52 protein-coding genes (2 of these 52 cut by a window edge) are annotated in these 57,244 nt (G+C 55.7%); 30 read left to right on the plus strand and 22 right to left on the minus strand.

Annotated elements, in window-relative coordinates; translation table 11 throughout:
* The 4 genes from ACOOFE_RS27710 to ACOOFE_RS27725 form a co-directional block, all read left to right on the plus strand.
* Window positions 1-1,133, plus strand: partial view of an acyl-CoA synthetase gene (locus tag ACOOFE_RS27710; protein ID WP_420412998.1) — the 3' portion only. 355 nt of this gene lie to the left of the window's left edge; 1,133 of the gene's 1,488 nt are visible here — the last part of the coding sequence; the start codon falls outside the window, past its left edge; it ends in the stop codon at window positions 1,131-1,133.
* A gap of 82 nt (window positions 1,134-1,215) precedes the next feature.
* Window positions 1,216-1,419, plus strand: coding sequence for a putative motility protein (locus ACOOFE_RS27715; protein ID WP_420412999.1), 204 nt, complete (start codon window positions 1,216-1,218; stop codon window positions 1,417-1,419).
* A gap of 325 nt (window positions 1,420-1,744) precedes the next feature.
* On the plus strand, window positions 1,745-2,005 hold the full coding sequence (locus ACOOFE_RS27720) for a hypothetical protein (protein ID WP_420413000.1): 261 nt from the start codon (window positions 1,745-1,747) through the stop codon (window positions 2,003-2,005).
* A 42-nt stretch (window positions 2,006-2,047) separates the two neighbouring features.
* Window positions 2,048-2,260: a hypothetical protein gene (locus ACOOFE_RS27725; RefSeq protein ID WP_420413001.1), complete on the plus strand. Its 213-nt coding sequence runs from the start codon at window positions 2,048-2,050 to the stop codon at window positions 2,258-2,260.
* A gap of 19 nt (window positions 2,261-2,279) precedes the next feature.
* Here ACOOFE_RS27725 and tlpA read toward each other — a convergent pair whose 3' ends face one another.
* Window positions 2,280-2,942 (minus strand): thiol:disulfide interchange protein TlpA, encoded by a 663-nt coding sequence (tlpA, locus tag ACOOFE_RS27730; protein ID WP_420413002.1) that lies wholly within the window; start codon window positions 2,940-2,942, stop codon window positions 2,280-2,282.
* Window positions 2,943-2,983: 41 nt separating this feature from the next.
* Here tlpA and argH point away from each other — a divergent pair, with 41 nt between their 5' ends.
* The 4 genes from argH (at window position 2,984) to ACOOFE_RS27750 (ending at window position 8,757) form a co-directional block, all read left to right on the plus strand.
* On the plus strand, window positions 2,984-4,369 hold the full coding sequence (gene argH / locus ACOOFE_RS27735; RefSeq protein ID WP_420413003.1) for an argininosuccinate lyase: 1,386 nt from the start codon (window positions 2,984-2,986) through the stop codon (window positions 4,367-4,369).
* Window positions 4,370-4,486: 117 nt separating this feature from the next.
* Entirely contained in the window at window positions 4,487-4,714 is a 228-nt protein-coding gene (locus tag ACOOFE_RS27740) for a lipoprotein (RefSeq protein ID WP_141184436.1), read from the plus strand.
* 49 nt (window positions 4,715-4,763) lie between these two features.
* Window positions 4,764-6,038 carry a diaminopimelate decarboxylase gene (gene lysA / locus ACOOFE_RS27745; protein ID WP_420413004.1) on the plus strand — a complete coding sequence of 425 codons (1,275 nt, stop codon included), beginning with the start codon at window positions 4,764-4,766 and terminating at the stop codon, window positions 6,036-6,038.
* Between the two features lie 127 nt (window positions 6,039-6,165).
* Window positions 6,166-8,757, plus strand: coding sequence for a TIGR02302 family protein (locus ACOOFE_RS27750; RefSeq protein WP_420413005.1), 2,592 nt, complete (start codon window positions 6,166-6,168; stop codon window positions 8,755-8,757).
* 73 nt (window positions 8,758-8,830) lie between these two features.
* Here the strand turns inward: ACOOFE_RS27750 and ACOOFE_RS27755 are convergent, their stop codons facing one another.
* From ACOOFE_RS27755 to ACOOFE_RS27765, 3 genes are read right to left on the minus strand one after another with little or no spacing between them, the layout of a single operon-like run.
* Entirely contained in the window at window positions 8,831-9,226 is a 396-nt protein-coding gene (locus tag ACOOFE_RS27755) for a response regulator (RefSeq protein ID WP_420413006.1), read from the minus strand.
* A 2-nt stretch (window positions 9,227-9,228) separates the two neighbouring features.
* The gene (gene hpt / locus ACOOFE_RS27760) at window positions 9,229-9,789 is read right to left on the minus strand and encodes a hypoxanthine phosphoribosyltransferase (RefSeq protein ID WP_420413007.1); all 561 of its coding nucleotides are present in this window, start codon (window positions 9,787-9,789) and stop codon (window positions 9,229-9,231) included.
* Between the two features lie 2 nt (window positions 9,790-9,791).
* Window positions 9,792-10,757, minus strand: a complete 966-nt coding sequence (locus ACOOFE_RS27765; protein WP_420413008.1) for a zinc-ribbon domain-containing protein — start codon at window positions 10,755-10,757, stop codon at window positions 9,792-9,794.
* A gap of 229 nt (window positions 10,758-10,986) precedes the next feature.
* Here ACOOFE_RS27765 and ftsE point away from each other — a divergent pair, with 229 nt between their 5' ends.
* The 4 genes from ftsE to ACOOFE_RS27785 all read left to right on the plus strand — a co-directional run bounded on the left by ftsE (window position 10,987) and on the right by ACOOFE_RS27785 (window position 14,314).
* Window positions 10,987-11,646, plus strand: a complete 660-nt coding sequence (ftsE, locus tag ACOOFE_RS27770) for a cell division ATP-binding protein FtsE (protein WP_141184442.1) — start codon at window positions 10,987-10,989, stop codon at window positions 11,644-11,646.
* Window positions 11,647-11,653: 7 nt separating this feature from the next.
* Complete coding sequence (locus ACOOFE_RS27775) at window positions 11,654-12,700, plus strand: cell division protein FtsX (RefSeq protein ID WP_420413009.1); 1,047 nt, start codon at window positions 11,654-11,656, stop codon at window positions 12,698-12,700.
* A gap of 53 nt (window positions 12,701-12,753) precedes the next feature.
* Complete coding sequence (locus ACOOFE_RS27780) at window positions 12,754-13,485, plus strand: YdcF family protein (protein ID WP_420413010.1); 732 nt, start codon at window positions 12,754-12,756, stop codon at window positions 13,483-13,485.
* 61 nt (window positions 13,486-13,546) lie between these two features.
* The gene (locus tag ACOOFE_RS27785; protein WP_420413011.1) at window positions 13,547-14,314 is read left to right on the plus strand and encodes a lysophospholipid acyltransferase family protein; all 768 of its coding nucleotides are present in this window, start codon (window positions 13,547-13,549) and stop codon (window positions 14,312-14,314) included.
* A gap of 48 nt (window positions 14,315-14,362) precedes the next feature.
* Here the strand turns inward: ACOOFE_RS27785 and ACOOFE_RS27790 are convergent, their stop codons facing one another.
* Window positions 14,363-14,893, minus strand: a complete 531-nt coding sequence (locus ACOOFE_RS27790; protein ID WP_420413012.1) for a gamma-glutamylcyclotransferase — start codon at window positions 14,891-14,893, stop codon at window positions 14,363-14,365.
* A gap of 126 nt (window positions 14,894-15,019) precedes the next feature.
* Between ACOOFE_RS27790 and ACOOFE_RS27795 the strand changes: the two genes are divergently transcribed.
* Window positions 15,020-16,069 (plus strand): DUF2125 domain-containing protein, encoded by a 1,050-nt coding sequence (locus tag ACOOFE_RS27795; RefSeq protein WP_420413013.1) that lies wholly within the window; start codon window positions 15,020-15,022, stop codon window positions 16,067-16,069.
* Window positions 16,070-16,089: 20 nt separating this feature from the next.
* On the opposite strand, the gene ACOOFE_RS27800 is transcribed toward ACOOFE_RS27795, so the two are convergent.
* Window positions 16,090-16,551 carry a GNAT family N-acetyltransferase gene (locus ACOOFE_RS27800; protein WP_141184448.1) on the minus strand — a complete coding sequence of 154 codons (462 nt, stop codon included), beginning with the start codon at window positions 16,549-16,551 and terminating at the stop codon, window positions 16,090-16,092.
* Window positions 16,552-16,703: 152 nt separating this feature from the next.
* Between ACOOFE_RS27800 and ACOOFE_RS27805 the strand changes: the two genes are divergently transcribed.
* From ACOOFE_RS27805 to ACOOFE_RS27815, 3 genes are all read left to right on the plus strand, one after another.
* A complete protein-coding gene (locus tag ACOOFE_RS27805) occupies window positions 16,704-17,603 on the plus strand; it encodes a DMT family transporter (protein WP_420413014.1) in 900 nt (299 codons plus the stop codon).
* 75 nt (window positions 17,604-17,678) lie between these two features.
* Window positions 17,679-18,563 carry an HpcH/HpaI aldolase/citrate lyase family protein gene (locus ACOOFE_RS27810; RefSeq protein WP_420413015.1) on the plus strand — a complete coding sequence of 295 codons (885 nt, stop codon included), beginning with the start codon at window positions 17,679-17,681 and terminating at the stop codon, window positions 18,561-18,563.
* A gap of 17 nt (window positions 18,564-18,580) precedes the next feature.
* Entirely contained in the window at window positions 18,581-18,784 is a 204-nt protein-coding gene (locus ACOOFE_RS27815; protein WP_008193065.1) for a DUF1737 domain-containing protein, read from the plus strand.
* Here ACOOFE_RS27815 and ACOOFE_RS27820 read toward each other — a convergent pair.
* The 4 genes from ACOOFE_RS27820 to ACOOFE_RS27835 form a co-directional block, all read right to left on the minus strand.
* The gene (locus ACOOFE_RS27820) at window positions 18,778-19,758 is read right to left on the minus strand and encodes a hypothetical protein (RefSeq protein ID WP_420413016.1); all 981 of its coding nucleotides are present in this window, start codon (window positions 19,756-19,758) and stop codon (window positions 18,778-18,780) included. The genes ACOOFE_RS27815 and ACOOFE_RS27820 overlap by 7 nt on opposite strands.
* 46 nt (window positions 19,759-19,804) lie before the next feature.
* Entirely contained in the window at window positions 19,805-20,452 is a 648-nt protein-coding gene (locus ACOOFE_RS27825; RefSeq protein WP_420413017.1) for an outer membrane lipoprotein carrier protein LolA, read from the minus strand.
* An 85-nt stretch (window positions 20,453-20,537) separates the two neighbouring features.
* Window positions 20,538-23,309, minus strand: a complete 2,772-nt coding sequence (locus tag ACOOFE_RS27830; protein WP_420413018.1) for a DNA translocase FtsK 4TM domain-containing protein — start codon at window positions 23,307-23,309, stop codon at window positions 20,538-20,540.
* Window positions 23,306-24,529, minus strand: coding sequence for an aminotransferase class I/II-fold pyridoxal phosphate-dependent enzyme (locus ACOOFE_RS27835; protein ID WP_420413019.1), 1,224 nt, complete (start codon window positions 24,527-24,529; stop codon window positions 23,306-23,308). Before ACOOFE_RS27835 ends, ACOOFE_RS27830 begins: the two co-directional genes overlap by 4 nt.
* Before the next feature lie 170 nt (window positions 24,530-24,699).
* Between ACOOFE_RS27835 and ACOOFE_RS27840 the strand changes: the two genes are divergently transcribed.
* Window positions 24,700-25,356 carry an SGNH/GDSL hydrolase family protein gene (locus ACOOFE_RS27840; RefSeq protein WP_420413020.1) on the plus strand — a complete coding sequence of 219 codons (657 nt, stop codon included), beginning with the start codon at window positions 24,700-24,702 and terminating at the stop codon, window positions 25,354-25,356.
* 12 nt (window positions 25,357-25,368) lie between these two features.
* Here the strand turns inward: ACOOFE_RS27840 and ACOOFE_RS27845 are convergent, their stop codons facing one another.
* Window positions 25,369-26,397, minus strand: a complete 1,029-nt coding sequence (locus ACOOFE_RS27845) for a hypothetical protein (protein ID WP_420413021.1) — start codon at window positions 26,395-26,397, stop codon at window positions 25,369-25,371.
* A 72-nt stretch (window positions 26,398-26,469) separates the two neighbouring features.
* Entirely contained in the window at window positions 26,470-26,733 is a 264-nt protein-coding gene (locus ACOOFE_RS27850; protein ID WP_420413022.1) for a DUF1674 domain-containing protein, read from the minus strand.
* 157 nt (window positions 26,734-26,890) lie between these two features.
* Here ACOOFE_RS27850 and htpX point away from each other — a divergent pair, with 157 nt between their 5' ends.
* The 5 genes from htpX to ACOOFE_RS27875 all read left to right on the plus strand — a co-directional run bounded on the left by htpX (window position 26,891) and on the right by ACOOFE_RS27875 (window position 35,348).
* Window positions 26,891-27,850, plus strand: coding sequence for a zinc metalloprotease HtpX (htpX, locus tag ACOOFE_RS27855; RefSeq protein ID WP_420413023.1), 960 nt, complete (start codon window positions 26,891-26,893; stop codon window positions 27,848-27,850).
* A 145-nt stretch (window positions 27,851-27,995) separates the two neighbouring features.
* Window positions 27,996-29,372, plus strand: coding sequence for an RsmB/NOP family class I SAM-dependent RNA methyltransferase (locus ACOOFE_RS27860; RefSeq protein WP_420413024.1), 1,377 nt, complete (start codon window positions 27,996-27,998; stop codon window positions 29,370-29,372).
* Window positions 29,373-29,826: 454 nt separating this feature from the next.
* The gene (locus ACOOFE_RS27865; protein ID WP_420413025.1) at window positions 29,827-31,383 is read left to right on the plus strand and encodes a heparinase II/III family protein; all 1,557 of its coding nucleotides are present in this window, start codon (window positions 29,827-29,829) and stop codon (window positions 31,381-31,383) included.
* Between the two features lie 74 nt (window positions 31,384-31,457).
* Window positions 31,458-33,074, plus strand: coding sequence for a bifunctional phosphoribosylaminoimidazolecarboxamide formyltransferase/IMP cyclohydrolase (gene purH, locus ACOOFE_RS27870; RefSeq protein ID WP_420413026.1), 1,617 nt, complete (start codon window positions 31,458-31,460; stop codon window positions 33,072-33,074).
* Between the two features lie 168 nt (window positions 33,075-33,242).
* The gene (locus ACOOFE_RS27875) at window positions 33,243-35,348 is read left to right on the plus strand and encodes a methyl-accepting chemotaxis protein (RefSeq protein ID WP_420413027.1); all 2,106 of its coding nucleotides are present in this window, start codon (window positions 33,243-33,245) and stop codon (window positions 35,346-35,348) included.
* A gap of 37 nt (window positions 35,349-35,385) precedes the next feature.
* On the opposite strand, the gene ACOOFE_RS27880 is transcribed toward ACOOFE_RS27875, so the two are convergent.
* Together ACOOFE_RS27880 and ACOOFE_RS27885 are read right to left on the minus strand one after the other, a co-directional pair.
* Entirely contained in the window at window positions 35,386-36,768 is a 1,383-nt protein-coding gene (locus ACOOFE_RS27880; protein WP_420413028.1) for an MFS transporter, read from the minus strand.
* A gap of 110 nt (window positions 36,769-36,878) precedes the next feature.
* A complete protein-coding gene (locus tag ACOOFE_RS27885; RefSeq protein WP_420413029.1) occupies window positions 36,879-41,690 on the minus strand; it encodes an NAD-glutamate dehydrogenase in 4,812 nt (1,603 codons plus the stop codon).
* Between the two features lie 92 nt (window positions 41,691-41,782).
* On the opposite strand from ACOOFE_RS27885, the gene ACOOFE_RS27890 reads away from it, so the two are divergent.
* The 3 genes from ACOOFE_RS27890 to leuD all read left to right on the plus strand — a co-directional run bounded on the left by ACOOFE_RS27890 (window position 41,783) and on the right by leuD (window position 44,040).
* Window positions 41,783-42,349 (plus strand): peroxidase-related enzyme, encoded by a 567-nt coding sequence (locus ACOOFE_RS27890; protein WP_420413030.1) that lies wholly within the window; start codon window positions 41,783-41,785, stop codon window positions 42,347-42,349.
* 96 nt (window positions 42,350-42,445) lie between these two features.
* Window positions 42,446-43,396 (plus strand): N-acetyl-gamma-glutamyl-phosphate reductase, encoded by a 951-nt coding sequence (gene argC, locus ACOOFE_RS27895; RefSeq protein WP_420413031.1) that lies wholly within the window; start codon window positions 42,446-42,448, stop codon window positions 43,394-43,396.
* A gap of 38 nt (window positions 43,397-43,434) precedes the next feature.
* The gene (leuD, locus tag ACOOFE_RS27900) at window positions 43,435-44,040 is read left to right on the plus strand and encodes a 3-isopropylmalate dehydratase small subunit (RefSeq protein WP_420413032.1); all 606 of its coding nucleotides are present in this window, start codon (window positions 43,435-43,437) and stop codon (window positions 44,038-44,040) included.
* Window positions 44,041-44,210: 170 nt separating this feature from the next.
* Here the strand turns inward: leuD and ACOOFE_RS27905 are convergent, their stop codons facing one another.
* Entirely contained in the window at window positions 44,211-45,155 is a 945-nt protein-coding gene (locus ACOOFE_RS27905) for an alpha/beta fold hydrolase (protein WP_420413033.1), read from the minus strand.
* 88 nt (window positions 45,156-45,243) lie between these two features.
* Between ACOOFE_RS27905 and ACOOFE_RS27910 the strand changes: the two genes are divergently transcribed.
* Window positions 45,244-45,963 carry a helix-turn-helix transcriptional regulator gene (locus ACOOFE_RS27910; RefSeq protein WP_420413034.1) on the plus strand — a complete coding sequence of 240 codons (720 nt, stop codon included), beginning with the start codon at window positions 45,244-45,246 and terminating at the stop codon, window positions 45,961-45,963.
* A 7-nt stretch (window positions 45,964-45,970) separates the two neighbouring features.
* Here ACOOFE_RS27910 and ACOOFE_RS27915 read toward each other — a convergent pair whose 3' ends face one another.
* On the minus strand, window positions 45,971-46,858 hold the full coding sequence (locus ACOOFE_RS27915) for a LysR substrate-binding domain-containing protein (protein ID WP_420413035.1): 888 nt from the start codon (window positions 46,856-46,858) through the stop codon (window positions 45,971-45,973).
* 108 nt (window positions 46,859-46,966) lie between these two features.
* Between ACOOFE_RS27915 and ACOOFE_RS27920 the strand changes: the two genes are divergently transcribed.
* From ACOOFE_RS27920 to ACOOFE_RS27930, 3 genes are all read left to right on the plus strand, one after another.
* Window positions 46,967-48,142 (plus strand): trans-sulfuration enzyme family protein, encoded by a 1,176-nt coding sequence (locus ACOOFE_RS27920; protein ID WP_420413036.1) that lies wholly within the window; start codon window positions 46,967-46,969, stop codon window positions 48,140-48,142.
* Entirely contained in the window at window positions 48,108-48,731 is a 624-nt protein-coding gene (locus ACOOFE_RS27925) for an isochorismatase family protein (protein ID WP_420413037.1), read from the plus strand. The genes ACOOFE_RS27920 and ACOOFE_RS27925 overlap by 35 nt, the downstream gene beginning before the upstream one ends.
* Window positions 48,732-49,608: 877 nt before the next feature.
* A complete protein-coding gene (locus ACOOFE_RS27930) occupies window positions 49,609-52,401 on the plus strand; it encodes a bifunctional aconitate hydratase 2/2-methylisocitrate dehydratase (protein WP_420413038.1) in 2,793 nt (930 codons plus the stop codon).
* Between the two features lie 137 nt (window positions 52,402-52,538).
* Here ACOOFE_RS27930 and trmD read toward each other — a convergent pair whose 3' ends face one another.
* Window positions 52,539-53,249: a tRNA (guanosine(37)-N1)-methyltransferase TrmD gene (gene trmD, locus ACOOFE_RS27935; protein WP_420413039.1), complete on the minus strand. Its 711-nt coding sequence runs from the start codon at window positions 53,247-53,249 to the stop codon at window positions 52,539-52,541.
* Between the two features lie 258 nt (window positions 53,250-53,507).
* Between trmD and ACOOFE_RS27940 the strand changes: the two genes are divergently transcribed.
* Complete coding sequence (locus tag ACOOFE_RS27940; protein ID WP_420413040.1) at window positions 53,508-53,954, plus strand: antibiotic resistance protein VanZ; 447 nt, start codon at window positions 53,508-53,510, stop codon at window positions 53,952-53,954.
* Here ACOOFE_RS27940 and rimM read toward each other — a convergent pair.
* The 5 genes from rimM to ACOOFE_RS27965 form a co-directional block, all read right to left on the minus strand.
* Entirely contained in the window at window positions 53,900-54,457 is a 558-nt protein-coding gene (gene rimM / locus ACOOFE_RS27945; RefSeq protein ID WP_420413041.1) for a ribosome maturation factor RimM, read from the minus strand. The two genes, ACOOFE_RS27940 and rimM, sit on opposite strands and share 55 nt — an antisense overlap.
* Before the next feature lie 43 nt (window positions 54,458-54,500).
* A complete protein-coding gene (rpsP, locus tag ACOOFE_RS27950) occupies window positions 54,501-54,878 on the minus strand; it encodes a 30S ribosomal protein S16 (protein WP_420413042.1) in 378 nt (125 codons plus the stop codon).
* A 19-nt stretch (window positions 54,879-54,897) separates the two neighbouring features.
* Complete coding sequence (locus tag ACOOFE_RS27955; RefSeq protein ID WP_141184476.1) at window positions 54,898-55,221, minus strand: chorismate mutase; 324 nt, start codon at window positions 55,219-55,221, stop codon at window positions 54,898-54,900.
* A complete protein-coding gene (ffh, locus tag ACOOFE_RS27960; protein ID WP_420413043.1) occupies window positions 55,218-56,759 on the minus strand; it encodes a signal recognition particle protein in 1,542 nt (513 codons plus the stop codon). The genes ACOOFE_RS27955 and ffh overlap by 4 nt, the downstream gene beginning before the upstream one ends.
* 350 nt (window positions 56,760-57,109) lie before the next feature.
* On the minus strand, window positions 57,110-57,244 hold the 3' portion of the coding sequence (locus ACOOFE_RS27965; RefSeq protein ID WP_420413044.1) for a DJ-1/PfpI family protein. Its footprint extends 534 nt past the window's final position; the window shows 135 of its 669 coding nt (coding positions 535-669); the start codon falls outside the window, past its right edge; the stop codon is at window positions 57,110-57,112.

The following is a 57,244-nucleotide window of genomic DNA, read 5'->3' on the forward strand; positions in this document are numbered from 1 at the left end:
CCGGTGCCGCGAGGTTCTTTGGTCCGAAAGAAATTGAAAAACTCAAACAGGCAGCGCCTGGCGATTTTGCCGAAACCCATGCCGATGACCCGGCCTTTTTAATCTACACCTCCGGTACCAGTGGCACCCCAAAGGGCGTTTTACATGCTCAGCGGTCTGCCGCGGCACGAGCGCCGATGTATCAGGGCTGGTACGGCATTAGCGCAGAAGACAGGTTGCTGCATGCAGGGGCGTTTAATTGGACCTACACTCTTGGTGTCGGCCTGATGGACCCCTGGGCCAATGGTGCGACAAGCGTTGTATATGACGGGCCACGCGATCCACATGTCTGGCCGGAAATTCTTGAAACCAGTAAGGCCACATTGTTTGCGGCAGTTCCTAGCCTTTACCGGCGTATTTTGAAGTATGGCGAGATCACACAGAACTCGTTTCGGAACCTGCGTCATGGCCTGACGGCGGGGGAAGCCCTACAGGCCGCGCTTTATCACGACTGGAAAGAGCGAAGCGGACGGGAGCTCTATGAAGCGCTCGGCATGAGCGAGATTTCTACCTATCTTTCAAGCAGTCCCGGCGTACCAGTCAAGCCCGGGTCTCCCGGCCGGCCGCAACCCGGCCGCAAAGTCGCCATTTTGGATGAGGGTTCGGAAGTGGCCCAGCCTGCGACTGCAGATACACCAGGACTTTTGGCCGTTCATCGCGATGAACCGGGCCTCATGCTCGGCTATTGGAACCGCCCAGTCGACACCAGTGCCGCATTTCTTGGCGACTGGTTCCTGACGGGTGATAGGGCCCGCGAGGATGCCGACGGCTACTATTGGTATGAGGGGCGCGCTGACGACCTGATGAATGCGTTTGGGTATCGGGTTGCGCCGGAAGAAGTTGAACGGGCATTGGCGGCGCACCCTAGCGTCTCAGAAGTTGCCGTCACTGCTGTTCCCGCGGGCTCTGGGGTCGAGCTGATCACCGCTTTTGTGGTGCCCGCAGCGCCGGACAGTTTCAGCGAAGATGAGCTTGCCGCTTTTGCCGTGGAAAGGCTTGCCGACTATAAACGTCCGAAGGTCTACCGGCCCGTTGCCGAATTGCCGCGCACCCCATCGGGAAAGGTTCAACGCAAGGCTCTGAGTAAAACCTAAACTCCGCAGAAGTGCTGTAAGTTTTTGTTAACCCTCGTTTAAGGCCCGTCTCCTATGATCAGCGCATCATCAGGAGACCAAGATGGACAGCGTTGGACTAGCCAACACATTTGTAGCTATGAACCAGGCCCAGACCGGCCAGGCGATTCAGGCTGAAATGATGAAAATGGCAGCCCAACAAGACGCCAATCTCGTAGCACTCCTTCAACAGGGCGCAGAAAACCTGCAGTCCACCCAGGCAACCCCTCCTCCAGGCCTTGGCGGTCAGGTCGACGTCACCGCCTGATTTCCTGGAAACAATTCCAATCTGTCGGCGGATCCATTACCGCTATTTGTTTCGTGCTTTGCAAAGCACTGGTGACTTTACTTTGCGTTTCGCCCGGTGTTCAGCACTGCCGCAGCTCGTGCCTGAGACCAATGACTGCCTGACCTTTGTAAAAATGTATATAAAATCAGATTTTTGAGTAGAATTCATTCAAATTATAATCAAATTGCTCAAGAAAAAGAAAACCCGCATCAACGCTGCTTTTCAGTATTTCCCTCATTTTTCCTAGTTTCGCTAAAATTGCGCCTAAATAGCTAAGAGTCTGAAACCAAGAATTGGTAAGACGATGCCAGAAGGTATTGGATACGGATCAGCTTTGGCTTTCCGGCCGTCTTTGCAAGTTCCGCGGATCGATCAGGTTGCGGAGCAGGCACAAACGATCAACGCCAAGCAGTCCGCAGCTGTTGCCGAGACCGTTCAACGGCAAGCAAATTTCAGCGCTAACAGGGCTGAAACCTTGTCGCGTCAGGCCGAGCAGCTGCAACAACGTGCACAGCCTGCCAACCTTGGAGCAGGTTTGGGCAAAAGGCTGGATATTTCCGTGTAACAGGAAATCCAGCCAAATCATTGCGCCAAAGGAGTATTGAGTATGGCGAGCGTATCTGACAGCACATCCTCACAAGCGGCCTATAATACGGCCAATGTGCGCAGTGAGCTGGCGGCGAATGCGGTTCGTGATCAGAACGATCAGGAACGCCAAGTCGCAGAGCGGCTTGAGGAGGCTCAGGCCACCAATGAAGAGGACCGCCGCGAGCAGCGGCAGATCCCAGGCCTTGGCGAAGCCGTCGACATTACTGTCTGAGTGATTTTTGCGGAGGCGATTACGCCTCCGGTTTTCCCATCGCTGCGTTGATCAGCGCTTTGGCCTCGCCGGATGCCCATTCCGCGGGGCCATACATCGTTCCGACTTCGCAGCCGTCCGGGCTGATCAAGATAGTTGTCGGCAGTCCCGTAGCGCGGGCAACTTTCCGCAAGTCTTTCAAGAGCCCGTTTGAAGCGTCGGAATAATAGGCGAGATGGCCGACGCCAATCTCGTCCAAAAAGGCTTTAGGTTTCTCCGGTCCACCACGGTCCAGATTGACTGCGACCACTTCAAAACCTTCATTGCCGAGATCCGCCTGAAGCTCATCCAGAGCGGGCATTTCCTTGCGGCACGGCGCACACCAGGTGGCCCACAGGTTCAAAAGAACGGTCCGGTCTTTGAAACCGGCCATGGTGATCAGTTGATCGTCTGGTCCCTTGAACGTTAGCCCGCTCAGGTCAAGCGGCTGGCTCGCCGGCAGGAAGGCAGCCACCTCTCCCTTGGCATGTGGCGTGGCCGCTTCTGCAGAAACCAGCGCCGCCGAACAGCTTTCGCCCCCAGCGTTGTTGCCATTTTGGCCGTTGATCACGTATAGAGCCGCTACAGCGGCCACGACACCCGCCAGCCCAGCGGCATAAAAGCTTCGTCTGGAGGACTTGGCAGGTTCGGTAGGCTTCGTCATTCGTTCACACCTCGCAAGGGGCGCCTCTTAAAGGACAGGACATGAGCAATCGCATGTGGGGCGGCCGGTTCGCCGAAGGACCGGACGCCATCATGGAGGAAATCAACGCCTCCATCGATTACGACAAGAAGCTATATAAGCAAGACATTGACGGCTCAAAAGCCCATGTGCGCATGCTCGCGGAAAAAGACATTGTGACGCGGGACGATGCCGACAAGATCGTTCAAGGTCTAGACACAATCCTGTCAGAAATCGAAAACGGCGAATTCAAGTTTTCCCGCGCGCTGGAAGATATTCATATGAATATCGAAGCACGGCTGGCGGAGTTGATTGGTCCGGCGGCTGGACGCTTGCACACGGCCCGTTCGCGCAACGACCAGGTTGCGACGGATTTCCGCCTGTGGGTGCGTGATACGCTGGATACGCTCGATGATCAGCTGACCGAACTGATGCAGGTGCTGGCTGAAAAGGCTGAGACACATGCCGGGGATGTCATGCCGGGCTTTACGCACCTTCAGTCCGCCCAGCCGGTAACCTTTGGCCATCATTTGCTCGCCTATGTCGAAATGTTTGCGCGCGACCGTGGTCGGGTGCGCGATGCCCGCAAACGCATGAACGAATGCCCGCTGGGGTCTGCAGCACTTGCCGGAACATCCTTCCCGATTGATCGCAAGATGACCGCGGAAGCGCTCGGCTTCGACCGTCCAACCGCAAACTCGCTTGATGCCGTATCTGATCGGGACTTCGTCATTGAGGCATTGTCCGCCGCTTCCTTGGCTGCGATGCACTTGTCCCGTCTGGCGGAAGAAATCGTCGTTTGGTGCTCGGCGCAGTTCGGTTTTGTCAAATTGTCCGACAAGTTCTCCACCGGCTCTTCGATCATGCCGCAAAAGAAAAATCCGGATGCGGCCGAACTGGTGCGCGCCAAGACGGGCCGGATCTACGGATCATTGCAAGCGCTTCTGGTGATGATGAAAGGGCTGCCGCTCGCCTATTCTAAGGATATGCAAGAAGACAAGGAACAGGCCTTTGACGGACTTGCCAGCATTTCTTTGGCGCTGGCGGCCATGACGGGAATGATGCGCGATCTCGAACCGGTAACAAAGTCCATGAAAAAGGCGGCCGGTTCTGGTTATTCCACCGCAACTGACCTCGCCGACTGGCTGGTCCGGGTGCTTGGCCTGCCGTTCCGGGATGCCCATCATGTCACCGGCGCGATTGTGGCGATCGCCGTTGAGAAGAACGTCGAGCTGCACAAGGTCACTTTGGAAGAAATGCAGGCCGTGGAACCGAAGATCACGGACGAAATCTTCTCTGTGCTGTCGGTCGACAAATCCGTCCGTAGCCGGGTGAGCTACGGCGGCACATCACCAGTGAATGTGCGCAAACAAGCGCGCCGCTGGCTCAAGGACCTGGCCAAAGCCTGATTGCCGCCCGCAATTCCAGCATGACAGGCGAGACTGGCCTTGCCCATTTCAGTCTGTCATGCGAGGAGAGAGCAGAATGATTTATTCGCCACAAGGGTTGAGCCAAAAAGGGCTGTGATGGTGACGACACGCCGCTTGAAGATATTTGCGATGACCGGCATTTGCCTGGGCCTGGTATTGGCCGGATGCGGGCGCAAGTCGGCACTTGAGGTGCCTGGCGCTGCAACTCAGGCACCGGCAAACACCGCTGCTTCAGAATCCAATGTTCCGGCAGCCGGGACATCCGAGCCTGCGGCCCCGGCATCTAACGGTGGCTTCATCTTGGATCCGTTGATCGGCCAATAGGGGCGAAAGTCCGAAAACTTCAGAACACCAAGCTGTACGGGGTATTCCCTTGCATCATTTCGACTATAAAGGCGGCGCCCTATTTGCTGAAGGCGTGGCCATTGAAGATATCGCCCGTGAAGTTGGGACGCCGTTTTATGTCTATTCAACGGCAACATTGACCCGGCACTACGAGGTGTTTTCCTCTGCCTTTGCCGATATCCCATCGCTGGTCTGTTATGCGATGAAGGCCAATTCCAACCAGGCTGTGCTTGCGACCCTGGCGCAGCTTGGTGCCGGCATGGATGTGGTCTCGGAAGGCGAATTGCGCCGTGCACGGGCAGCTGGCGTGCCGGCAGAAAAGATTGTTTTTTCGGGGGTTGGCAAAACCGAAGCCGAACAGGCCTATGCGCTGGAAGAAGACATCCTGTGCTTTAACGTCGAATCCGAGCCGGAACTGCACCAACTCTCTCGCGTGGCAACACAAATGGGCAAGACGGCCCGGGTGTCCATGCGCATCAATCCGGACGTCGACGCCAAGACCCACGCCAAAATCGCGACCGGCAAAGCGGAAAACAAATTCGGTATTCCGTGGCAGCGCGCGCGGGAAGTCTATGCGGAAGCTGCCAGCCTTCCCGGCCTGAAAGTGACCGGCATTGATATGCACATCGGGTCTCAAATCACCGAGCTGGAGCCGTTCGACAATGCCTTTGCCCGGCTCGGAGAGCTGATTACAGACCTCAGAAGTCAGGGTCATGCGATTGATCACGTCGATCTCGGTGGGGGTCTCGGAATTCCATATGTCACCGATAATGATCCGCCGCCGCACCCGGACGCTTATGCCGAAGTGGTGAAAAAGCACGTCCGGGAACTCGATTGTAAAGTCATGTTCGAGCCGGGACGGATGATCGCAGGTAACGCCGGGATCTTGGTGACCAAAGTTATTTACGTCAAAGACGGTGCGGACAAAAAATTCGTCATCGTCGACGGCGGCATGAATGATCTTATCCGGCCAACACTTTATGAGGCCTATCACGAAGTCCGCCCAGTGACGGAGCCAGACCCGGATTCGGATCGAATCACGGCCGACATCGTGGGTCCGGTATGCGAAACTGGTGACTTTTTGGCCCAAAACAGGGATATGCCCAAAGTAAACGCCGGAGAAATGCTCGCCGTTTATTCCGCTGGAGCCTACGGTGCTGTTCAGTCCAGCACCTATAACTCCCGGCTTTTGGTGCCGGAAGTCCTCGTAAATGCTGATCAATTTGCGGTAATCCGGCCCCGGCCAAGCTTTCAAGAATTGCTCGATCTCGACAAAATCCCGGATTGGCTCAACAACTCGTGACAAAATCCTCCGGAAATTAGTTGTTTCAGCAACTTGCCGGACAGCTCTTGATGCCTCACTCTTATAGAGATGGGCAGATCAAGGTGTTGGTCGCTGTCGGCCATCAGCCTCTGCAGAGGATCCGGAGGTGCTTTTGAGCACGAGTGACGACAAACCGGGCAATTCCGGGCATGTGTCCGCGGAACACTTCGGTTGGCTGGCGGTCATCCAATCGCGGCTGAACCGGCTTGTCCGGCACAGCAAATGGGCACTGTTTGTTGAACGGTGCTGGCGGGCCCTCTTTCCGCTTCTGATTGTCATTGCGCTCTTCGTCGGAGTTTCTTGGCTTGGTCTTTGGCTGATATTACCGGTTTGGGCCGGGCCGATCGGCGTTGCCCTCTTTGTCCTTGCCGCAATCTGGGTTTCCAAGGACCTGTTCCGCTTGTCCTGGCCGACCCGTGGTGAAGCGCTTCACCGGGTCGAGCAATCCTCTAAATTTGGCCACCAGCCGCTCACGACTTTGGAAGACGAGCTGTCCGTTGGAGCCGGTGATCGCAAAAGCGAAGCAATCTGGGCGTTGCATCAGCGGCGGACCGCGCAAGCTCTGGCTGAGATCAAGTCAAAGGCACCCGATCCGAGAGCTTACCGCCGTGACCCGCTGGCTATCCGTGTGCTGGCGGTTTGTTTTATTCTGATTGGTTATTTCGCAGCAGGGCCGCATCTCAATGACCGGCTCGCCTCAGCGTTCAGGAATCCATTTACGACAGTCGAACCTCCAAGCCGCCTGGATGCTTGGGTCACGCCGCCACTCTACACCAGCGAGCCGCCGATTTATCTGACCGGTGAAAGTGCTCAGTTGCGGGATGCTGGAGCACCAATTTCGGTTCCCGAGGGGTCTGTTCTTGTTGTCCGCACGCAAGGCGCCAAAGAACTCACGATGACCTTCTCTGAAGGCGCTGATGGTGAAGCCGAGACCATTGAACCGTCTGAATCCGGCCTTCAATCAAGCGCGCAATCCGGCATGGCATTGCCGGAAGAGCGGCGTCTTACACTTGAGACCACCGGTGTCGTCGATCTGATCGCGGGTGAAGAGCCATTCTTGAGTTTTGTCTTTGCCGTGCGCCCGGATCATGAACCAGAAATACGTCTGACAGATGACCCGGAGGAACAGCTCAGCGGCGCCCTCAAATTCTCCTATCTGGTCAATGACGACTATGGGGTCATTTCCGCCGAAGCACGGATTGCGCCACTGCCGGATCCGGAAAAGGAAGGGCACGTGCCGCGACCACTGGTCGAGGCACCCATTTTCCCGTTGTCTCTGCCGCCGCAGGCAGGAACTGCCAAAACGGGCGAAACCATTCGCGATCTGACCTCTCATCCATGGGCGGGCTCGGAAGTGGACTTGACCCTGGCTGCAAGAGATCAGGCCGGGCAAGAGGGGCGGTCTCCAGATTACCGGATCACGCTACCGCAACGGCGGTTCGGAAAACCGCTGGCGAGGGCTGTTGTCGAACAACGGCGCAATCTCGCCCTCGACGCACAAAGCCATCCTGGTGTGATTATGGCGTTTGATGCCATGATGATGGCGCCGGAAGTGTTCAAAGTGGAGGTGCGCACGTATCTGGGCATGGATTTCGCTTACCGTCAGCTTGTGAATGCCCAATCAGACGAAGAACTGAAGGCTTTGCTGCCGCTTTTATGGGACTTGGCGCTGTCAATCGAAGATGGCGATTTGTCGATGGCCGAGCGCAAACTGCGCGAAGCCCAGGAGGCTTTGCGCAAGGCCCTTGAGGAAGGCGCAAGCGACGAGGAGATCGCAAAGCTCACCAAAGAACTGCGTGAAGCTCTGAACGAATACATGCAAGCGCTCGCAGAACAAATGCAGCGCAATCCGCAGACAATGCAGCCTTTCAACAGTGATCAGCAAACGCTCAGCCAGCAAGATCTGAGCGAGATGCTCGACCGGATCGAAGAGCTGGCCCGCACGGGATCCCGCGATGCTGCCCGGGAATTGCTCGCCCAGATGCAGCAGATGCTGGAAAATCTGCAGGCCGGACGGCCGCAGATGATGCCCAACAACATGTCCAGCGAAATGATGGAGATGCTCAATCAGTTGGGTGAGATGATCCAGCGTCAGCAACAGCTGATGGACGAAACCCATAATTTTAACCAGGATCAGCAGCAACAGCGCCGGAATCGCCAGCAGCAAAGTCAGCAACAGCAAGGCCAGGGCCAACAGCAGCAGCTTTCAAAAGAGCAACTGCAGCAAATGCTGGATCAGTTGCAGCAGGGACAAGGCGAACTGGCGCAAAAGCTGCAAGAGCTGAGAGACCAGATGAACCAGAACGGCATGGGCGAGAATGAAGCGCTTGGCGAAGCTGGCGAGTCCATGGGTCAGGCTCAAGAATCCCTCGGCGAAGGCCAAGGCCAGCAAGCTCTTGGCCAACAGGGAGAAGCGCTGGATGCCTTGCGCCGGGGTGCGCAAGGGATGACCGAACAAATGATGGGCCAGGGCGAAGGTGCGGGCTCTCCGAGTGGCCCATCCCCGATGGATGAAGATCCGCTTGGCCGGCCGCGTAGGACCGAAGGTCCGGATTTCAACAACCGTGTCCAAATCCCGGATGAGATCGACGTGCAACGAGCCCGCCGGATCTTGGAAGAACTGCGCCGCAGGTTCTCAGATCCCTCCCGGCCCAAACTTGAACTGGACTATCTGGAGCGCTTGCTCAAGCGCTACTAAGAAGCGTCGTCCTATCAGATACTAAAAAACCCCGCTCGAAGCGGGGTTTTTCATGAATTCTTGTTGGACCCGGTTAAGCGTAACGCCGCGCCGCTTGAGGTTCAGTTCCAGAAATTGCTCCGCGGACCGCAGCGCGGATGTCTGAGAGCGAAAATGGTTTGGTGACCACATCATGCACCAGAGAATCGAGGCCACTTGCCCGTTCGCGCTGATCTGCAAAACCGGTCATCAAGAGGATCGGTAACTCTGGATAGTCGCGGGCTGTATGGAGTGCGAGGGCAATCCCGTCCATAACCGGCATCTTGATGTCAGATAAAAGGAGGTCGTAACCGCCTTTTTCCCGGGTCAGGATTTCCACCGCTTCGCCGCCGTCTTCAGCCGGATCCACCGTGTGGCCATCCAGTTCCAGCGCCCTCTTTACGAAGCTGCGCACTGCTTCATCATCTTCAGTAAGAAGAATGCGAGCCATGCTCACTCTCCTGTATTGCCGTCCGCTGCCGCCGCCTCTGGGGCAACCACGTATCCTATAAAAGGCAACTGCCGCCAGGCGTGCCCCATGTCCATACCGTATCCGACGACAAACTTATCAGGACAGGTAAACCCAACGTAATCTGCAGATATGGCAGCTTTACGGCGCTCGGGTTTATCGAGCAAAGCTGCAATCTGCACCGACTTGGCGCCCCGGTTCATCAACCGGTCCTTCGCAAATGCCAAGGTCCGGCCGGATTCCAGGATATCATCTACCAGAATTATGTCTCGGCCGTTAACGTCACTTTCGACATCGCGTAAAATACGAATATCCTGGCTTTCCGTGCCAGCGCCATAACTAGATAGATGGATAAATTCCATCTCCGGTTCAAGGCCAACACGGTGCATTGCGCGCACCAAATCAGCGGCAAAGATGAAACTGCCCTTCAAAACGGCAACCACCAGCAGGCGTTCCGGCTGGGCCTTGGTGATTTCACCGGCAAGCGCCCCAACACGCTCTGCAATGGTGGTTTCGTCGTAAAGTGTATGGATGTTGGCTGTCATGGTCACTCAAGAACAATATTGCGCTGGCCGCGGTCAACAAACCGCACCTGAATGTCAGAAGCTCCTGTCGGCGGATCTGCGAGGATGGTCCTAAACCGGGTTTCATCCAAGCCGTTAAGCTTCTGGGTGCGGGGTTCGACAGTCCAGGCATAGACTTCTTGTAAATCTGCGCTTCTGATGGACAGCCGGACTGCTGGCACGCTGTTTGTTTCTTCCTGTAGATTTCGGATAGAGCCTTCTACAACAAGAACCCGCCTGCCGTCTTCCACTTCCATGAAGGTTCTTAGATTTCTGAACTCCAGTCCGCGCAAATTCACTTCCATCCCTACCATCTGGTAGAGACTTGCAAGATCTGGCGATTGTTTGACCAGTGTATCGCGCATTAAGACGAGCAAAGCCGTCAAAGCCACCGCACCGCCGAATAGGGCGACGCCGCCAATGCGCCGGAAGTTCCGCCGGAATACCCACTCTATTAGGGCGCCAATCCTGTTTTTCCGGAACTTGTTCGGATTGACCTTGATTTTGGGGCGCTTAGCCAGAGTTTCGATGTCAGCGGCATTGGGGTCTGTTGGTGCGTCTTCCTCGGCCGTTTCGGCGGCAAATCCGCTATCCCCATCGCTGGGGGTTTCTTTGGGGGGAGGCGGCGGAGAGGCCGTTGCCGGCACTTCTTCGGGCGTGTCATCATCGTCGCCGGCAATTTCAGAATCGTCCTGGTCGTCGCCATCTTCAGCCGCATCTGCAGCCCAATCAGCTTCGTCCTTTACGGGATCATCTGCCGCCGCGGTCTCTTTTGCAGGTTTTTCGTCGGCAGCATCGGCTTCGAAAGCCGCCGTATCATCGTTCTCTGGTTTGGGGGCGACAAACCAGCGGTTTCCGCATTTGGCGCATTTCACACTGCGCCCTTCAGCCCCGAGAGCTTCAGGCTTGATCTCGTAAGATGTGCTGCAGTCCGGACAGGTGATCTTCATTTGTGAAGACCTTTCGCCTTGGCTTCCTTAGGCAACCCCCACATAAATGGAGGTGTGGCCTCAAACTGTGTCACAGTGTAATCGATTGGCATGAAATCCGGCATGAAATATTGGACAACGGCCAGTGCGTTCGATCACGGACTTTCCTGTGCACAGTGGACCTTTATATGATTAATGCTTCGTTAACGGCGCGCGGATAGCGTGCGCTCCATCAACAGGAGTTGCGGGTGTGATCCGTTTTGAAAATGTCGGATTAAGATATGGCATGGGTCCAGAGATCCTACAGGATTTGACCTTCCAGATTGAACCGCAATCCTTTCAGTTTTTAACTGGCCCATCCGGCGCTGGAAAAACCAGCTTGATCCGGCTTTTGTTCATGTCGCTCCGGCCGACCCGCGGGTTGATCAACGTTTTTGGCCGGGACATGAGTATCATTGGCAAGGATGAACTGCCCGCGCTCCGGCGCAAAGTCGGTGTGGTTTTTCAAGATTTCCGGCTTCTAGACCATCTGACAACCTATGAAAACGTCGCTTTGCCGCTGCGGGTTGCGGGAAAAGACGAAGCAGACTATCGCTCGGATGTGATTGATCTGCTCAAATGGGTCGGTCTTGGCGACCGGATGCATGTTCTGCCCCCGGTCCTCTCCGGCGGTGAAAAACAGCGCGCGGCAATTGCCCGTGCCTTGATCACGCGTCCGGATGTTTTGTTAGCGGATGAGCCCACTGGTAACGTCGACCCGCCGCTGGCGCGCCGGTTGTTGCGTCTCTTTATTGAATTGAACAAACTTGGAACGTCGGTTGTTATTGCAACGCATGATGTCGCCCTTCTGGAACAGGTGGATGCCCGGCGCATGGTCTTGGCAGACGGCCGTCTCACGATTTTTGATTAGGCAGATAATGGCAGACACCGACAAACCTCAGAAATCGAAAGCACCGGACGTTTCCGTCCGGCCGCAAAAACGTGCTGAGAAGTCAAAGCGACCGAAACGCAGGCCCGCACCCAAAGCCAAAGCCAAACCTGCTCCGCAAGGTGAAGATGCCAAACTGCGCCCGGCCGCAGCAATCGTTCCGCCGCAATCAGTCGCAGGCCGAGCGCTAACGCTGGTGGTCGCAATCATGAGCTTCCTCGCGTGCTTGACCGTTGGTGGGGTCTCGGTGGTTTGGGATGCGGCCGATGCCTGGCAAAACGACCTGGTGCGTGAAATTACCATCCAAATCCGGCCTGCTGAGGGCGTCGACATGCTGCGTGAGATCGACAAGGCCGTCGCGCTCGCCCAAGAGTTTTCTGGAATTGGGTCCGTGCGCGCGCTCTCAGATGCAGAGACGAAAGCGTTGCTGGAGCCCTGGCTTGGAGATGGCCTTCAACTGGAAGGGTTGCCAGTTCCGCGCCTTATTCAAATTACGCTCGCCGATCCGGCCCTTCTGAATTTGGACCAGCTCCGTGCCACCATCAGGCAAAATGTCACAGGAGCGAGCGTCGATGATCATTCCGTGTGGACATCACGCCTGTCCGCAATGGCTGGGACGGTGGTCGCCGGCGGTTTTGCGATCATGGTGCTCGTCCTCGGGTCTATGGTTTTAAGTGTCGTATTTGCCACCCAAGCGGCTATGGCGGGCAATAAGGACGTTGTCTCTGTGCTGCATTTTGTGGGGGCGGAAGACTCGTTTATTGCCCGGGAATTTCAACGGCATTTCCTGGTGCTTGGCCTAAAAGGAGGCGTTTCCGGCGGGCTTGTGGCGATCGTTTGTTTTGTTCTTTTGGACACGATGACACGACAGGGAACCGGACAAGTCAGCTCTGATCAATTGTCTGCACTTTTTGGATCGGTGTCAGTTAGCCTACCCGGCTATTTCGGCGTCTTTGGCGTTGTCTTTCTGGTTGCTGTGCTGACAGCGCTGACATCCGGGCTTGCAGTCAAGGCACATCTTGCAAAAGTAGATTGATTTTTTTGTGAAAATGCCGCGAAATTGGCCGAATCATTTTCTATGGTCACCTTATGACGCAAGCAAACTCTGCTCTTGGAGCAGATGGCAATGAAGGGACAACCCTACCGGTCAGCCGGCGTGAGCCTGAGGTGCACATGCCTGCACGGGAGCGTGCGGCCAAAAACTCATCTGACGATCCAGGGAAAAAGAAACGCTTCGGCTTGCGTACCTTGGCTGTTGCCGTACTAACGGCCTTTGTTGCGGGAAGCCTCCTCCAATTTGCGCAATTCGCTCATCACGTGGCGACAACGGAAGTTCCGGCAAGTGCGCAGGCAGATGCAATTGTGGTGCTTACCGGCGGCCAGGAAAGGGTGAGCGAAGCGGTGCGCTTGTTGGAAGAAGGCCGCGGGGAACGTCTTCTGATTTCTGGTGTACATCCGGGCACGACACGAAAACAGCTTGCTGCAGTTACTGAGTCTGCCAAGCCGCTGGAAGCAGGCAGTGTCGAACTGGACCGGGAAGCTCTCAACACAGCAGAAAATGCGACTGAAACGGCGAACTGGGTTCGCAAGAACGGCTTTGATTCCTTGTTGGTGGTCACCAGCGCGTATCATCTGCCTCGAGCAACTGCAGAACTATCCGGAGCTTTGCCGGATGTGCAGTTGATCGGCTATCCGGTCTTTGCCAAGGATCTCCAGCTGGACGCTTGGCACACCAAACCGGCTACGATCCGTCTTCTCATCCGTGAATATGTGAAGTATACCGTCGCTCGGCTAAGAATTGCTGTGCGCGGTATGAGCTGAGATCTCGGCTCATCGGCAGCGCAATTCCCGGCAAGTGATCCCGCCAAGCTTCACAGGTCCCATGCTGCTTTTGCGTTCTACGGTTTTTCAGATCCTCTTTTATTCAGTCACGCTTGTGCAAATGCTGCTGTATTTGCCGGTGCTTTTGTTGCCGCGAAAATATGGCTGGTGGATTCCGAACATCTGGGCAAAGTCGCTGGTGCTGTTGATGCGCTATATCGTCGGCTTGAAAGTCGAATTTCGCGGCCGCGAGAACTTGCCGAGTTGCGGTTACATCGCCGCCATGAAACACCAGTCGGCTTGGGAAACGGTCGGCCTTATTCAGCTGTTTCCAAGGCCCGCCTTCATCTTGAAGCGGGAACTCAACTGGCTGCCGCTTTTTGGCTGGTATACGACAAAATATGATCAGATCCCGATCAATCGTGGCAAGCGTTCTGAAGCTCTCGCAGCCATGATGGAAGCGGCAAAAGAAAAGATTGACGACAACCGGCAAATTCTGATTTTCCCGGAAGGTACGCGCCGCCCAGCCGGCGCAGAGCCGAAGTACAAGTTCGGGATCGCGCATCTTTACAAGAAATTGCAGTGTCCCGTTGTGCCGATTGCGCATAATGCCGGTGTCTACTGGCCGCGCGCATCTTTTATCGTGCACCCCGGTACCGTGATTGTCGAAATTCTTCCGCCGATCGAACCAGGTCTGTCGCCGGACGAGTTTTACGAAAAGATGGTTTCCGACATTGAGACTGCGAGTAATCGTCTCATCGAAGAAGCCCGGTCTGAGGCGAATCCATCTCCTGTTCTAGAGAGTATCCCGGCTGCCAAAGGCGTCTAGAGCGCCGGGCGAAAACGTTAAAACGTTTAATGGCTTTGGGCTCTCTAATCAGCTGCCAGTTTCGGATTTAAGCCGGTCCGCCAGCCAGGACAGACCAGTGTCGGTGATTTTCATTTCGTCCAAATGGGCTGCTGTGTTGATAACATATTCCGGATTGGCACCGGATTTGCCGACAGCGCCATTGACGATCTTGAGCTGTTCTTCCAAAGGCAGAGCGCCGGCGTATTGCGGATGACCGTGATCGACCATATAGACCAGTGCCTCGACTTTCCGGCCGCTGTCGAGAGAAATATTGTGCCAATGTTCCTTGTAGACCATCGTGGTTTGTTCCCGCGCGCGTAAATACTCAAGGGTATCAGGCCAAAGATCGGTTGCGACCTGATAAGCCATCCCGCGGCAGGTGCCGCCATTGTCGAGACCAAAGACAAGGCCGGGACGTTCTTCGGTTCCCCGGTGGACCCAGGAATAGACACAAAGCGAACGATGGGCGCCATGTAGAAGGGCCGGTTCGGCATGCAGATGCTCAAATCCCGGGTTCCACATCAGTGACCCGTAGCCAAATACCCAAAAATCGCTCATATCACCCTGTCTCTTTGTTCAAGCGCAGTTTGCCAGTTCGAACATCAGACTTGCCGGGATAGCAAGCGGCGCGAGTGGTTTCAATGCTGTTGCCTCGAGATGAAAGACCTAAGGAGATTCTGCATCGTGTCTTCCGATACGCCTATCAAGGAAACGTCGTCGAAAAGAAAATACCTCCTGCTTCTCGCTGCCATACTCTTGGTGGCCGCCGGCTGGTCCGGGGCCTGGGCCTATGGCCGGTCGGTGCTGGCCAGTCAGATTGACCAAAAACTCGCGCAAGTTTCCGACTTGGGCACAGAGGTCAATTGCCGCGATCTTGATATCGGCGGTTATCCATTTCGCTACGAGATCTACTGCAAGGACTTGCGTGCCGCCGACCTATCAGGGGCGGAGAGCAGTGTTGCGGGTCTGAATGCCGTCGCACTGGTCTATAATCCCTGGCACGTCATTTTGGAGGCTAAAACTCCTGCGGCCGTAAGCGTGCCTTTAAAGGGGTTTGCCGGAGAGCTCTCCTGGGAAACGGCGTGGGCCAGCGCCAAATATTCAATGGACTCCTTGGGCGATGTCGACGTTGTTCTGACTCAGCCGGAACTTAATTTCCAGAATCCTCTGGCATCAGGACGTGCGGGTTCGGCCAAGGCGGAACTTCATTTGCGCGCATCGCCCGATGAAACAGGTGCTGTCGACGGGTTTGTGTCGATTGATGGTCTGACATCAGAGCTGATGCCGTCCCTGGCAAGCCCGGTAGACACGCGGTTTCATGTGCGGGTCAGGGACGCTGCGCCGTTGCTTGCGGGCGCTGACTTGCGTTGGATTATTCAGGAATTGGGGGGCGAACTGCCGGTTCGTCTGGAACTGGCGGAAATTGCCATGGGCATGAGCCGTTTTGGTGCAAGCGGTGACCTGACCGTTAATGGTGCCGGGGCCTTGTCAGGTACCCTCACGCTGACCCTTGTTCAGCCCGATGGGTTTCTGAAAACCATCCAGCCGTTGTTCCCAGCCGGCAGCAATGAATTCAGCATTCTGGAAAGCCTGCTGACCAGCCTAAAACCAACAGGAACTGACCATCGCGGCGACCCGGCAATCGAATTCCCGCTTATCCTTGATCATGGCCTGATGCGCGTGGGTTTCATCACGCTCGGCCGGATCCCACCGTTGTTTCAGGCGGGATCCTGAGCTACGGGCTGCGAAAACACTCAGTCGCCGGCAATCCGGTCGATCGGAATGACATAGCTCTTGCGATGGTCCGGTTCGGCGATCTTTTCATAAAGCGCCACTGCCGGGGTATTCTTGCCAGGGACGATCCAGCGCAGGTGCAGCCAACCCCTTTTTTGGCCTTCCGCGACCAGAGTCTCGATCAACTTCCGGCCTGTTCCTTTGTTGCGATGATCGGGATGGACATAAATGTCATCGAGCTGGCCAATACGAAGCCCGGTAATCAGCTCCGGCAAATCGAAATAGACGGCAAAACCGATCAGTTTGTCGCCTTCAAACGCGCCAAGCACCTCTGCGGTTTTGTCGCCAAGGATCCGTTCAGCGTAATAGTCGTCTGGCCGGCGCGGCGCGCCGCGGACCAGCGCCTGTGCGTTTTCGGCAATGAGCGGGGCCAGCTGGTGGGCGTCGTCCAGCCCGAGAGCCTTGATATCCGTCTTGCTCATGAAATCTCCGGGAATGAGGGAACAGAAGAGATGCCCAACATGTCTCAAAAGGCGATCCCTGATCAAGGACATGAATCAAATTCTCTGAAAGGACTTCAGAAGTCTGCCCAAACGTGCCATCACGCCAAGGATTGGAAGGATGGATTATTCACATGATCAGTGACAATCGGGTTCGGGCGACGGTAATTGGACTAAGCGCGGTGTTGATGTGGGCAACCCTCGGCCTGTTTGGTGCCGGGTCTGGCGCGGTGCCGCCGTTTCTGCTGAACGCCTTGTGCTTTGGCATCTCCGGTATTTTGGCTTTGATCCTGGTGACCGCGACTGGAAAACTGGAGCGGCTCAAGCAGCCGCCGAAAATCTGGGCATTTGGCACTTTGGGCCTGTTCGGCTTTCATTTTTTCTATTTCACAGCCATCCGAAATGCGCCCCCCGTTGATGCCAATCTGATCAACTACACCTGGCCACTGCTGATTGTGGTGTTTTCTGCCTTTCTGCCGGGTGAGCATCTGCGCGTTCATCATGTTATCGGAACAATTTTGGGTCTTGCCGGTGCTGCGTTGCTGATCACGGGTGGAGACGGGATCAGTTTTTCCGGCGGTTCGGCACTTGGATATGGAGCCGCCGTCCTATCTTCGCTGTTCTGGTCCAGTTATTCCGTGCTCTCCCGCCGCCTCGGACAAGTGCCGACCGAAGCAGTCGCGGGCTTCTGTGTTATGACGTCACTTCTGTCAGTGCTCTGCCACCTCATATGGGAAGAGACGATCTGGCCGCAAAACATGCTGGAGTGGGGATCGGTGATTGCGCTGGCTCTGTTCCCTGTCGGTCTTGCTTTTTTTACCTGGGACATCGGCGTCAAACGCGGCGACATTCAGGTTTTGGGCGCGGCGGCCTATTCCGCTCCACTGTTGTCGACCTTGCTTCTGATCGCCTTCGGTTTTGGCGCTTTAACCCTGTCGGTTATCGTTGCCTGCTTGGCCATCACACTGGGTGCTGTCATTGCTGCCAAGGACATGCTGTTCAAAAAGACTGCTGCCGGTAACGCTGCGGAGTGATCCAAAAGGCGAGTGGATTCCGCTTCAGCTTGCCGTTAGCGTGCTGCACAGCAACAAAAACCACGGACGCCTTTCATGAGTGAGACCTTCAAACCCCGCCGTTCTGCCCTTTACATGCCCGGCTCAAACGCCCGTGCTCTGGAAAAAGCCAAGACGCTGGATGTCGATTGCCTGCTTCTGGATCTGGAAGATGCCGTGGCACCCGATGCAAAGGAAACAGCCCGCCAGCAGATCGTGACTGCCGTTTCAGAAGGCGGGTATGGCCAACGCGAAGTTGTTATCCGCATCAACGGATTGGACACCGCTTGGGGTGAAGACGATCTCAAAGCCTCAGTGAAAGCCAATCCGGATGCGATCCTGGTCCCTAAAGTCAATTCACCTGCTGATCTTCAAAAAGTGGCTCACCTCTTGTCCATGCATGGGGCTTCCAACTCCATCAAGCTGTGGGCGATGATGGAAACGCCGGAAGCCATGCTGAATGCCGCTGCCATTGGAGCGTGCGGTAGAGACCCGGAAGTGCGTCTGTCCTGTTTTGTCATGGGCACAAACGATCTGGCCAAGGAAACGCGCGCGGCTCTGGTGCCTGGCCGGGCGGTCATGATGCCGTGGCTGATGACCTGTCTGGCTGCGGCTCGGGCAGGCGGCATTGACATTCTGGACGGTGTCTACAACGCCTTTCAGGATGAAGAAGGGTTTGCCGCCGAATGTGCGCAAGGCGCGGAAATGGGCATGGATGGCAAGACCCTGATCCACCCAAAACAAATCGCGGCCTGTCATGCTGCCTTCAGTCCATCGGAAGAGGAAGTTGCCTGGGCGCGCAAGATCAACAATCTCTTTGATCAGCCGGAAAATGCCTCCAAAGGCGCAATTCAGGTGGACGGCAAGATGGTTGAACGGCTACATGCGGACATGGGTAAGCGGGTGATTGCCATCGCTGACGCGATTGCCGCCCGCGCGTAAAAAACAGAGAGACAGCCATGAAATTGTACCGCTTCATCACCAATGTCGACAGCAGCGAATTCTGCCACCGGGTTACCGAAGCGCTTAATAAGGGCTGGGAACTCAGCGGTTCGCCGTCGCTCACCTATGACGCGACCAAGGGTGAAACAATCTGTGGTCAGGCGGTGACCAAGGAAGTGGACGGCGATTATTCGCGGGACATCAAACTCGGCGATTACTGAGAATTATGGCCAGTGAGCGCGTCGAAGACGCGCTCATAGACTTCGATAACTTGCTGCAGTTCTGTTTCGCCCTGAGCTGCATAGCGGTTGAGGCCTGGCGCAGCGTTCACTTCCAGAACGGCGTAAGACCCGCCAGTCTGTTCCGGAGTTTCCGAGATCAGGTCAATGCCCGCATATCTGAGGCCGAGCGCCTTGCAGATGGCAATTGCCGTTGCTTTCAGATCGTCGGAGACCTGATCTGTCACGTCGTGCGCAATTGCCCCTGCTGATAGGTTCTTGTTGGGCAGCAGTTCGACCGTCTGCTCCTTCTCCGGGATTGAGGCCGGGCCAAGGCCTTGCCGGGTCAGCTCTGGTTCTACTCTGGGGTCGCGGAAGTTGATGCCAGTTATGCTGAAGGCCAGTTCCTCAACTGATCGCTCACCATCACCTTTCACATGCACGGGCTGACGGTGAAGCGCCAAAAGAACCTCGCCGTCCAGAACCAGAATACGCAGATCTGAACCCGGGATTGCCTTTTGCACCAGTAATGACGAATGGCGCATGAGAAGATCGGTGAGGGAACGTTCCAGATTGGCGCGCGTATCCAGGCGCACCACGTCCTCGCCTTCTTGACCGCTGTTCGGTTTGACAAACACCGGGTAGCCGACGTTTTCAGCAAAATGCAACGCGTCTTCGGCAGAATGCATGTGCTCGGCTATCTCCGGCTTTTGCACCCGTAATCCGGCGAGAACATCAAAGGCATGGATGAGCAGGCTGTCAGGAACGGAATATCCGTCCCGTTTCAGGAAACCAAGTGTGTAGGCTTTATCGTCTGCGATTTCCGCCGCACCGAGTGGGTTGAGGTCGAAATGGCTACCCCGGAAAAACCGCCGGGCGCCATCTTCAAGCTGGATAAATCCGGCCTGGCCGGAGCTCTCGTCACAAATGAGCGGCAAGCCGTGCCGGGCGCAATAACCGGCAAGTATCCTCTGCACAAGAGGTCGGGGCGTCGCCTTTTCCATCGTTTGACACGGCCGTTTCTCAGTTTCGCGATTGCCGTGAATTTGCCAGATAATCGATTTTGAAGAGGTCCGGATTTGTCGGGCCATTCGAAACGACATTGTAGACGGCAACGGAGGTATCGTACCCCTGCTGATCGGTCACTGTCCATTGCTTAAGCGCATAGTCGTTGGCGTCGAAAATCAGGGTCAATGTACCGGAGTTGAACTTTGTCTTGTCGAAGATCGTCACCGTGACCAGATCTTCTTCCACCATCACATTGGTAACATTGGTGTCCTTTTGCAGATCAATCGTATCCGACAATAGGAAACGCAGCGGCGTTTGACCCAACGGCCAGATATCCTGGGTGTTCAGTTTGCGGTCGCGTACGGACACAGATTTGCCATCGGCGACAATGTCGAGCACGGAGGGTTTGTTGTAGTAAAACCGCACCTTTCCGGGACGGGCCATATAAAATTTGCCATCCGATTGGCTGCCATCGGGACCAAACTGGATGAAGTCCCCGTGCATGGTCTTCACCGAGTTGAAATAGGAATTGAGGTCCTGAAGCGTCTTTTCTTCAGTTTCACTCAGTGCAACAGCAGGCCCCGCAACTGAGATGGCCAGAACCAGTGCCATGACCGGGCGGCCAATGAATCTGCCAAGGCGGGAAGCGAAGTGTGTCAGCATAATTGAGTGTCCTAAAACGGTGCCGGTACCTGAGCGTTAGACCGTACATAGAAAATGTCTATGGCAAAGCTTGGGCGCAAGAGGGTCAGAAATCCTCATCGAGGCCGTTTTGCACCAGTATTTCACGTTTACCCGCATGATTTGCCGCGCTGATCAGGCCTTCCTGCTCCATGCGCTCGATTAACGAGGCGGCGCGGTTGTAGCCGATCGACAGGCGCCGCTGGATATAGGAGGTTGATGCTTTCTTGTCTTTAAGAACGATCGCGACCGCTTTGTCGTAGAGATCATTGCCATCTCCGCCGCCAGACGGAGCGCCGTCATACGGGCTTTCAGATTCCTCATCTTCTTCGGTAACTGCTTCCAGATACTGCGGTGTGCCCTGAACCTTGAGGTGTTTGACGATTTCTTCAACCTCGTCATCGGACACAAAGGGACCGTGGACACGCTGGATCCGGCCGCCACCGGCCATGAACAGCATATCACCCATGCCGAGCAGTTGTTCGGCGCCCATTTCGCCCAAAATCGTGCGGCTGTCGATCTTCGACGTCACCTGGAAGGAAATACGGGTCGGGAAGTTCGCCTTGATCGTCCCGGTGATGACATCCACGGATGGACGCTGGGTTGCCATGATCAAGTGAATGCCGGCGGCACGGGCCATCTGTGCCAGACGCTGGATCGCACCTTCGATGTCCTTGCCGGCCACCATCATCAGGTCGGCCATCTCGTCGACGATGACGACGATATACGGCATGGCTTCCAGTGGCAGCTGTTCTTCTTCGTAGATCGGCTCCCCGGTATCCCGGTCAAAGCCCGTCTGCACGGTCCTTGTGAAGCTTTCACCTTTCTCCAGCGCCTGCTTGATCCGGGTGTTGTAGCCATCGATGTTGCGGACACCCATCTTGGACATCTTCTTGTAGCGGTCCTCCATCTCGCGGACGGTCCACTTCAAGGCGACAACAGCTTTTTTCGGATCGGTAACAACCGGGGTCAGAAGATGCGGAATGCCGTCATAGATCGACAGTTCCAGCATTTTCGGATCAATCATGATCATTTTGCACTGGTCCGGCGTCAGCCGGTAAAGCAGCGACAAGATCATGGTGTTGATGGCAACGGACTTACCCGAACCCGTGGTACCAGCAACGAGCAAGTGCGGCATGCGTGCCAGATCGGCGACAACACCTTCGCCATTGATCGTCTTGCCAAGGCCGAGCGCCAGTTTGGACTTTGATTTCTCAAAGTCCTGAGAGGCCAGCATTTCCCGCAAATACACCGTTTCACGGCGGGCATTCGGCAGTTCGATGCCTATGGCATTCTTGCCCGGGATCACGGCAACACGGGCGGAAATCGCGCTCATGGAGCGGGCGATATCGTCAGCAAGGCCAATCACGCGGGAAGACTTGATGCCCGGCGCCGGTTCCAGCTCATAGAGCGTGACCACAGGGCCCGGGCGCACTTCGATGATCTCGCCGCGAACGCCAAAATCCTCTAGAACGCCTTCCAGAATGCGCGCGTTTTGCTCCAGCGCATCAGCGGAGAGACCCGGAACTTTGCCACCTGCCTTGGCTTCGGCAAGAAGGCGCAATGGTGGCAATTCGTAGTCTTCCGGTGCGCCTAAGAAGGACGGCTGTGCCTCTTCCATCGCGCGTTTGCTTTGCTTCGGCTTCGGCGCTGGCGGGATAACCCGCCCTGTCTGCATTTGTTGCGGGGCCGACCGGGCCGGCGCGGCCGGCGCAGGCTCCGGAGAGGCAATGCCGACCGGCATCGCAATGTCGCCAGGCAGAGGCTCTCCTGAAACTGGCCCCTTGTCGATCAGGAACTCGTCCGGCGCAAACCCTTCACCTTCTTCGTCAAATGGGTCCTGGAGGTCATGCTCGCCCGAATCCTGTAGGTCACCGCGTTCATAAAATTCATCCAGCCCGTCATCGTCCTCCGGCATCAAACGCCCGGCAAGCGCCCGGCGGAAAGATTTCAGGCGATTTTTCTGAGCGGGTTCTCCTGGCTCGTAGTCTTCATCTTCAACAACACCATCCCAGTGCTGATCATCGTCGTCGTAGACAGGTGCCCGTTTGAACCCGGCCATCCGGCGAACTTGGGTTGCTGCCAGCAGACCGAGATGGCTTGCATGACCGGCAACGGCGGTCGCCATCAGGCTGAGGCGGCTTTCTCCGTCCTCGTCATCGTCGAGGCCGAGTTCTTCTTCAACTGATTTGCCGTGTCCGGATGGCATCCGGCGTGGTTCGACCCGTTCAACAGGCGCACCGGTCCGGCCAAGCCAACCGGCTGAGGCAAGCAGCAGCAATCCGGCTGGAACACCGAGCCCCAAACCGCCGATGATGGTGGCAGCGCCGCTCGTCAGATTGCTGGTCAGAACAGCAGGAACGCTGTGGATCATGTCGCCCAGAAAACCGCCGAGACCGGTTGGCAGCGGCCAGCTTTGCGGGACCGGCAGCGCGGCAAGTGCGCCTCCCGCCAGAGCAGACCCAAGAACCCAATACAAAAGCCGCTTACGGCCGATGCCGAGGGTGTGTCCGGTCAGGAGCCGCCAGCCCCAAAGAACCAGCGGAATAAGAAAGACAGCCGTTGCGAGGCCAATCGTCTGCATCAAGACGTCGGCGACAATCGCGCCGGGGGCGCCAAGCGCATTGCGGACCGGTCCGCCGGTGGCATGGTTGAAGCTTGGGTCGTTGACAGACCAGGTGGCAAGGGCGGCGGCCAGAGTTGCGGTGAGCGCGATGACGCCGAGACCGGCCGCTCCTGTCAGATTGCGGCGCAAAAAGCGTTTGGCCGGACTTTCCGTATCCAGCAGATCAGCCGCGGAGCGGCGATTGGTCCCACGAACAGCGCTGGCCCGTCTCATGCCTTTTCTCCCAACCAATTTGCCAATCGTTCAAGAGCGATTTCCGTTTGTGCGAGAGGTGCCACAAGTCCCGCGCGGATATAGTTGCGTCCCGGATTGCTGCCATCGGACTGATCGGACGCTAAATAGCTGCCCGGAAGCACTTTCACGCCTGTGTCGCGCCACAGAGATTGTGTGACTGAAACACCGTCGCCCCATCTGGCGACATTGAGCCACAGGAAGAAGCCGGCATCTGCGGTCACCGGTCCCATGATCGGGCCAAGCAGACGCTCAGCCACTTCGTATTTTTCGTTGTAGAGCCTGCGGTTTTCTTCAACATGCGCTTCGTCGCGATAGGCACGGACGGCCACAGCTTGTGCCGGTAGCGGCACTTGCGGCGCGGCCAAACCGCGGAATTTTGCCCATTTTCTCAAGAAGACCGGATCACCCGCGGCAAATCCACAGCGCAGGCCTGCGAGATTGGACCGTTTCGACAGCGAATTCAGGACTACAATGTTGGAAAAATCCGTGCCCATCGCGTGAGCGGCTTCCAGAACACCCGGCGGCGGCGTGGACCGGTAGATCTCCGAATAACATTCATCGGCAAAGATGATGAAGCGATGCTTGCGCGCCATATCAATCAGCTTTTGCCAATAGGAAAGCGTGGCAATAGATCCTTCCGGGTTGGTTGGTGAGGCAACGTAAAACGCCACTGTTCGATCCAAAAGATCCGGATCGAGACTGTCCAGATCCGGCAGGAAGTGGTGTTCGCTGACGGCATCCAGAAGGATCGCTTCACCATCGGCGACATGCGCCGCGGCTGCATAGGTCTGGTAAAATGGATTCGGCAGGATCACGGCCGGATGGTCCAGGCCTTTGTCCAGCTGGTCGCGGGCGGCAATGGCGCCAAACGACAGGCCTTCACGCGAGCCGTTCAGGGGCAGCACGCCAAATTCCGGGTCGATCTTACCGTCCAGGCCGTAACGTTTGTCGAGCCAGCTAGCGATGGTCTCGCGGAACTCGGCCGTGCCATTGATCGGCGGATAACGGCGGAAATCAGCCATGCTTTCCGCCAGAACCTCAGCCGTAAAATCAGGAATAGGATGTTGAGGCTCACCGATCGTCATCATGATCGGGTCGAAACCGGGTGTCTCCCCGGCGAGCAATTCGGCGAGGCGCTGAAATGGATTTGAGCCCGGCAGGGATGCGCCGCGCTGATAGGTGGTCTGGCTGGCAGTCATAAAAGATCCGGCAGTCGTTACGCAGTACTTTTGCCAGACCCTATCCCGGTCTTGGTAAATCTCTTATTAACCAAGGGCGGCCATCTGCCGATCACGGATGGATTGCGAAGACATTTTCGAGCCACTAGGGTTCGGCAGCATAGAGACCTTAACGACCAAGCAGGGCATCCATGCATTCAGAAAAAGACCCAATTTCCGTTGTCTGCTTCGGAGATTCTCTGACTTGGGGGTTTGTGCCCGGCAAAAAGTCCCGCTATGGCCATGACGTCCGATGGACCCGTCTCCTGCAAAAGGAGCTCGGACCGGAGTTTTATGTCATCGAAGACGGTGTCAACGGGCGCACGACCGTGTTCGAAGATCCTGTCCGGGGTGACAAGAACGGACTGGAGCATCTGGCGACCGTCCGTAAATCCCATATGCCGATTGATATTCTGATCATCATGCTCGGCACCAACGATTTGCAAGACCGGTTTCAGATGAGTGCGGATGCGATTGGTCTGGCGATGGGGCGGATCCTGTTTGCCGCGACCCAGCCAACGGATGACGTCGAAGGCCATGCGCCAAAAGTTCTTCTGATGGCCCCGCCGCCGCTGGGCGATTTTACCGGCAAAGAATACGAAGGCATCTATTCCAATGCTCATGGCAGCGAACAGTCAAAGCGTCTGGCGGATGTGTACCGGCAACTGACTGAAACCTACGGCGTTGCCTTTTTTGATACGGGCTCCGTGGTGTCGGTCAGCAATGTGGATGCGGTGCATTTGGAGGCTGAACCGCAGAAGGATCTGGCCAAGGCGATTGCGGGAGTGGTGCGCGAAAAACTGATGTGAGAAGAAGGGTTTTCACCTGAAGACATCCGGAATCTCGATTTCTTCGATGACGTCGGCAATCCGTATGTGGCTCAGGTGCTTTTCGTATGCACTTCCCGCATAATGGCTGACAATTTCGCCGGCAACAATCGAGCCCAGACCGATAACCAAAGCGGCCCCCCACCCCACTGGAGTTGTTGCCAAAGCGACCCCAACAACCACCCGGGTTAACACTCTTCCGGTCACCGCTCCCGCCATTGCGCCGGTCAGTGTTTCCGTGCCCAGCTTGGTCAGTTTGATTTCTCGTTGAATTGCGTCTTTTTCGCGTAATGCAATGTTGCCCGCTTCAAAGGGCAGCATGATGTAGCTTAGCACTGTGCCGCCGCGTTTGATTTTTCCGGTCAAATCCTGAATTGCATCGATCTGTTTCAAGAACGGGGCCGTCGGATTGTTAGACCGACCTGGGGCCATTCTGAATTTCTGAAACACCGTGTTGTTGCCATGTAACGATGATTCCAGCGGTCCAAGATTTGCCTGCAGCTTGGACAGATGCAAACGCCGACGGTAGTCATATTGACTTTTGGTGATTTCGCCGCGGGTGTAGCGGGAATAATCTATGCCGACGTTGAAGTAGTGCCGTTTGTTGGTGTTGAGGATAGAAGCAGTCTGTGAAAGTGTTGTCCCGCCGACTTGTGTCACCTGCTTTGCAACGCCGAGAGCTGTAATTGCTCTCGTCGTTACCGCCATCTCAGCCTGTTCTGTCTTGGGTTTGGCATTCCAGAATCTCTGTGCGGCAAGAAGCTCACGGATTTGGGCATTTTCGGTTCGTTTCTTGTTGTAGGGGTATTCAAGAATCAGCATCTGCCCGGCATAGATCATGTTTGGATCTTTTATTTCCGGATTGTTGGCGAGGACTGAGTTGATGGCCTGTTGTACATCGCTGCCATGCACGTTGTACTGCTCACTGACGATTTTCGCGAGCGTATCGCCCTTGCGGATCGGGTAGAGCATAGAGCTCCCGTCAACGGTACACATTGGAACGGATGATGATAGCTCCTGCATTATTACATCCTTCAAATCAATAAATTGGCATTATCCAACGTTAGAACTATTCGTAAATCTGGCCGCTAGAAATTAAAAATCGACCGTCAAACCCTTGATTTCCCAGTCGTCATAGCGCGTCGGTTCCAGGCCGCCGCGGCCGTCGACTTCTTCCGGCATGGCGTCCTGTTTGGCGTCGATTTCCTTTCGCCTGTCTTCAGCTTCTTTCAAAGCGCGCTGAGCGGCGGGCGGCAGATCTTCAAATTTCCGTTTTGGCGCTTCGGCCACATCCGTTTTAAGGGATGGGACTTCGGTGGCCGTGAAAATGGCGGTTGATGTGTCTTTGGTGTCGGTCATGGTTTGGCGGTCGCAGCTTGGCTGTCAGGCGGATTTCAAAACTCTGGTGTTATATAGGCTAAACTTGCCAAGATTGGCAGTCATACCCATGTTGAAGGCCGGATAATGTTATCGGGCGCATTTGCCTAAACGATCAAAGGAAACGGATCAAACGACGATGAATTACGTTCGCACAGCCATGCTGCTGGCAGGAATGACCGCTCTCTTTATGGGCGTCGGCTTCATGATCGGCGGACAAGGGGGCATGATGATTGCCCTTGCGATTGCGGCCGCAATGAACCTGTTCAGCTATTGGAACGCGGACAAAATGGTTCTGCGCATGCATCATGCGCAGGAAGTCGATGAACGCTCCGCGCCAGAGTATTACGGCATGGTCCGCCAACTGGCACAGAATGCCGATTTGCCGATGCCGAAGGTTTTTATCATCAACAACCCACAGCCGAACGCCTTTGCCACCGGCCGGAATCCGGAAAACGCAGCTGTTGCCGCAACCACAGGCCTGCTTGAGATGCTGAGCCAGGAAGAAGTGGCCGGCGTGATGGCGCACGAGCTCGCACACGTCAAAAACCACGACACGTTGATCATGACGATCACGGCGACAATTGCCGGTGCCATTTCCATGCTGGCGAATTTTGCTTTCTTTTTTGGTGGCAATCGCAACAATCCGCTCGGCATAATCGGCGTGATCCTGATGATGGTGGTCGCACCGATGGCCGCGATGGTCGTGCAAATGGCGATTTCCCGGACCCGCGAATATGCAGCCGATCGCATGGGCGCTCAGATTTGTGGTGAACCGATGTGGCTCGCATCTGCCTTGGCCAAGATTTCCGGAGGTGTGGAACGTATTCACAATCCAGACGCCGAAGCCAATCCGGCGACAGCTCACATGTTCATCATGAATCCGCTGTCCGGCGAACGAATGGATAATCTGTTCTCCACGCACCCGAACACACAGAACCGGATCGACGAGCTGCGCAAATTGTCCGAGGCCGGATTGGGCACCGCTGGCCGGGGTGCTTATGCCCAAACAAGCGCTCCGCACTCCGGTCCCTGGGGCGGTACATCCGGTACCCGGTCCTATGAAGACCCGCCGCGTCCGAAAGGCCCTTGGGGCTGAGGAATCAACAGAGACTTCGAAAATCCTTGGCGATTGCCAGGCCAAGATCTAGAATGAATTTAGACGCGCCGCAGCCGGATCCCGGACTGCGGCGCTTGATTTTGACACTGGCAGCGTCTCATCGGCTGCCTATCAGGACTGTTCCGTGACCAAAACTCCGCAAAAGAAGAATAAGGCCCAAAAGGGCAATCCGGCCGACAAAAAAGACAAACCGGGGTTTGCGGCTCGTAAGGTTGCCGCGGATATCCTTGGAAATGTGGTTCACAAAAAGCGTCCTTTAGATGGCGAACTGGACATGGCTTCCGGTCACTCCGGCTTCCGGGATTTAGCCGCCAATGACCGGGCGCTCGTGCGCGCAATTGCTGGAGCTGCCCTTCGCCACCGCGGCGAAATCGCGGAGATCCTGAGCCGTTTGCTGGACCGGGATATACCGGAGAAAACCGGGCGGGTGCTTGATATTCTTCACGTCGCCATCGCCCAAATGCAGTTTCTGGATATTCCGGACCGGGCCGCTGTCTCAATTGCAGTCGATCATGCGTCGATGGACCGGCGCGCACGGCCCTATAAAGGCCTTGTGAACGGTGTCCTGCGCCGCCTTGGCCGGGAACGTGATGAGATCACAACTGATATTGATGCGGCCCGGATCAACACGCCGGACTGGCTCTGGGAGAGCTGGCAGGAGGCTTATGGGGAAGAGGGAGCCGCTGCCATTGCCAAAGCACATGAAACAGAAGCTGCGCTCGATCTCACCGTAAAATCCGATCCGGAAAACTGGGCTGAAAAGCTTGATGGCACGATCGTTGGCGCGGGAAGTGTCCGGTTGACCAAAAAGGGTGCCGTTGATGCTCTGGAGGGATTTGAAGACGGAGCCTGGTGGGTTCAGGACGCGGCTGCAGCCCTGCCAGCGCGGCTGCTAGGTGATGTTTCCGGTTTGAAGGTCGCAGATCTTTGTGCTGCTCCGGGTGGTAAAACCGCACAGCTCGCTGCTGCCGGAGCAAACGTGACCGCCGTTGATATTTCAAAAGGCCGTCTCAAGCGGTTGTCAGAAAACATGACCCGTCTTGGTTTGTCCGTCACAACGGTCGCCTCGGATCTCAGGGCGTATGAACCGGACGAACCATTTGATGCTATCCTGCTTGATGCGCCCTGCAGCGCGACCGGAACGATCCGCCGCCATCCGGACGTGCCCTGGATCAAGAAGCCATATGACATTGAAAAACTGGGTGAAATTCAACGGGAATTGCTCGACCGGGTGATCTCCTGGGTCAGGCCCGGTGGACTTCTAGTTTATTGCACGTGTTCCCTAGAGGCGGCAGAAGGCGAACAGCAAGTAGCGCAGTTCCTGGAGCGGAACAAGGATACGGTTGTTCTGTCACCCGTCGATCCATCGGAGATCGGCGGACTGGTCAACAGTGTCACAGCGGAAGGCTTTCTTCGCTGCCGTCCGGATCATCCAGCCAGACCGGATGACAGCCTTTTCGGCATGGATGGTTTTTTCGCAGCCCGTTTCAAGAAGCTTTAACGCAGAATAAACACTTCAACTGTCATGATTCTCTAAAGCAATTGCTAACCTTAATAGTGGGTTTAAGAGCTGGTTCTTGGCCACTTGAACGGAGAATACCGATTATCACGCTTAGACCATCAGTATTGGAGATGGTCCGGTGACGAATGCCACCTTCTCGGAACGCGGGCGTATTTGGGGCCTGGTGGTGTCGTATTTCTGGCAACGGACCCGAAAGTGGATGCATGGCGGACCGATCTCCCGCTTGCAGCCGTTTTCTGCCGTGCCTGAACGCCTGTTGATCGCACCGCAGGATCTCAGAACTGCTGACGCGACCAATGCCGCGGATATCTATGGCGGGCGGTTTTTATTTTCCGGTCATCTGGTCGAAACGCAAGGCCGCTCTCCCTTTGAGTTGCAAGCTGTCCATGAAGACTGGCAACGCGAATTGCACAGCTTCGGCTGGCTCCGGGACTTGCGCGCCGCCGACAGCCAGATTGCCCGCCAGAACGCCCGTGCCTTGGTGGAAGACTGGATTCGCTATTGCGGCCGCTGGCATCAATATGGCTGGGAAGCTCCGGTGGTCACCCGCCGGATCCTGTCCTGGCTGGCCCATTCGCCGTTCATTCTGCAGGATGGCGAACACGATTTTTATCGGGCCTTCATCAAATCTCTGGCCCGTCAGGTTCACTATTTGCGCCAGACCATTAATGAAACAGAAGACGGCGTCGAGCGGCTGCATGCGGCGCTCGCCATAGCGTCTGCCTGCATCTCTATGGCCGGGCAGGGCAGATTTGCCCGTCAGAGTATCCGGCGGCTGGATCAGGAGCTGGCCCGTCAGATCCTTCCCGATGGCGGCCATATCTCCCGCAATCCCCGTGCGCTGATCGATATTCTCGCCGATCTTCTGCCGGTCCGACAGGCCTTCGTGGCCCAGGGGCTCGAAGTACCGGCGGCCATGGTTCAGTCGGTCGACCGAATGATGCCCATGATGAAATTTTTCCGTCATGGCGATGGGGCGCTCGGCCACTTTAATGGTATGGGCTCGACACCGAGCGATTTGGTCGCAACGATCCTGGCCTATGACGATGCGCGCGGCGCACCGCCGTCCAACGCACCGCATTCCGGATATCAGCGGCTCAGCGGAGGAGCGTCCGTGGTGTTGATGGACACTGGTCCGGCTCCGGAGATTTCGCTCTCCGGCGATGCCCATGCGGGCTGTCTGTCGTTCGAGTTTTCCTCCGGTGTAAACAGGATCATCGTCAATTGCGGGGTTTCTCCAAAATCCAACCCTGTTTGGCGTAAAGTCAGCCGGTCTACAGCGGCTCATTCCACAGCCTCGATCGACGACACATCATCCTGCCGGTTCTTGTCCGAAAAGCCGTTTGGTCATCTGCTCGGCGCTCCGATTCTCTCAGGTCCACGGCAAGTTGAGCTGGCTCGGGAAGATGATGCTGCTGGAAGCCGCCTAATTGCGTCCCACGACGGCTATGTGGCCGATTTCAATACAATGCATGAACGCGATCTACGCTTGTCTGCGGATGGTACAGTCCTTGATGGCATAGATACTTTTCAGGCAACCGGTTCGGTGGACCCTGATACCCTTTATACCATCCGGTTCCATTTGCATCCGGCACTTAAAGCTTCGCTGATCCGGGCGGGGTCTGCGTTGCTTCTGGTTTGCCGCGATGGGGAAGCTTGGGAATTCGAAGCGCCAGGTATCGAAATCGCATTGGAAGAGAGCATTTATCTCTCAGATGTCTTTGGTCACCGGAAATCGGAACAAATCGTTCTTTCCGGACCGCTGGAATCGGCTCCGTCTGTTGGATGGCAATTCCGGCGGACTGCGACTGCTAAACTGAGCCGTCGCGGCACCAATGATTTTGACGAGACAGAAGAATTGCCGTTAGAGGAACCAGCGTCAGAGGTTGCAGAACCAGCTGAGGGTACTGGGGTGGAAACTGGAGAAACGCCAGATGATGCCTCTTCAAATCAGACTATGGACGAAGAGGGACGCCAAGACCCCATCTGAAACCTTCCGCTTTTCAGCAAGACGTGTTAGGGCGGCGCCACATTCCGCACCGTTCCAGCTGAGAGGCAGTCCAGATGGCCATCGTGTCCAAAGCCGTTCCCGTTCCAGAATATGTTCCCGTCAAACGCGCCCTTTTGTCTGTTTTCGACAAAACCGGGCTCGTCGACTTCGCCAAGGCTTTGGCTGATCGCGGTGTGGAACTGGTTTCGACTGGCGGCTCTTACAAGGCGCTGAAAGATGCCGGCCTCGCCGTCCTTGATATCTCTGAAGTCACCAATTTCCCGGAAATCATGGATGGCCGGGTAAAAACCCTACACCCGAATGTCCATGGTGGTCTGTTGTCTATCCGCGACGATGAAGTCCACCAAAAGGCCATGGCCGACCATGGTATCACCGGCATCGATCTCTTTTGTGGCAATCTTTATCCATTTGAAGAGGTGGTGGCCTCCGGTGCGGATTATGCGACCGGCATTGAAAACATCGACATTGGCGGTCCGGCCATGACCCGTGCGGCGGCGAAAAACCATGCCTATGTTACCGTGGTCACTGATCCTGCCGACTATACGGCGGTGATCGAAGCGCTCGATGCTAACGGTGGCAAGTCACCGATTGCTCTTCGCAAAAAACTGGCCTTGAAAGCGTTTGCCCGTACGGCCGCATATGATGCTGCGGTTTCCAACTGGATGGCAGATCAATTGGAAGAAGCTACCCCGGCGCACCGCGCGGTTGGCGGTGCGCTTTCGGAAGTCATGCGCTACGGCGAAAACCCGCACCAGACAGCTGGATTCTACAAGACCGGCGAACAGCGCCCGGGCGTTGCCACCGCAACTCAGCTTCAAGGCAAGACGCTCTCCTACAACAACATCAACGACACGGATGCTGCCTTCGAACTGGTCAGCGAGTTTGACCCGTCCCGCTCAAGCGCTGTTGCCATCATCAAGCACGCAAATCCTTGCGGTGTAGCCGAAGGCTCCAGCCTCAAAGATGCTTACGAAAAAGCCTTGCGCTGCGATCCAGTTTCAGCTTTTGGCGGTATCGTTGCTTTGAACCAGACCCTTGATGCGGCGGCAGCGGAAGAAATCGTCAAGGTTTTCACCGAGGTCATTATTGCGCCGGACGCCGATGACGCGGCCCGCGAAATCATTGCAGCAAAGAAAAATCTGCGGCTGCTGACGACTGGCGGCCTCGCCGATGCCCGGGCCGAGGGGCTGTTTGTGAAGTCCGTTGCAGGTGGTTTGTTGGTTCAGTCCCGGGACAACGGTGTGGTCGATGACCTGGATCTTAAAGTCGTGACCAAACGCGCGCCGAGCGATCAGGAAATGCAGGACCTGAAGTTTGCGTTCCGGGTGGCCAAACATGTGAAATCGAATGCCATCGTTTATGTCAAGGACGGAGCGACGGTCGGGGTCGGTGCCGGTCAAATGAGCCGGGTGGATTCTGCCCGCATTGCTGCGCGCAAGGCGTTGGACGCCACAGAAGCCGCGGGGCTTTCCGAGCCGCTCACTAAGGGCTGCGTTGTAGCATCTGACGCCTTCTTCCCCTTTGCTGATGGTCTGCTTTCTGCGGCAGAGGCGGGCGCCACAGCTGTTATTCAGCCAGGCGGGTCCATGCGCGATGAAGACGTGATCAAAGCGGCCGATGATGCTGGCCTTGCCATGGTCATGACCGGGATGCGCCACTTCCGGCATTAAACTCGGAAATACTGCAGCTTTTACTATTGGGATAAACTGCATTTCTTTGTGGGTGCAAATAATCCGTAGGCCTTTGAATATCTTGTTAATCTCCGGTGGTTAACTTGACCAAAACAGCGGCAGATCACTTCTGCCGTTGTGATTCGGTTGGTCAGCGGAGAATAGCCGGTGTTTAAGAACGCAAAGGTCACAACAAAACTTGTTGGTGTGAGTGTCGCCACCCTTGCTGTTGCTCTGGTCGGGGGCATCGGCGTCATCGGCTGGCAAGCCTCTGAAATGACGCATTCCCTGGCGGTTGCACAGGCGGATGCGGTTGCCGAAGATCAAGCTCAGCTTGTCCAGCGCACGATGGAAAACGGGCTGGTGACCGCTCAGTCTCTGGCGGCAGCTCTTACAGGCCTCAAAAGCACCGGCAATCAAGATCGCGCGCAGTGGATGGCGATCGTTGAAGAGACACTTCATAAAAATGTCGACTTCTCAGGCACTTGGGGCGCAATCCCCTATGATGGCCTTGATGGCAAGGACGCCGAGTTCGTCAAAGCAGACAAGCATGACGACAGCGGTATGTGGCGGCCGTATTTCTTCCGCCTGGCGGATGGCAAACTGGGCTACCGCCCGATGGGCGATCTTGAGATGGACCAGCCAGGCAAGAGCCTTTGGTTCAATGTTCCCTACAAGTCCGGCAAAGATTATGTAACCGAGCCCTATAGCTGGGAAGCCGATGGCAAAACGGTTACAGGCGTTTCCTTTGGTATCCCGGTCAAAGAAGGCTCCAAGGTCATTGGGGTTGCCGGCGGCGATATCATGCTGACACCTTTGTCCGACGCTCTTGGCGAACAAAAGCCACTTGGAACCGGGTCCGTACATCTTTTGTCCCAGAACGGGGCCTGGATTGCACATCCGGATGCGGCAGTTCTTGGAAAAGAATGGGCCGAGGGCCGGTCCGAGATGGATCTTGCCGTTCAAGATCAATTGCTGGCTGCAATCAACAAGGGGGAAGCTTTCTCCTATCACGGCTATTCAAACACACTTGGTGCAGAAGTACTGCGCATCGTGAAGCCGGTTAGCATTGGCCGGACTGACGCCAAATTGGCGGTCGTGGTCAACGTTCCTGAAGCAACCCTCTACGCCGCCCGTGCTCAGATCATCACAATGATCGCCGGTGTTGGCCTAGTTCTGCTGCTTGTCGTTGCTGCCTCAATCTATATTGTAGGCACCAACATTGTCCGCCGGCCGCTGGAGCGTGCAGTCGGTAGCATCCAAGCCCTGATTGACCGCCGCTACGAAGAGCCAATTCACGACACCGATCGCAATGATGAAATCGGTGAAATCAGCCAGGCCCTGGAAGTCTTCCGTGACAAGGCGCAGCAAGCGGAAGCCTTGGCCGCCGAACAGGAAGAAACACAACGCCAGCAATTGGCACGTGCTCAAAAGATCAGCGAAATCTCGCAAGACTTCGACCGCCAGATCACCGAACTGACGGGCACCGTTATGTCTCAGGTCGAAGATTTGAATGGTGCGTCTGTGACATTGACCGCTGGTGCTGATGATACCAGTGAGAAGAGCACCACCGTTGCGGCCGCCTCCGAGGAAGCCTCCTCGAACGTTGAAACGGTTGCATCCGCTGCTGAGGAACTGATGGCATCGGTCGGCGAAATCTCCCGGCAGATGACACAGTCGACTGAAATCGCTGCTCACGCGGTTGAGCAGGCGCAAACGACCAACTCCAAGATCGAAGGTCTCGCCGAAGCGGCTCAGCGGATTAGCGAAGTCGTTAAACTGATCACAGACATTGCTGAACAGACCAACCTTCTGGCACTGAACGCTACCATCGAAGCAGCCCGGGCAGGAGAAGCGGGCAAAGGCTTTGCAGTGGTTGCTGCCGAAGTCAAGGAACTGGCGAACCAGACGGCAAAAGCGACGGAAGAAATCTCCACCCAGATCCAATCTGTTCAGTCTGAAACCGCGGGCTCGGTCGATGCCATCAAAGGCATTTCGGAAACCATTGAGAAGATGAACGACATTTCTTCGTCCATTCAATCTTCTGTTGAGCAGCAAGGCATGGCGACTGAAGAAATCGCCCGCAACATCCAGGAAGCTTCTAACGGCACTCAGGAAGTTGCGCAGAATATCGTCAAGGTCGCGGCGTCAGCTGATGACACTGGCAATGCAGCGCGTCAGGTCAGCCAATCGGCCAATGTTCTGCAAAGTGAGGCTGTCCGGCTGAAACAGGAAGTCGACAGCTTCCTACAGAACGTGCGCGACGTCGCTTGATCGAAGATTATCAATGAAATGAAAGAACGCGCCGCCTTTACTGGATGGCGCGTTTTTCTTTGACCAATAGCAGCAGGGCCAAACCGGCAGCAAAAAACACCAGGATGACCGACATTCCGGCCGGTTGACTGTTTGTTGCGGCAGTCACCAGCGCCACGGCCAGCGGTGCTAGAAAACTCGTAACCTTTCCGGACAACGCCAGTAGGCCGAAGTATTGGGTGATTTGTTCCTTTGGTGCGAGCTGGATCAAAAGACTGCGGCAGGAGGCCTGCAAGGGGCCAGACGCCGCACCGATGATCCCACCAAGCGTGATGAAAATCTGTTCCGGCAAGGATGCAAACAATCCGCCGTCCGGTGCGGCCGCGGTTTTGATGACAAAAAAGACCGTTGTCTTATCGACTGAGATCATGCCCAGACCGCAGATCATCAAGACGATCAACGAGAATGCGATGACCAGTTTAGGTCCAAATCGGTCGTCCAGTTTACCGCTCAAGATTAGGCCAAGTGTTCCGGTGATTGTCAGGATAATGCCAAAGGATCCAATTTCTATGGAGCCCCAGCCGAGTTGGCCGGCGGCATAAATTCCGCCAAAGGCAAACAGCGCTACAAGACCGTCCTTGAACACCATATTGGCCAGTAGAAACAGGAAGACGTTTCGCTGTGCCCGCGCGTGCTTGAGGCTTTCGATTAAGTCTGCAAGACCTTTCTGGATGGCAGGCCCCAATTTCTGCCTTTGATTGCTGTCCGGAACGAACAAAAACAGTGGCAGCACAAAAATCACGTACCAAATGGCCGAAAAAGGCCCGGAAGCCCGATCGCCTTCACTGGTCGTAGGATCGAGCCCAAAGAGTGGAACAAAACCCAACAATGTCTTGCCGCTGTTAGGGCTGGCCGCCAGGAAGCCGAGCACAATCACCAGGGAGACAAGGCCACTAGCATAGCCGAGCGCCCAGCCGAAACTGGACAAGCGGCCGATATGTGTTGGCGGGACAAGTTGCGGCATCATGGCATTGTTGAAAACTGTGGCGATCTCGATCGACAAGGTTCCGAGCGCAAAGGCACAGAGCGCGATCATGACGCCGTTTGGGCTGCCGGGAGCTGCATACCAAAATGCCCAACAACACAGAACAAAGGGGACCGAAAAGCAAAAGATCCAGAGTTTGCGGCGGCCCGTGGCGTCGGCGATTGAACCGAGGATCGGCGCGAGCAAAGCAATTCCGAGCCCAGCAGCCGCTGTCGCGTAGCCCCAGAGGCTTTGGCCTTGTTCAGGCGTATCCGCCAACACAGAAGCGAAATAAGGTGCGAAGACAAATGTCGTGATCAGAGTGAAGAATGGCTGCGCGGCCCAATCGAAGAGGCCCCAAGAGACCACTGCCCGCCGATCCGGTCTTTCAATGTCAGTTTCAGAAGCGGCAGTCATTTAGGATCAGATCTCCAAACTGTGTTTTTAAAAAGAATGGCCGGCAACGGAACTGCCGGCCATTCTCACTTTAAGTGGTTCTTGTGACAACCAAACCGGGTTTTAAAGAATCAGGTGCCGTCACAGATTTCTGCAAGCAGGCTGGCGGCGACCGAAAACTTGGATACGCTCAGGCCACCGTCCAGAATTTCAGCGACCGCCTGTGTGGTGCGCGATACCAGGGTTTCCTTTTTCTCCAGCCAGTTGCCAAAACCTTCCGCCCGGATCGCAGAGATCGCGATTGCCCGATGTGCAGAGGCAAGCGTTGCGCGGGCGCGGTCAAGAGCAAGGCCATCGTAGTAATCGTGCACTTCGAGATCGCCGGCCATTTCGTTCATGGCGCCAAGACGGAAGTGATAGGCGACATCGAAGAAGGCGACAGCGGCCTTGTCGAGATCTGCACCGGTTTCCTCCGAGACGATGACGATGTCCGGAATGGCGCTTTCAACCGGCAGCCAGGCGATCCGGCGGGCGAGCCCCTCTGGCACGCCTTTTTTGACATAGGTTTCAGCGCGGCTTCTCAGTTCTGTAGCCGGTTCTTCCGGAAGAAGTGTTTCGACACGATCGCGCAGGTCGGAAATACCGGACCGGAACCGTTCCACCACGGCGGACAGACCCTTATCAAAGGACACATTGCGCTTGAACCAGACGACCCGTTCCAAAAGAAGGGTTTGGACTTCTGAATAAAGATCCAGCTGCAGTGTCCCGTCGATTTTGGTGTCCAGGCCATCGATTTCAGAGTTGAGATCTGTCAGGTCATAGCTGTTTCTAACCGCCACAAAACCTTGGGCGATTTCTGTTGGTGTCGCCCCGGTCTGATCCATCAAACGGGTGATGAATGTTGCGCCACCACGGTTGACCATCGAATTCGCCAACATCGTTGCGATGATTTCCCGGCGCAGACGGTGACCGTTGATTTCGTTCTCATAGTCACTGGCCATTTGATCCGGGAAATAGCGGAACAGTTCCCGGGCCAAGTAGTCGTCATCTGGCACTGTGCTTTCCAACAGCGCATCGTAAAGCGTGATCTTGGCGTAGGCCAGCAAGACACCCAATTCGGCGCGGGTCAGCAATTGGCCGGCATTGTGCATTTCCTCAAGCTGAACATCATCCGGCAGCTGTTCAACAACACGGTCCAAAAGATCTTCCTGCTCCAGCTGGCGCATCATGCGCACCTGGTAGCCAAAATCCTCCGGGCCGCGCAGTTGGGTCATGGAGATCGCCAGGGTCTGCAGGTAATTGTTTCGCAGTACGAGAGAGGCGACTTCATCCGTCATATCGGCGAGCAGGGAATTCCGCCCAAGAAGGTCGAGTTTTCCAGCTTTCACAGCCGCGCCGAGGGCAATCTTGATGTTGACCTCCATATCCGACGAGTTCACGCCGGCGGAATTGTCGATCGCATCTGAATTGCAGCGGCCGCCCTTTTTGTTGAACTCGATCCGGGCCAATTGGGTCAGTCCGAGGTTTGCGCCTTCGCCGATGACTTTGGCGCCGACCTCTGGTGCGGTGATCCGGATGTGGTCATTGGCCCGGTCGCCCGCATCCGCATCGGTTTCCGTGGTCGCGCGGATATAAGTCCCGATACCGCCAAACCAGAGCAGATCGACCTGCATCCGCAAAATGGCCATCATGACCTCTTGAGGTGTCGCGGAGGACTTCTGCAGGTTCAAAAGTTTGCGGATTTCCGCTGACAGCGGAATCGATTTCAGCTGACGCGAGAACACGCCGCCGCCCTTGGAAATCAGACTGGTGTCATAGTCTTTCCAAGAGGACCGGCCCATGTCGAACAGGCGCTTGCGTTCTACCCAGGTCTTTGCCGGATCCGGATCGGGGTCGATGAAGATATCCCGGTGGTCAAAGGCCGCGACGACTTTGGTTGCCTTGGACAAGAGCATCCCATTGCCGAAGACGTCCCCGGACATGTCGCCGACACCAGCTGCCGTGAACGGTTCGGTTTGGATATCCCGGTTCTGTTCGCGGAAGTGGCGCTTCACCGCCTCCCATGCGCCGCGCGCCGTGATGCCCATTTTCTTGTGGTCGTATCCGGCTGATCCGCCGGAGGCAAAAGCATCGCCCAGCCAGAAATCACGGCCCTCGGAAATCGCATTGGCCGTATCAGAAAAGGTTGCCGTTCCCTTGTCGGCCGCCACAACAAGATATGGATCATCGGCATCGAAGCGGTTGACCCGCGCCGGTGGCAAGATCTTGTCTTCATCCAGATTGTCGGTGACATCTAGAAGCGCATTGATGAAGATCTTGTAGCTTTCGGTACCTTCTTTGAACCAGGCTTCCCGGTCACTTGCGGGTGGAAGCTGTTTGGGCACAAAGCCGCCTTTTGAACCGACCGGAACAATCACGGCGTTCTTAACCTGCTGAGCTTTCACCAGGCCGAGAACTTCGGTGCGGAAATCCTGTGGCCGGTCCGACCAGCGCAGGCCGCCACGGGCAACCATGCCGAAGCGCAGATGAACCCCTTCCACACGCGGGCTGTAGACAAAGATCTCCCGGAAGGGACGCGGTTGCGGCAATTCGTCGATCTTCCGGCTTTCAATTTTGAAGGCAACGGTCGCCTTGGGTTGCCCAACATCATCCAGTTGATAGAAGTTTGTGCGCAGGATCGATTCAATCGCATTTTGGAACCGCCGCAGAATACGGTCATCGTCGAGGCTCGACACATCCTCCAAGGCAGCGGAAAACTCTGGCAGGAGCCGTTCGGTGCCGGAATTTCTGTCTTTTTCCGAAACATCCGGATTGAACCGGAGATGGAACAGTTCCACCAACTTAGCGGCGATCGCCGGGTAGTTGTTGAGCGTCGACCACATGTAGTCTTCAGAGAAGCGGATGCCAGCCTGCCGCAGATATTTGGACAGCGCCCGCAAGATCGCAACATCGCGCCAGGCCAGTCCGGCTGTCAGAACCAGACGGTTGTAGCCGTCATCTTCCGCCCGGCCGCTCCAGATCGCCATATACATGCTTTCCAGACGGCTCTGCATCTTGTCATCGAAGTCCAAGTCTTCGCCGGACCGCGCTTCCAATGTCATCTCGTGCAGGTAAGAGAACGGCGCGTTGGTCGGGGTAACGCGGTAGGTTCGTTCGTTGATGACTTTGAAGCCCATGTTCTCCAGAAGCGGTACACGGGATGACAGCGGGATCGGTGCGCCCCGATGATAGACCTTGAGCGCCAGTCGGTTGTTTTCCGACCCTGCCGGACGGTGGAATGTGATGGTCGTATCGCGGGTATCGCTCAGAGTTTCCAGCTGGACAATGTCGAAAAGAGCCGACTGCGCGTTATAGACCTCCTTGTAGCCACCGTGGAATGACAAGGCGTAGCGGTCGGCCAGCTTGCGGGCCTGCGCCGGTGCAAACTCTGCCTTAAGGGCGTCCCGTACAGCATCCGGCCAATTGCGCACCATATCGGCGACTGCCGCTTCCAATTCGTCTTGATCCGGTGTTGGTGTTTCACCCTTGTCGCGGCCGACGATGTAATGAACCCGCGCAAGCGGGCCCTCGGGGTAGGTCACGTACCAGGCAGACAGACGGCCTTCATAAATAGCTGCGAGATAAGTACCTACGTTCAATCGGACTTCTGTGCTGTAGCGATCGCGTGGCACAAACACCAAGATTGAAACATAACGGTCGAATTTGTCGGGACGGGACAGAACCCGGATGCGTGGCCGTTCATCCAACTGCAGAATTGCAGTAGAGAATTCAAACAGGCGTTCACGTTCGATCTGGAACAGTTCGTCTCTCGGGAAAGCTTCTAAAACATTCCGCAGGGCCCGGCCGGAATGGCTCTCGGAGTGATAACCGGCCCGGGCCAGAACACTGGCCACCTTACGGCGCAGGAACGGGATGGTGCTGGTTGGTTCTGTGTAGGCGGTGGAGGCGAACAGCCCGACGATCCGGAGTTCGCCGACCATTTTGCCATCATCGTCGTAGAGCTTGGCACCGACGTAATCCATATGCACCCGGCGGTGCACCGTGCTCTTCACGTTCGCTTTAGCGATGATCAGTGGTTCCGGCTTTTGCAGGAATTCACGGATTTCCGGGGTGATCTGGACGAACTCCGATCCGCGCCGCAGCACGCGGACGTCCGGATCCGACAGAAGGCCAAGCCCGGTGCCTTCGTGCGGTGACAGTTCGCCTTCTTCAACACCGCCCTCGAATTTGTATTCCCGCATGCCGAGGAAAATGAAGTTATCTTTTTCCATCCACTCCAGGAAATGGATCGCTTCCCAGAGCTCGTCACTGCTGCCCAGAATTTGAGTGGTCTTATATGTGTCGATCGCTTCGCCGAGCCGCTCTTGCATCGGTTTGAAGTCGGTGACCACCGCCCGGACGTTGTTCAATACCGTGTTCAACCGCTCATCCAGGGCCTTGCGCTGCTCCGCATCGTCTATGCGGGTCACATGAATATGGATGAGGCTTTCCTGACGGTCTTTGCGCTTGGCCGGTTTTTTTCGGGCGACGGCCGAAGTCAACACGCCGTTGTCATCGCGCTCGACAATGAAAATTGGATGCAGAACCAGATGCACTTCCAGCTTGCTGTCCTGTAATTCATCCATCACAGAATCGACCAGGAACGGCATGTTATCATTGACGATTTCAATCACCGTCAGGTTCTTCGCCTTGCCGCCCTTTGCCCGGAAGCCCGGATCAGAAATGCTCACCCGATGTGTGCCGAGGTCGTGGTTCTTGAAGTCCTGCCAAGCGTCACGAGCAAACCCGGTCAGTTCTTCTTCCGAGTAGGTCACGAGATCTTCAGCCGCGCCACGGTCATAAAAGGCGCTTGCAAAGTCCGCGAGGTCGGGATCTGCCTCGGCTAGTTTTGTGTGAACCGCGTCGATCAGTTTCAGTTTCTCGACGTCGTACTTGTCGGGCATTTTTTTCCCCTTGGGCGATCTTGGGTGTGGCTCTGTTGCGAATTATGGTTTTATTGCCGCAACATCATTGTTTTCAGGACGGGAGGATTAAATTGTCAAGTAAAGTCACAGCCTTGCAGATGAGTGAAAGTGAAACATTTAGTGAAAAGACACAGGCCTATTTTGATTTGTGTCAGGAGAAGCTCGGTCTGGTCCCCAACGTGCTCAAGGCCTATGCCTTCGACGACACCAAGTTGCGTGCCTTCACGGACATGTACAACGACCTCATGCTGGCCGACAGCGGCCTGACAAAGCTTGAGAGGGAGATGATTGCCGTTGCGGTATCCTCCGTCAATCACTGTTTTTATTGCCTCACAGCTCACGGGGCAGCCGTACGCGAATTATCCGGTGATCCGATGCTCGGTGAACTGATGGTGATGAACTACCGTGTCGCGGATTTGACAAACCGTCAGCGGGCCATGCTCGACTTTGCAGTCAAACTGACCGAAAAACCGGCTGAGATCTTGGAAAGCGACCGTCAAGCGCTACGGGATGCCGGGTTTAGTGACCGGGATATCTGGGATATTTCCAATGTGGCAGCCTTTTTCAACATGACCAACCGGGTGGCGGCAGCAACGGATATGCGTCCGAATGATGAGTATCACTCAATGGCCCGTTGAGCTCTTAGGCCATGCGAAACCGGTGACAAGCACAGTGTTTGGGTGTATGACCCAAGGCGTTTTTTGGAATCTCGCACATGAGGAGAGGAGCGGGTCATGACCGCGCGCGTATTTATTGATGGTGAAGCTGGCACGACGGGTTTGCAAATCCGCGAGCGCCTCGCCATGCGCCATGATCTCGAACTGCTCTCTATCCCGGAAGAAAGCCGCAAGGACGCTACCGCCCGGGCCGAGTATCTGAACAAGGCCGATGTTGCGATCCTGTGCCTGCCGGATGCTGCGGCCAAGGAAAGCGTTGCGCTGATCGAAAACGACACCACGCGGGTGATCGATGCGTCAAGCGCGCACCGTGTGGCCGATGGCTGGGCCTATGGTTTTGCTGAAATGGATGCCGATCAGGCGGACATCATTGCCGCTGCCATGCGGGTTGCCAATCCGGGTTGCTGGCCGCAAGGCCTGATCGCCGCAGTCCGGCCATTGATTGCAGGCGGACTGCTGCCTTCGGACTATCCGCTAACCTTTCACGGAGTCTCCGGCTATTCCGGCGGCGGCAAGGGCATGATCGCAGACTATGAAAGCGCGGATGCCAGTGCAAACAGGTTCGCGCCTTATGCGCTGGGCTTCAATCACAAGCATCTGCCGGAAATGACCGAATACACCCTGGCGGAGGCAGCGCCGCTGTTTTCGCCGGCTGTCGGCAACTACTACAAGGGCATGCTGACCGTGGTGCCGCTCAATCTGGCACAGCTGGACAAGGTCCCGACCGGCGAGCAGCTCCATGCAGCTCTGTCCGATCATTTCGCGAGTTCAGCCGGCGGGTTTGTCGATGTCGCACCCCTCGAGGGCCTAGAACGCTCTGATGAGCTGGATCCGCAGGCGCTCAATGAGACCAACCGCTTGCGGCTGCATGTCTTTGCCAATGATGCGCGGGCACAGGCGGCCATCATCGCGGTCTATGACAATCTCGGCAAGGGCGCTTCTGGTGCTGCCGTACAAAATCTCAATCTCATGCTCGGTGTTGATCAGACCACAAGCCTTGCTGCTTGAGGTGATTGGGCCGGAACCCGTTTTCAGGAGAGGAAACCATGGAAAAATTTGAGACCCTCACCGGGGTCGCAGCGCCGCTGCCGATCGTCAACATCGACACCGATATGATCATCCCGAAGCAGTTCTTGAAAACCATCAAGCGCACGGGTCTCGGTACCGCATTGTTTCATGAAATGCGCACCAATGATGACGGCTCTGAAAACGTTGATTTCGTTCTGAATAAGGCCGCGTATCGCGAAGCCAAGATCCTGATTGCAGGCGACAATTTCGGCTGCGGATCCTCCCGCGAGCATGCGCCCTGGGCCCTGCTTGATTTTGGTGTCCGCTGTGTGATCTCAACGTCCTTTGCCGACATTTTCTACAACAACTGCTTCAAGAATGGAATTCTGCCGATCGAGGTCTCCGAAGATGAACTCGAAACACTGCTGCATGCGGCTGAGCGCGGCGCCAACTTCACCCTGACGATCGATCTGGAAAATCAGGAGATCAAGGGTCTGGAAAGCGGTGACATCGCCTTCAAAATCGACCATTTTCGCAAGCATTGCCTGATCAATGGTCTTGACGACATTGGTTTGACGCTGAACAAGTCCGCCCAGATCGACACATTTGAAGGTGAAATCAGCGAAAGCCGCCCTTGGGTTTAAGCTTCAGCTGATCAATTGAGTATTTCGGAAAACCCGGTGCCAGGCGCCGGGTTTTTCTTTGTACGAGCACGCATTAACAAATGGCTATTTGTAGTGTGCGCGCGGAACGCAGCCCAAGACTCCTATGAAAGAAGCATTCCGCGCACTGCTCAATTTAAACCTGTGCGCTGCTACCCAGCGTCCGGGCTCTCTAACCAATTCAAAAACACCGCAGTTGTTTCTTCAGGCATCTCTTGTTGCACCCAATGGCCGCAATCGAGGCTGACAACGTCAACATTCGGAACGAATTCTGTTAGATTTTCAGACTTCGGGATCAAATCATGATCACCATAAATCATGAGCGCAGGCTGTCGGATGATTGGGTCGGCATCAGCCAAGATGTGCCAGTTGCGATCAAGGTTCCTGTACCAGTTAATGCTGGCGGTGAACCCTGTTTCTTCGAAAGCGGAGACAAAAACGGCCAATTCGTTGTCACTCATCAAGGGCTCGCCAAGGGGAACTTTTGCTCTAGCGAGATTGATCATCATCATACCGGGTTCCGGCTGAGCAGCGGGAACGTTCTTGCGGAACATGTTACGAAGGAATTGGGATGTGTTTTCATTTAACACCGCGTCCGCAACGCCCGGCTGCCGATTGAAGTGAACGAAATAATGGTCGCTTCCAAGAAATTCTTCCATGAACTCGATCCACGGTTTTTCTGTGCGCGCTTGATAAGGCAAGGCCAGATTAATTACCCGTTTAACCCGTTCTGGATGCAATAAGGTTAGCCCCCAAACGACCATCGCGCCCCAGTCGTGGCCGACAAAGGTTGCATCTTGGTATCCGTAGTGATTGAGAAGCGCGGTGAGATCCTCCGTCAGATGTTTGATGTCATAGTCTGTGACTTCGCCCGGACGGGATGAGTTGCCATATCCTCGCTGGTTTGGAGCAATGACATGGTAGCCTGCGGCCGCAAGAGCCGGTATCTGATGGCGCCAGGAAAAGGCATGCTCTGGCCAGCCGTGGCAGAGAACAATCGGGTTGCCGGCATTTTCCTGCCCAGCTTCAAAGACTTCGAGTGTCACGCCGTTGACTGAAATAAGACTGGGTCTGGGGAAATTGGGTAGGGTGGACATTACATAGTCTCCTTGTTTGACATGCACTGCCGCTGCCTAAGACTATATGGTGCCAAAAATTGACACCTTTATACGGTAACCCCGCCTCATGAATGCTCGTCATCGACAAGACGCCATCGTGCGCTGCCTTCGCCGTAACGGGACTTCGACCGTCGCTGACCTAGCGGAAGAGGTAGGCGCATCCAGGCGTACAGTGCTGCGCGACATCGGCGCTTTGCGTGATGAGGGATTTGTCATTCAATCGGAACCCGGACGTGGGGGCGGCCTGTCGCTTGATCCGCAATCTGTTCAGACCACCGCGCGGCTCTCGGTTGCCGAAGTTTTTGCGCTTCTTATCAGCGTTGCGTCGATGCGGGCTGCTGGGAACTTACCCTTTTCGGGTCTTGCAGATGCTGGGCTTGCCAAAATCGAAAAAGCTCTGCCAGCGGATAAGATCCGCGACTTGCGCCGGTTTCTGGATTGTCTGTACGTCGGGCAGTTGTCACCGCAAGTAGATATATCAGATATGGGACAGATGGAGCCTGCGCTGCTGCCCGAATTCGAGACAGCATTTCTCCAACGGTTACACTTGCGCTTCCAATACCGTGACGCAAAAGGGGCGGTGACCAGCCGGAAAGTCGAACCGCAAGCTATGCTGATCTTGCCGCCGCTGTGGTACCTGGTGGCCTGGGATCCCGAGCGTAATGACTTCCGTCACTTTCGAATGGACCGGATCACCAGGCCGGAATATGTCGAAGACGCACCATTTCGGCGAAGGAAGGTGCCCTTCGACGATGGCGTCCGTCCCATTCGGCGTTTGCCGAGCTGATTTTCGGTTAAGCCATTGAATTCCTCAGTTCAAACAGGCTCTTCGTGAAATCCCTGACCAGCTTGGACCTTTGAATATCGGGCCGGAACAAGAGGAAAGAGCGGAAATTAACCGCAGGTGAAAAGGGGCGGATGACCAAGCCTCTTGCAACAAACCCATCCACAACAAGCGGATTGACGAGACCGATTGCATCGCCGGACAGCGCCAAGGCGCATGTTGTTGTTGAGGACGGCGTCTCAACCACATACTCAGGCGTTACACCGGCCTCTTCCAAAATGGCGTCAAACCTGTGACGCGCCCGGTCTTCAGGGGCGAGACCGATCATCGGTTGCCCGATGAGATCTTCAGGACCAAGGCTGTCCCGCTGTGCCAATGGGTGACTTGGGGGCATTGCAATAACGCCCGAAAATCCGCCGAAGTGGGTTGTGTCTACCCCGGAGCTATCGATTTCATCGGCGGCCAGGCCAATGTCAAAGTTTCCGTCGACGACCTGATTGCGTACTTGCGCCGAGGGCAGGATCTGAAGCGTTACCCTGACACGCGGATTTTTCTTTCTAAATGCCTGGACCGCCTTTGGCACCACTTCAGCGCCCAGAGCCGAAAGCGATGCGATCTTCAGGTGTCCGGAGCCGAAATCCCGGATCGCAGCCGCAGCAGTGCGCAACCGGTCCATGCCCTTAAAACTTTCGGAAACCTCTCGGAAAAACAGCTGACCTTCTGTTGTGGGAACCATGCGCCCCCGCACGCGGTCAAAAAGCGTGAACCCCAGAGATGCTTCCAGTTCGGCGATGCTTCGGCTGACGGCAGGCTGGGTGATCTGCATGAGTTCTGCCGCGCGGACCGTTGAGCCCGAGATCATCATCGTGTGAAATGCTTCCAGCTGCCGGAACTTCATAATCTATGCTTTCTAGATATAAGTTTTAGGCATAGAATTATGCCGAACTATTAATTGTTTGCCAGGTGGAATTTTGGTGTAGTCCGCAAAACTCTCAGAGGAAAACACATGCGTGACGCTACACATTGCACGATCCATCCCGCTGTTGATCTTACGGAATTCTCCAGCCTGACCGTCCCGACTTATCGCGCATCGACAATTGTGTTTGAAGATGCGGAGGCCTATGCAACCCGCGGAGAGCGGGACCTCGACAGTTATATGTACGGCTTATACGGGACGCCGACGACGAAGACGCTGGAAGCACAGATAACAAAGCTGGAAAATGGTGTGCGGTCTGTCATTGTGCCGTCCGGGCAAGCGGGAGCGACGATCGTTTTTCTCAGCGTGCTGCTGCCAGGGGATACAGTTCTGATCCCTGATAGCGTCTATCCGCCGGTCTTGGATTTCTGCGTCAATTATCTGCAACCCCGCGGTATCTGCCACAAAATCTACCAGCCTGATGGCACCGGGATTGAGGACCTGATCGACCCGTCAGTGAAACTGATCTGGACGGAAACGCCCGGGTCAACGACCATGGAATTTCAGGATTTGCGGGCGATAGCAGCGCTCGGCAAGAAACATGGGATCTTGACCGGGGCCGACAACACCTGGGCGACTCCCTTGCATTTGAAACCTTTAGACCTCGGCATCGACTTTTCCATGCAGGCCCTGTCGAAATATGCTGGCGGGCATTCCGATCTGCTGCTTGGGTCAATTTGTGTCAATGATTTGGAGTTGCGCAAAAAACTGCGCGATACCATGCGCATGCTGGGCATCGGTGTTAGCCCCGATGAAGTTGCACTGGTCTTGCGTGGGATTGAGACGATGGCCCTGCGGCTTGCCCATGTGGAACAGGTCGCGCGGAACCTGGCCGAAGAACTGGCGTCCCGCCCGGATGTTGGACTTGTTCTGCACCCCGCGCTGGCCGATTTCCCTCAGCACACACTTTGGAAACGCGACTTCTCCGGTGCGAGCGGGGTTTTCAATGTCGTTTTGACAGAAAGCCAGGAAGCCAATCTTGATGAAGGGCTGAACCAGCTGAAAGTCATCGCAATCGGAGCAAGTTGGGGCGGAACGCGTAGCCTAATCGCGCCGATGTCGGTCAAAAAAGGCCGAAAGTTCGCAAAACCGGAACACCAACGGACAATTCTGCGCATCAATGTCGGTCTGGAAGACCAAGAAGACTTGCGCAGCGATCTCAAGGCTCTGTTTGACATTCTCTCCAGCTCAGACAAGTCCAATTGAACTTGGCCAGCAATACAAAGGAAACGGCCAGATGAAGGCTTTGCTAATCATTGATATGCAAATGGAAATGCAACACCGGATCCAGGCTGGCGTGGATTGTGTAAACGCTGACGCTCCAGACCGGATAAACGCGCTTGCCTCGTTCCATCGTGGGCAAGGTTGGCCAGTCATTCACATCCGCCATAGCGATGACAATCCGCACTCTCCCTTTCATTGGGACGCAAAAGGTTGCCCACCCATGGCATGTGCTGAAGCCGCTGAGAATGAAGCTGTTTTCTTCAAACGTACGTCATCAGCATTCGCTTCGACAGGGTTGGCGGACTATCTGAACTCACAAGAAATCTCGGACTTGATTGTAGTAGGGGCGGTTGCGGGATTTTGTGTGAATTCAACCGTCCGGGCAGGATCCGATCTTGGATTCAAGATCACGGTTGTTGAAGACGCTGTAGTTGGATTTGGCTTACCTGAATCAGGTCAGTCCGCTCACATGATTTTTGACGCGACAATGGCACTTCTCAGATCTGACTTTGCAGAGATCACGATGACCGCCAAAATATTGAACGCTGGGAAGGTACAAAAGGAGATGTGAACTAAACCCAGCTGGCTCTATTTGAGAGATTTACTCAAATTACGTGACTGAATTGAGATGGCTGTTGCGACTTGCAACCAGCTCGCAATGAATTGGCAGCACTCAGATATTGTGCAGACACTCGGCCAGTATGCTTCACTTGTTATGTTAGGCTCATTGGATGATTTCGCCGCTCGAAATATGAAGGCCCGGTTTCGCTAACCGTACGGTTCTGCTCTTTACCGGAACAGATGCCAAATATGCCATGGCTCTTCCGGTTTGTTGCTGGAATCAATCTCTGTCGACGATCTGCACTCCGCGCTGGCGGATTTCCCTCAGCACGCACTTTGGAATTGCGATTGTTTCGGAGCGTGAGGGGTTTCGTTGGCGTTTTGACAGAAAGCCAGAGTGCCGAAAGTTCGAAAAACCGGAACACCAGCGGACAATTCTGCGCATCAATGTCGGCCTGGAGGATCAGGAAGACCTACGCAGCGATCTCAACACTCTGTTTGACATTCTCTCAAGATGAGGTGATTGCCCGGCCTTCGGGGGAGTTTCTCGTGTTTGTTGGCCATCGGGAACGGATTGGTCCGCGAATGCACTATTGGGTAAATCTATTCGGAGTGCCAAAATGTGGTGCAGCTGAGCCATGATTGGTACTGCATAAACAGATCCGCCCCTATTTCTTTAGGCTGTGGTACACTCCCCGCCGCGCGGCGCGGACAGCCTTGACAGGCAGGCGCAGCCAACGCCGCCAGTGCGGAAATTAAAAGGCGGGAAGATATTGCATACCATTGTATACTGAACTATGTAGTGGCCAGCAAGCTTGTCCCGGCTAGCCTTTTTCTCCGCGACCCGGCGTTCAAGCTACTCCCAACACCAGGACGCCAGAACCATCATGAGCTTGTATCAAGACTACCTGAAAGAGATCGCTACTCGAAAAGAGCAGGGGCTCCACCCCAAGCCAATCGAAGACGGCGCACTTGTCAGCGAGATCATTGCGCAGATCAAGGATCTCAACAACGAACACCGGCAAGACTCCCTGAAATTCTTCATCTATAACACCCTTCCGGGCACAACGAGTGCGGCGGGTGAAAAGGCGAAGTTTTTAAAAGAGATCATTCTGGGCGAGGCGACTGTCGCGGAAATCACTCCGGCATTTGCCTTTGAACTGCTGTCTCACATGAAGGGCGGTCCGTCCGTTGAGGTTCTGATTGATCTGGCTTTGGGAGAGGACCAGTCAACCGCAGAGCAGGCATCAGATGTTTTGAAGACACAGGTCTTCCTCTATGACGCCGATACGGATCGTCTGAAGGAAGCCTATGAAGCTGGCAATGCCATCGCCAAAGACATTCTGGAAAGTTACGCTAAGGCGGAGTTCTTCACCAAGCTTCCGAACGTCGACGAAGAGATCAAGGTCGTCACCTACATTGCTGGTGAAGGCGATATTTCCACCGATCTTCTGTCGCCGGGCAACCAGGCACACTCCCGTGCTGACCGTGAGCTGCACGGCAAGTGCATGATCTCCGAAAAGGCGCAGAAGGAAATCGAAGCGCTGAAGCTGCAGCACCCGGACAAACGCGTCATGCTGATTGCCGAAAAAGGCACCATGGGCGTTGGATCCTCCCGCATGTCTGGCGTCAACAACGTGGCTCTTTGGACCGGCAAACAGGCGAGCCCTTACGTTCCTTTCGTGAACATTGCCCCGGTTGTTGCTGGCACCAATGGCATTTCACCGATCTTCCTGACCACCGTCGGCGTGACAGGTGGTATTGGTGTCGACCTGAAAAACTGGGTCAAAAAAACGGACGCCGATGGCAACCCGATCCTGAACAATGACGGCAATCCGGTTCTGGAACAGAAGTACTCTGTCGAAACCGGCACCGTGTTGACGATCAATACCAAGACCAAAAAGCTCTTCAGCGAAGACGGCAATGAAGAACATGCTGATCTGGCATCTTCCTTCACACCGCAAAAAGTCGAGTTCATGAAGGCTGGTGGATCCTACGCTGTTGTCTTCGGCAAAAAGCTGCAGACATTGGCAGCCGAAACGCTTGGCATTGAAAAGCCGCAGGTCTTTGCTCCATCAAAAGAAGTCTCGCATGAAGGCCAGGGCCTGACCGCAGTTGAAAAGATCTTCAACAAGAACGCAGTCGGCACGACCCCGGGCAAGACCCTGCACGCAGGCTCCGATGTCCGTGTGAAGGTCAATATTGTTGGGTCGCAGGACACCACCGGCCTGATGACCTCTCAGGAACTGGAGGCAATGGCTGCGACAGTCATTTCCCCGATCGTGGATGGCGCTTACCAGTCTGGCTGTCACACAGCGTCTGTTTGGGACTTGAAAGCACAGGCCAATACGCCGCGCCTCATGAAGTTCATGCACAAGTTCGGTTTGATCACTGGCCGTGACCCGAAAGAGGTCTACCACCCGATGACGGACGTGATCCACAAGGTGCTCAACGACATCACCGTGGACGACTGGGACGTTATTATTGGCGGTGACAGCCACACCCGCATGTCCAAGGGCGTCGCCTTCGGTGCGGACTCAGGCACTGTTGCGCTGGCTCTGGCAACCGGTGAAGCCACCATGCCGATCCCCGAATCCGTGAAGGTGACCTTCAAGGGCAAGATGGCCGACTGGATGGACTTCCGGGATGTCGTGCATGCCACACAGGCGCAGATGCTCAAGCAGCATGGCGACAACGTCTTTCAAGGCCGCATCATCGAGGTTCACATCGGAACGCTGCTGGCCGACCAGGCCTTCACCTTTACCGACTGGACTGCCGAGATGAAGGCAAAGGCTTCCATCTGTATCTCCAACGATGAGACGTTGATCGGCTCCCTGGAACTGGCCAAAGGCCGCATTCAGGTGATGATCGACAAGGGTATGGACAACGACAAGAAAGTCCTTCAAGGCCTGATCGACAAAGCGGACAAACGCATTGCCGAAATCAAGTCGGGCGAGAAACCGGCTCTGACCCCGGACGCCAACGCCAAGTACTTTGCCGAAGTCGTTGTTGATCTTGATGAAATCATCGAGCCGATGATTGCCGACCCGGACGTCAACAATGCGGACGTTTCCAAGCGGTACACCCACGACACCATTCGCCCTGTGTCCTTCTACAACGGCGAGAAAAAAGTCGATCTCGGCTTTGTCGGCTCCTGCATGGTGCACAAGGGTGACATGAAGATCGTTGCCCAGATGCTGAAGAACCTTGAAAAAGCCAAAGGCAAGGTTGAGTTCAAGGCGCCGCTCGTTGTGGCAGCTCCGACCTACAACATCATCGATGAGTTGAAGGAAGAGGGCGACTGGGAAGTTCTGGAGAAATACTCCGGCTTTGAGTTCGACGACAATGCGCCGAAGACGACTGCCCGCACCGAGTACGAGAATATTCTCTATCTGGAGCGTCCAGGCTGTAACCTTTGCATGGGCAACCAGGAAAAGGCTGCCAAAGGCGACACCGTTCTGGCAACTTCCACACGTCTCTTCCAGGGCCGTGTTGTGGCAGACTCCGCGACCAAGAAAGGTGAGTCTCTGCTGGCTTCCACTCCGGTTGTAGTCTTGTCCGCCATTCTCGGCCGGACACCGGACCTGGAGGAGTACAAGGACGCTGTTGAGGGCATCGACCTGACCAAGTTCGCTCCGCCGCTGCAGAAGCCGCTGGACAGCCGGTCCGTACACTTCTAAGCGGACCTCCGGTTTTAACCAATGAAAAGGGCGCGGCTGTATTCAGCCGTGCCCTTTGTTTTTGCTTGTTCAGATTTTGTTGAGTTGTAGCGAACGCAGAAAGGTGGTCGTTTCAAAAACACCCCTGCTTAAAAAATTCAATCGACGTCGTCGTCATCGGCCATGTAGGCGTCCCAGAGATCCGGGCGGCGTTCGCGGGTAAGACGTTCGGCTTCCGCGAGGCGCCAATCATGAATCTTTTTGTGGTTGCCGGAGGTCAGCACCTCCGGAATGGTTTGACCCTCAAACTCTGCAGGCCGGGTGTAATGCGGATGTTCTAGAAGGCCGGTTTCAAAACTTTCAGTATCCGCACTTTCCATGTTTCCCATTACGCCGGGGATCAGGCGGATGACAGCGTCCAGCATTGTGATCGCGCCGATTTCGCCGCCGGAGAGGATGTAGTCACCAATAGAAATCTCTTCCAGCTGACGTGTATCAATCACCCGCTGATCGATGCCTTCAAACCGGCCGCAGACAATGATCGCACCTGGGCCTTCGGCCAGCTCATGGGCACGCTTTTGAGTGAAGGGTTTACCTCGCGGGCTCATCAAGATGCGCGGGCGGGGATCGTTTTCTGGTGCAGCTGCATCAATCGCTTTGGCCAGAATGTCGGCGCGCAACACCATGCCCGCGCCGCCACCGGCAGGCGTATCGTCCACGGAGCGGTGTTTGTCCGTTGCAAAATCCCGGATCTGGCTGGTCTCCAGGTTCCACAAGTCCTTATCCAATGCACGGCCGGAAAGGCTTTGACCAAGGGGGCCCGGAAACATGTCCGGGTAAAGCGTGAGAATGGTTGCCTTGAAGGCCATGAAAGCACCGTTTGTTGAACCGGCTGACCGGTTTGTGGTGTTTGGACGCGCTGGGCAGCTTTAACCGATCATTTACCAAATAACCCGGTATTTTGCAGTCATTTGCCGGTCTAACTAATATGAAAGCTCTGATTAATCGTCACCGTGGTAAGTGACAAGGAGATATCAGTCAGGTGGTCTGCCGTGTTCCGTTTCCCGAGATCCAAATACAAGTTTCCAGACTTGCTGCTGTTAAGGTCAGACCCGCATTTTCTTGATATGTCATTCAGTCGGGTTTTGCCGCTGGCTGTCCTGGTCGTATTCGGTGTTATGGTCGGGCTGGTTTTCGAAACAGGCGTAAGCCACCCCTACGACAAGATTCTCCACATCGGTTTTTTTGCTCTGTTGACGCTATCCATTCACGCGTTGTTTTGCTGCCGCTTGCGCATTTCCGCTTTGGTCGCAATGGGAATGGGCATTGCCGGGGAAATCGTTCAAGGGATGCTGCCGCATCACCAAATGTCCGTACCGGACATCATCGCCAATGCAATTGGGGTGTCTTTGGTCGTTGCACTGATTGCCCTGATCCGATCTGAAACCAGACAGGCTTTGGAAGATGAACCGGAAGACATAGATCTTGGGGAAATGGGTCTGAAGCCAGTGGCGACTCGTTATTTGTCCGGTGAGGCCCCGGACGAATCTGACGGCTTTTCGTCGGACAAATAGTCTTCAGGTAAGTCCACCGTTACGAACCCGGCTTCCAGATTGATTTCCGGAACGAAGTCCTTGGTAAAAGGAATGTAGAAGGTCTTGCCGCGCTTCGGCCGGATTTCCAGAAGATCACCTGCGCCAAAATCCTGGACAGCCACGATCTTGCCTATGGCTTCGCCGCCGGGATCCTGGACGGTCAGTCCATTCAGGTCTGAATAGTAAAACTCATCGTCTTCTGTGTCAGGCAGCTGATCCCTGTCGATGTAGAGTTCGACGCCGTTCAGTTCTTCCGCCCGGTTGCGGTCAGTCACTTCCTTAAATTTGGTGACAACGACCGTCTTTTGCACCCGCGCATTCTGTACCTCAAACGACTGTTTGCCGTCCTTGGTGGTCAAAACACCGTAGTCGGTGAAGGAAAGCGGGTCATCGCCAAAAGGCTTGACCCGCACTTCCCCGCGAACGCCATGCGCCGCGCCAATTTTGGCCATCAGCACCTTTTGTGTCTCATTTGAGCTCATTTCAAAAGGCCCTCAAACCATCAGCTGCGCGGTGCCGTCAATCTTACTCAGCTGCTGCTTCTTCTGCAGCGGCTGCTGCAGCTTCTTCTTCAGCTGCTTTTTTCTCGTCCAGGCGCTCTTGCGCTTTACGGCCAAGCTGCGCTTTTTTCGGGTTGTTGCGCGGCTCACGCTTCAGAAGGCCGGCAGCATCGAGGAAGCGGTGTACACGGTCGGTCGGCTTTGCACCGTTGTCGAGCCAGTACTGAACACGCTCAACGTTCAGCTGAACGCGGTCTTCGGAATCCTTCGGCAGCATCGGGTTGTAAGATCCAACCTTTTCGATGAAGCGGCCATCACGCGGTGCGCGGATGTCAGCGATCACGATGCGGTAATACGGGCGTTTCTTAGAACCGCCGCGCGCCAGGCGAATTTTCGTAGCCATTTTGTTTCTCCAGTTTGTTTCAGTTGCCGGCTTCAGCGGCAATGGCTTCATGGTGCCGGATCACTTCGCGAACGATGAAGTTCAGGAATTTCTCGGCAAAGTCAGGATCGAGATTGGCTTCGGCTGCCAGCGTGCGCAGCCGCTCGATCTGAATTTTCTCCCGCGCCGGATCAGCCGGCGGTAGGTCGTTGGTGGCTTTCAAAACACCCACTTTCTGGGTGCATTTGAAACGTTCAGCGAGCATGTGAATGAGCGCTGCGTCGATATTGTCGATCGATCCGCGTAGGGACTTCAGCTCTTCAAGAGCTGCGCTCTGGCCCAATTGGCTTTCCGCATGGCTCATCGTTTTTTACCTTTTCCCATGCCCGGAAGCCCCGGCATTTTCGAGCCGCCGAGCCCCGGCAGGCCAGGCATACCCGGCATCCCAGGGGCGCCCAGACCCGGCATCCCGCCCGGTAGGCCTTTCGGCAATTCCATGCCGTCGGGTAATTGGCCGGACTTGGCCATTTCTTCAAGCTGTTTCGGATCGACATCCGGCATTCCGCCGCCCATGCCGCCCATCAGCTTGCCGAGCATGCCTTTGCCCTTGCCCATCTTTTTCATCATGTCCGCCATCTGGCGGTGCATTTTCAAAAGCTTGTTGACCTCAGCCACCTGCACACCAGAGCCGGCAGCGATGCGCTTCTTGCGGCTGGCTTTCAAGAGGTCGGGCTTTTTGCGTTCGGTCGGTGTCATCGACTGGATGATCGCGACCTGGCGCTTGAACATCTTGTCATCGAGACCGGATGCCTCGATCTGCTTTTTCATTTTGCCAACGCCTGGCAACATGCCCATCATGCCGGACATTCCGCCCAGCTTTTCCATCTGCTTCAGCTGCTCGGCGAGATCATCCAGGTCAAAATGACCCTTCTGCATCTTCTTCGCCATCTTTGCGGCCTGTTCCGCATCAATGGCTTCAGCCGCTTTTTCAACGAGCGAAACAATGTCGCCCATGCCGAGAATGCGGTCGGCGATCCGCTTTGGATGGAAGTCTTCCAGTGCATCGGATTTTTCACCGGTACCGATCAGCTTGACCGGTTTGCCGGTCACCGCCTGCATGGAGAGTGCCGCACCGCCGCGTCCATCACCGTCCATACGGGTCAGCGCAATACCGGTTATGCCGACGCGTTCGTCAAAGCTTTTCGCCAGATTGACGGCGTCCTGACCGGTGAGGGAGTCTGCGACCAGAATGATTTCATGCGGATTGGCAGCGGATTTCACCTCTGCCATTTCCACCATCAACGGTTCGTCGATGTGGATACGGCCCGCAGTATCGAGCAGAACCACATCATACCCGCCGAGTTTGGCCGCGGACATGGCACGGTTGGCAATCTCGACCGGACCCTGGCCTTCGATGATCGGCAGCGTGTCGACCTCGTTCTGCTCACCCAGAACCTTCAGCTGTTCTTGCGCCGCCGGACGGCGGGTGTCGAGCGAGGCCATCAGCACCTTGCGCTTGTCGCGCTGGGTAAAGCGGCGGGCGATCTTGGCCGTGGTGGTCGTTTTACCGGAGCCTTGAAGACCGACCATCATGATCGCGACCGGTGCCGGTGCGTTCAGATCAATTGGTTGACCTTCCGTACCGAGCATTTCAACGAGCTGATCGTGAACAATCTTCACGACCATCTGGCCCGGCGTCACGGATTTGACGACTTCTGCGCCAACCGCACGGTGGCGGACTTTATCAGTGAAAGAACGCACGATCGGCAGGGCGACGTCGGCTTCAATCAGCGCGCGGCGGATCTCACGCATCGCTTCATTGACGTCGTTTTCCGACAAAGCACCACGGCCGGTAAGCTTGTCGAAAACGCCACTTAGTCGATCTGATAGGCTTTCAAACATCAAAAGTCCTCAAGGTCACACAATTCGGGAAATCTCCCGAACCATATGGGGAACCGGCGCCCAAATCCAACCGAATGCGGTAACGCAAAGCAGTTTTGCACCCGAGGGCGCATCGCGCTGTCGGATGGTAACCTCCGGGATCTCTTTACACCTTTGCGGGTCCCGGTCGGCGGATCGAATTGTCAGTCACTCATATGGAGTTCGCGGGTGTATGCCGGAAACCTCGGGAAGAGTCAAGGAAGGTCGGGGTTTCTGGCCGCAGTGTGCCTGTTAAAGATCGCTTTCCCGGCCTTGGGCCGGGAGCACGACATTTAAGCCCGGTTAAAGACCAGGACACGCCGGCCTTGAAACTAGGCCGCTTCACCAAACAGCTTCAACCGTTCTTTTCGGGATGCATCCATCCGGCGCCGGGCTTCGGCGATGATATCTTCCGGCGCCTCCTCTGGCGTGCCGCATGAAAATGGCGGGGCTGGGGCATACTCCAT

Origin of the sequence: Roseibium sp. (assembly GCF_965216085.1) — a bacterium.
GTDB lineage: Bacteria > Pseudomonadota > Alphaproteobacteria > Rhizobiales > Stappiaceae > Roseibium.

What these genes read in the sequence shown, in the direction of transcription:
- ACOOFE_RS27885 (WP_420413029.1), bottom strand. Translation starts at nt 41,690, where the DNA reads ATGCCCGACAAGTACGACGTCGAGAAACTGAAACTGATCGACGCGGTT.
- leuD (WP_420413032.1), top strand. Translation starts at nt 43,435, where the DNA reads ATGGAAAAATTTGAGACCCTCACCGGGGTCGCAGCGCCGCTGCCGATC.
- ACOOFE_RS27790 (WP_420413012.1), bottom strand. Translation starts at nt 14,893, where the DNA reads ATGAGCGATTTTTGGGTATTTGGCTACGGGTCACTGATGTGGAACCCG.
- ACOOFE_RS27830 (WP_420413018.1), bottom strand. Translation starts at nt 23,309, where the DNA reads ATGAGACGGGCCAGCGCTGTTCGTGGGACCAATCGCCGCTCCGCGGCT.
- ACOOFE_RS27845 (WP_420413021.1), bottom strand. Translation starts at nt 26,397, where the DNA reads ATGCAGGAGCTATCATCATCCGTTCCAATGTGTACCGTTGACGGGAGC.
- ACOOFE_RS27825 (WP_420413017.1), bottom strand. Translation starts at nt 20,452, where the DNA reads ATGCTGACACACTTCGCTTCCCGCCTTGGCAGATTCATTGGCCGCCCG.
- ACOOFE_RS27905 (WP_420413033.1), bottom strand. Translation starts at nt 45,155, where the DNA reads ATGTCCACCCTACCCAATTTCCCCAGACCCAGTCTTATTTCAGTCAAC.
- ACOOFE_RS27940 (WP_420413040.1), top strand. Translation starts at nt 53,508, where the DNA reads ATGTCATTCAGTCGGGTTTTGCCGCTGGCTGTCCTGGTCGTATTCGGT.
- ACOOFE_RS27815 (WP_008193065.1), top strand. Translation starts at nt 18,581, where the DNA reads ATGAAATTGTACCGCTTCATCACCAATGTCGACAGCAGCGAATTCTGC.
- argC (WP_420413031.1), top strand. Translation starts at nt 42,446, where the DNA reads ATGACCGCGCGCGTATTTATTGATGGTGAAGCTGGCACGACGGGTTTG.
- ACOOFE_RS27800 (WP_141184448.1), bottom strand. Translation starts at nt 16,551, where the DNA reads ATGAGCAAGACGGATATCAAGGCTCTCGGGCTGGACGACGCCCACCAG.
- ACOOFE_RS27810 (WP_420413015.1), top strand. Translation starts at nt 17,679, where the DNA reads ATGAGTGAGACCTTCAAACCCCGCCGTTCTGCCCTTTACATGCCCGGC.
- ACOOFE_RS27930 (WP_420413038.1), top strand. Translation starts at nt 49,609, where the DNA reads ATGAGCTTGTATCAAGACTACCTGAAAGAGATCGCTACTCGAAAAGAG.
- ACOOFE_RS27915 (WP_420413035.1), bottom strand. Translation starts at nt 46,858, where the DNA reads ATGAAGTTCCGGCAGCTGGAAGCATTTCACACGATGATGATCTCGGGC.
- ACOOFE_RS27805 (WP_420413014.1), top strand. Translation starts at nt 16,704, where the DNA reads ATGATCAGTGACAATCGGGTTCGGGCGACGGTAATTGGACTAAGCGCG.
- argH (WP_420413003.1), top strand. Translation starts at nt 2,984, where the DNA reads ATGAGCAATCGCATGTGGGGCGGCCGGTTCGCCGAAGGACCGGACGCC.
- hpt (WP_420413007.1), bottom strand. Translation starts at nt 9,789, where the DNA reads ATGACAGCCAACATCCATACACTTTACGACGAAACCACCATTGCAGAG.
- ACOOFE_RS27955 (WP_141184476.1), bottom strand. Translation starts at nt 55,221, where the DNA reads ATGAGCCATGCGGAAAGCCAATTGGGCCAGAGCGCAGCTCTTGAAGAG.
- trmD (WP_420413039.1), bottom strand. Translation starts at nt 53,249, where the DNA reads ATGGCCTTCAAGGCAACCATTCTCACGCTTTACCCGGACATGTTTCCG.
- ACOOFE_RS27840 (WP_420413020.1), top strand. Translation starts at nt 24,700, where the DNA reads ATGCATTCAGAAAAAGACCCAATTTCCGTTGTCTGCTTCGGAGATTCT.
- ACOOFE_RS27880 (WP_420413028.1), bottom strand. Translation starts at nt 36,768, where the DNA reads ATGACTGCCGCTTCTGAAACTGACATTGAAAGACCGGATCGGCGGGCA.
- rpsP (WP_420413042.1), bottom strand. Translation starts at nt 54,878, where the DNA reads ATGGCTACGAAAATTCGCCTGGCGCGCGGCGGTTCTAAGAAACGCCCG.
- ACOOFE_RS27765 (WP_420413008.1), bottom strand. Translation starts at nt 10,757, where the DNA reads ATGAAGATCACCTGTCCGGACTGCAGCACATCTTACGAGATCAAGCCT.
- ACOOFE_RS27780 (WP_420413010.1), top strand. Translation starts at nt 12,754, where the DNA reads ATGACGCAAGCAAACTCTGCTCTTGGAGCAGATGGCAATGAAGGGACA.
- ACOOFE_RS27740 (WP_141184436.1), top strand. Translation starts at nt 4,487, where the DNA reads ATGGTGACGACACGCCGCTTGAAGATATTTGCGATGACCGGCATTTGC.
- ACOOFE_RS27910 (WP_420413034.1), top strand. Translation starts at nt 45,244, where the DNA reads ATGAATGCTCGTCATCGACAAGACGCCATCGTGCGCTGCCTTCGCCGT.
- ACOOFE_RS27720 (WP_420413000.1), top strand. Translation starts at nt 1,745, where the DNA reads ATGCCAGAAGGTATTGGATACGGATCAGCTTTGGCTTTCCGGCCGTCT.
- ACOOFE_RS27920 (WP_420413036.1), top strand. Translation starts at nt 46,967, where the DNA reads ATGCGTGACGCTACACATTGCACGATCCATCCCGCTGTTGATCTTACG.
- ACOOFE_RS27850 (WP_420413022.1), bottom strand. Translation starts at nt 26,733, where the DNA reads ATGACCGACACCAAAGACACATCAACCGCCATTTTCACGGCCACCGAA.
- ACOOFE_RS27725 (WP_420413001.1), top strand. Translation starts at nt 2,048, where the DNA reads ATGGCGAGCGTATCTGACAGCACATCCTCACAAGCGGCCTATAATACG.
- ACOOFE_RS27755 (WP_420413006.1), bottom strand. Translation starts at nt 9,226, where the DNA reads ATGGCTCGCATTCTTCTTACTGAAGATGATGAAGCAGTGCGCAGCTTC.
- ACOOFE_RS27835 (WP_420413019.1), bottom strand. Translation starts at nt 24,529, where the DNA reads ATGACTGCCAGCCAGACCACCTATCAGCGCGGCGCATCCCTGCCGGGC.
- purH (WP_420413026.1), top strand. Translation starts at nt 31,458, where the DNA reads ATGGCCATCGTGTCCAAAGCCGTTCCCGTTCCAGAATATGTTCCCGTC.
- ACOOFE_RS27715 (WP_420412999.1), top strand. Translation starts at nt 1,216, where the DNA reads ATGGACAGCGTTGGACTAGCCAACACATTTGTAGCTATGAACCAGGCC.
- htpX (WP_420413023.1), top strand. Translation starts at nt 26,891, where the DNA reads ATGAATTACGTTCGCACAGCCATGCTGCTGGCAGGAATGACCGCTCTC.
- ACOOFE_RS27775 (WP_420413009.1), top strand. Translation starts at nt 11,654, where the DNA reads ATGGCAGACACCGACAAACCTCAGAAATCGAAAGCACCGGACGTTTCC.
- rimM (WP_420413041.1), bottom strand. Translation starts at nt 54,457, where the DNA reads ATGAGCTCAAATGAGACACAAAAGGTGCTGATGGCCAAAATTGGCGCG.
- tlpA (WP_420413002.1), bottom strand. Translation starts at nt 2,942, where the DNA reads ATGACGAAGCCTACCGAACCTGCCAAGTCCTCCAGACGAAGCTTTTAT.
- ffh (WP_420413043.1), bottom strand. Translation starts at nt 56,759, where the DNA reads ATGTTTGAAAGCCTATCAGATCGACTAAGTGGCGTTTTCGACAAGCTT.
- ACOOFE_RS27785 (WP_420413011.1), top strand. Translation starts at nt 13,547, where the DNA reads ATGCTGCTTTTGCGTTCTACGGTTTTTCAGATCCTCTTTTATTCAGTC.